This window comes from Saccharospirillum sp. (assembly GCF_039982735.1).
GTDB lineage: Bacteria > Pseudomonadota > Gammaproteobacteria > Pseudomonadales > Natronospirillaceae > Saccharospirillum.
In genome coordinates this window covers 1-57,671 of record NZ_JBDWXV010000020.1, presented here as the reverse complement: position 1 = coordinate 57,671, position 57,671 = coordinate 1, and the positions used below count along the sequence as shown (strand labels likewise).

General features: G+C 57.4%; 54 protein-coding genes (1 of these 54 running past the window's edge). 30 read left to right on the top strand and 24 right to left on the bottom strand.

What is annotated here, in order from left to right; translation table 11 throughout:
• Positions 1-128, top strand: the end of a protein-coding gene (locus ABJT94_RS17410) for a response regulator (protein ID WP_348477407.1). The gene continues 376 nt to the left of window position 1, outside the view; only the last 128 of its 504 coding nucleotides appear in the window; its start codon lies off the left edge, out of view; it ends in the stop codon at positions 126-128.
• 455 nt (positions 129-583) lie between these two features.
• On the opposite strand, the gene ABJT94_RS17405 is transcribed toward ABJT94_RS17410, so the two are convergent.
• Together ABJT94_RS17405 and ABJT94_RS17400 are read right to left on the bottom strand one after the other, a co-directional pair.
• Positions 584-1,711, bottom strand: a complete 1,128-nt coding sequence (locus ABJT94_RS17405; RefSeq protein WP_348477409.1) for a PilT/PilU family type 4a pilus ATPase — start codon at positions 1,709-1,711, stop codon at positions 584-586.
• 197 nt (positions 1,712-1,908) lie between these two features.
• Positions 1,909-2,943, bottom strand: a complete 1,035-nt coding sequence (locus ABJT94_RS17400; RefSeq protein ID WP_127556789.1) for a type IV pilus twitching motility protein PilT — start codon at positions 2,941-2,943, stop codon at positions 1,909-1,911.
• 289 nt (positions 2,944-3,232) lie between these two features.
• Here ABJT94_RS17400 and ABJT94_RS17395 point away from each other — a divergent pair, with 289 nt between their 5' ends.
• From ABJT94_RS17395 to waaA, 9 genes are all read left to right on the top strand, one after another.
• Positions 3,233-3,946, top strand: a complete 714-nt coding sequence (locus tag ABJT94_RS17395; RefSeq protein ID WP_348475847.1) for a YggS family pyridoxal phosphate-dependent enzyme — start codon at positions 3,233-3,235, stop codon at positions 3,944-3,946.
• Positions 3,947-3,992: 46 nt separating this feature from the next.
• A complete protein-coding gene (gene proC / locus ABJT94_RS17390) occupies positions 3,993-4,817 on the top strand; it encodes a pyrroline-5-carboxylate reductase (RefSeq protein ID WP_348475848.1) in 825 nt (274 codons plus the stop codon).
• Between the two features lie 256 nt (positions 4,818-5,073).
• Entirely contained in the window at positions 5,074-5,676 is a 603-nt protein-coding gene (locus ABJT94_RS17385) for a YggT family protein (protein ID WP_348475849.1), read from the top strand.
• A gap of 74 nt (positions 5,677-5,750) precedes the next feature.
• Entirely contained in the window at positions 5,751-6,899 is a 1,149-nt protein-coding gene (locus tag ABJT94_RS17380; protein WP_348475850.1) for a homoserine O-acetyltransferase, read from the top strand.
• Positions 6,899-7,489, top strand: coding sequence for a methionine biosynthesis protein MetW (gene metW / locus ABJT94_RS17375; protein ID WP_348475851.1), 591 nt, complete (start codon positions 6,899-6,901; stop codon positions 7,487-7,489). The genes ABJT94_RS17380 and metW overlap by 1 nt, the downstream gene beginning before the upstream one ends.
• Before the next feature lie 4 nt (positions 7,490-7,493).
• Positions 7,494-7,943 carry a DUF4426 domain-containing protein gene (locus tag ABJT94_RS17370; protein WP_348475852.1) on the top strand — a complete coding sequence of 150 codons (450 nt, stop codon included), beginning with the start codon at positions 7,494-7,496 and terminating at the stop codon, positions 7,941-7,943.
• Positions 7,940-8,551, top strand: a complete 612-nt coding sequence (gene rdgB / locus ABJT94_RS17365) for an RdgB/HAM1 family non-canonical purine NTP pyrophosphatase (RefSeq protein WP_348475853.1) — start codon at positions 7,940-7,942, stop codon at positions 8,549-8,551. The genes ABJT94_RS17370 and rdgB overlap by 4 nt, the downstream gene beginning before the upstream one ends.
• Positions 8,548-9,714 (top strand): radical SAM family heme chaperone HemW, encoded by a 1,167-nt coding sequence (gene hemW / locus ABJT94_RS17360; protein ID WP_348475854.1) that lies wholly within the window; start codon positions 8,548-8,550, stop codon positions 9,712-9,714. Before rdgB ends, hemW begins: the two co-directional genes overlap by 4 nt.
• Positions 9,711-11,033: a lipid IV(A) 3-deoxy-D-manno-octulosonic acid transferase gene (gene waaA, locus ABJT94_RS17355; RefSeq protein ID WP_348475855.1), complete on the top strand. Its 1,323-nt coding sequence runs from the start codon at positions 9,711-9,713 to the stop codon at positions 11,031-11,033. Before hemW ends, waaA begins: the two co-directional genes overlap by 4 nt.
• An 86-nt stretch (positions 11,034-11,119) precedes the next feature.
• Here the strand turns inward: waaA and ABJT94_RS17350 are convergent, their stop codons facing one another.
• Together ABJT94_RS17350 and ABJT94_RS17345 are read right to left on the bottom strand one after the other, a co-directional pair.
• On the bottom strand, positions 11,120-11,326 hold the full coding sequence (locus tag ABJT94_RS17350; protein ID WP_028671638.1) for a cold-shock protein: 207 nt from the start codon (positions 11,324-11,326) through the stop codon (positions 11,120-11,122).
• Positions 11,327-11,682: 356 nt separating this feature from the next.
• Positions 11,683-12,273: a class I SAM-dependent methyltransferase gene (locus ABJT94_RS17345; protein WP_348475856.1), complete on the bottom strand. Its 591-nt coding sequence runs from the start codon at positions 12,271-12,273 to the stop codon at positions 11,683-11,685.
• Positions 12,274-12,479: 206 nt separating this feature from the next.
• Here ABJT94_RS17345 and ABJT94_RS17340 point away from each other — a divergent pair, with 206 nt between their 5' ends.
• From ABJT94_RS17340 to ABJT94_RS17330, 3 genes are all read left to right on the top strand, one after another.
• Positions 12,480-14,615 (top strand): hypothetical protein, encoded by a 2,136-nt coding sequence (locus ABJT94_RS17340; protein ID WP_348475857.1) that lies wholly within the window; start codon positions 12,480-12,482, stop codon positions 14,613-14,615.
• Between the two features lie 248 nt (positions 14,616-14,863).
• Complete coding sequence (locus tag ABJT94_RS17335; protein WP_348475858.1) at positions 14,864-16,453, top strand: hypothetical protein; 1,590 nt, start codon at positions 14,864-14,866, stop codon at positions 16,451-16,453.
• Between the two features lie 153 nt (positions 16,454-16,606).
• Positions 16,607-18,499 carry a PhoX family phosphatase gene (locus tag ABJT94_RS17330; RefSeq protein ID WP_348475859.1) on the top strand — a complete coding sequence of 631 codons (1,893 nt, stop codon included), beginning with the start codon at positions 16,607-16,609 and terminating at the stop codon, positions 18,497-18,499.
• A gap of 47 nt (positions 18,500-18,546) precedes the next feature.
• Here ABJT94_RS17330 and ABJT94_RS17325 read toward each other — a convergent pair whose 3' ends face one another.
• The 3 genes from ABJT94_RS17325 to ABJT94_RS17315 all read right to left on the bottom strand — a co-directional run bounded on the left by ABJT94_RS17325 (position 18,547) and on the right by ABJT94_RS17315 (position 22,157).
• Positions 18,547-20,490, bottom strand: coding sequence for an alkaline phosphatase family protein (locus tag ABJT94_RS17325; RefSeq protein WP_348475860.1), 1,944 nt, complete (start codon positions 20,488-20,490; stop codon positions 18,547-18,549).
• A gap of 88 nt (positions 20,491-20,578) precedes the next feature.
• Positions 20,579-21,268 carry a pirin family protein gene (locus ABJT94_RS17320; protein WP_348475861.1) on the bottom strand — a complete coding sequence of 230 codons (690 nt, stop codon included), beginning with the start codon at positions 21,266-21,268 and terminating at the stop codon, positions 20,579-20,581.
• A 121-nt stretch (positions 21,269-21,389) separates the two neighbouring features.
• Positions 21,390-22,157, bottom strand: coding sequence for an EAL domain-containing protein (locus tag ABJT94_RS17315; RefSeq protein ID WP_348475862.1), 768 nt, complete (start codon positions 22,155-22,157; stop codon positions 21,390-21,392).
• Positions 22,158-22,509: 352 nt separating this feature from the next.
• On the opposite strand from ABJT94_RS17315, the gene ABJT94_RS17310 reads away from it, so the two are divergent.
• The gene (locus ABJT94_RS17310) at positions 22,510-24,180 is read left to right on the top strand and encodes a methyl-accepting chemotaxis protein (RefSeq protein ID WP_348475863.1); all 1,671 of its coding nucleotides are present in this window, start codon (positions 22,510-22,512) and stop codon (positions 24,178-24,180) included.
• On the opposite strand, the gene ABJT94_RS17305 is transcribed toward ABJT94_RS17310, so the two are convergent.
• A complete protein-coding gene (locus ABJT94_RS17305; RefSeq protein WP_348475864.1) occupies positions 24,167-24,862 on the bottom strand; it encodes a dienelactone hydrolase family protein in 696 nt (231 codons plus the stop codon). The genes ABJT94_RS17310 and ABJT94_RS17305 overlap by 14 nt on opposite strands.
• Before the next feature lie 242 nt (positions 24,863-25,104).
• On the opposite strand from ABJT94_RS17305, the gene ABJT94_RS17300 reads away from it, so the two are divergent.
• Together ABJT94_RS17300 and ABJT94_RS17295 are read left to right on the top strand one after the other, a co-directional pair.
• Positions 25,105-25,866, top strand: coding sequence for a dienelactone hydrolase family protein (locus tag ABJT94_RS17300; RefSeq protein WP_348475865.1), 762 nt, complete (start codon positions 25,105-25,107; stop codon positions 25,864-25,866).
• Between the two features lie 157 nt (positions 25,867-26,023).
• Positions 26,024-26,983: a hypothetical protein gene (locus ABJT94_RS17295; protein ID WP_348475866.1), complete on the top strand. Its 960-nt coding sequence runs from the start codon at positions 26,024-26,026 to the stop codon at positions 26,981-26,983.
• Positions 26,984-27,399: 416 nt separating this feature from the next.
• Here ABJT94_RS17295 and ahpF read toward each other — a convergent pair whose 3' ends face one another.
• The 5 genes from ahpF to ABJT94_RS17270 all read right to left on the bottom strand — a co-directional run bounded on the left by ahpF (position 27,400) and on the right by ABJT94_RS17270 (position 32,294).
• Positions 27,400-28,992 (bottom strand): alkyl hydroperoxide reductase subunit F, encoded by a 1,593-nt coding sequence (gene ahpF / locus ABJT94_RS17290; protein WP_348475867.1) that lies wholly within the window; start codon positions 28,990-28,992, stop codon positions 27,400-27,402.
• A 114-nt stretch (positions 28,993-29,106) separates the two neighbouring features.
• A complete protein-coding gene (ahpC, locus tag ABJT94_RS17285; RefSeq protein ID WP_127556810.1) occupies positions 29,107-29,673 on the bottom strand; it encodes an alkyl hydroperoxide reductase subunit C in 567 nt (188 codons plus the stop codon).
• 201 nt (positions 29,674-29,874) lie between these two features.
• A complete protein-coding gene (locus ABJT94_RS17280) occupies positions 29,875-30,540 on the bottom strand; it encodes a glutathione S-transferase (protein WP_348475868.1) in 666 nt (221 codons plus the stop codon).
• A gap of 131 nt (positions 30,541-30,671) precedes the next feature.
• Positions 30,672-31,988, bottom strand: a complete 1,317-nt coding sequence (locus ABJT94_RS17275; protein WP_348475869.1) for a TolC family outer membrane protein — start codon at positions 31,986-31,988, stop codon at positions 30,672-30,674.
• Positions 31,989-32,129: 141 nt separating this feature from the next.
• The gene (locus ABJT94_RS17270) at positions 32,130-32,294 is read right to left on the bottom strand and encodes a hypothetical protein (RefSeq protein ID WP_348475870.1); all 165 of its coding nucleotides are present in this window, start codon (positions 32,292-32,294) and stop codon (positions 32,130-32,132) included.
• Between ABJT94_RS17270 and ABJT94_RS17265 the strand changes: the two genes are divergently transcribed.
• The 9 genes from ABJT94_RS17265 to ABJT94_RS17225 all read left to right on the top strand — a co-directional run bounded on the left by ABJT94_RS17265 (position 32,293) and on the right by ABJT94_RS17225 (position 41,146).
• On the top strand, positions 32,293-32,904 hold the full coding sequence (locus ABJT94_RS17265; protein ID WP_348475871.1) for an NUDIX domain-containing protein: 612 nt from the start codon (positions 32,293-32,295) through the stop codon (positions 32,902-32,904). The genes ABJT94_RS17270 and ABJT94_RS17265 overlap by 2 nt on opposite strands.
• 30 nt (positions 32,905-32,934) lie before the next feature.
• The gene (locus ABJT94_RS17260) at positions 32,935-33,393 is read left to right on the top strand and encodes a DUF1249 domain-containing protein (protein WP_348475872.1); all 459 of its coding nucleotides are present in this window, start codon (positions 32,935-32,937) and stop codon (positions 33,391-33,393) included.
• Between the two features lie 113 nt (positions 33,394-33,506).
• Positions 33,507-34,313, top strand: a complete 807-nt coding sequence (gene cpdA / locus ABJT94_RS17255; protein ID WP_348475873.1) for a 3',5'-cyclic-AMP phosphodiesterase — start codon at positions 33,507-33,509, stop codon at positions 34,311-34,313.
• Positions 34,314-34,499: 186 nt separating this feature from the next.
• Positions 34,500-36,395: a DNA topoisomerase IV subunit B gene (gene parE, locus ABJT94_RS17250; RefSeq protein WP_348475874.1), complete on the top strand. Its 1,896-nt coding sequence runs from the start codon at positions 34,500-34,502 to the stop codon at positions 36,393-36,395.
• Positions 36,396-36,748: 353 nt separating this feature from the next.
• Complete coding sequence (gene cobU / locus ABJT94_RS17245) at positions 36,749-37,252, top strand: bifunctional adenosylcobinamide kinase/adenosylcobinamide-phosphate guanylyltransferase (protein WP_348475894.1); 504 nt, start codon at positions 36,749-36,751, stop codon at positions 37,250-37,252.
• A gap of 69 nt (positions 37,253-37,321) precedes the next feature.
• Entirely contained in the window at positions 37,322-38,377 is a 1,056-nt protein-coding gene (gene cobT / locus ABJT94_RS17240; protein WP_348475875.1) for a nicotinate-nucleotide--dimethylbenzimidazole phosphoribosyltransferase, read from the top strand.
• Between the two features lie 5 nt (positions 38,378-38,382).
• Positions 38,383-39,177 (top strand): adenosylcobinamide-GDP ribazoletransferase, encoded by a 795-nt coding sequence (locus tag ABJT94_RS17235; RefSeq protein ID WP_348475876.1) that lies wholly within the window; start codon positions 38,383-38,385, stop codon positions 39,175-39,177.
• Between the two features lie 41 nt (positions 39,178-39,218).
• Positions 39,219-39,767 carry a histidine phosphatase family protein gene (locus tag ABJT94_RS17230; protein ID WP_348475877.1) on the top strand — a complete coding sequence of 183 codons (549 nt, stop codon included), beginning with the start codon at positions 39,219-39,221 and terminating at the stop codon, positions 39,765-39,767.
• Between the two features lie 56 nt (positions 39,768-39,823).
• Entirely contained in the window at positions 39,824-41,146 is a 1,323-nt protein-coding gene (locus tag ABJT94_RS17225) for an NAD(P)/FAD-dependent oxidoreductase (protein ID WP_348475878.1), read from the top strand.
• A 261-nt stretch (positions 41,147-41,407) separates the two neighbouring features.
• Here ABJT94_RS17225 and folE read toward each other — a convergent pair whose 3' ends face one another.
• The 3 genes from folE to lpxL form a co-directional block, all read right to left on the bottom strand.
• Positions 41,408-42,046: a GTP cyclohydrolase I FolE gene (gene folE / locus ABJT94_RS17220; protein ID WP_348475879.1), complete on the bottom strand. Its 639-nt coding sequence runs from the start codon at positions 42,044-42,046 to the stop codon at positions 41,408-41,410.
• A gap of 93 nt (positions 42,047-42,139) precedes the next feature.
• The gene (locus tag ABJT94_RS17215) at positions 42,140-43,555 is read right to left on the bottom strand and encodes a leucyl aminopeptidase family protein (protein ID WP_348475880.1); all 1,416 of its coding nucleotides are present in this window, start codon (positions 43,553-43,555) and stop codon (positions 42,140-42,142) included.
• Positions 43,556-43,670: 115 nt separating this feature from the next.
• Positions 43,671-44,651 (bottom strand): LpxL/LpxP family Kdo(2)-lipid IV(A) lauroyl/palmitoleoyl acyltransferase, encoded by a 981-nt coding sequence (gene lpxL / locus ABJT94_RS17210; RefSeq protein ID WP_348475881.1) that lies wholly within the window; start codon positions 44,649-44,651, stop codon positions 43,671-43,673.
• 85 nt (positions 44,652-44,736) lie between these two features.
• On the opposite strand from lpxL, the gene ABJT94_RS17205 reads away from it, so the two are divergent.
• Entirely contained in the window at positions 44,737-44,880 is a 144-nt protein-coding gene (locus ABJT94_RS17205) for a hypothetical protein (RefSeq protein WP_348475882.1), read from the top strand.
• A gap of 155 nt (positions 44,881-45,035) precedes the next feature.
• On the opposite strand, the gene ABJT94_RS17200 is transcribed toward ABJT94_RS17205, so the two are convergent.
• The gene (locus tag ABJT94_RS17200) at positions 45,036-45,419 is read right to left on the bottom strand and encodes a RidA family protein (RefSeq protein WP_348475883.1); all 384 of its coding nucleotides are present in this window, start codon (positions 45,417-45,419) and stop codon (positions 45,036-45,038) included.
• Between the two features lie 160 nt (positions 45,420-45,579).
• Between ABJT94_RS17200 and speA the strand changes: the two genes are divergently transcribed.
• Positions 45,580-47,490 (top strand): biosynthetic arginine decarboxylase, encoded by a 1,911-nt coding sequence (gene speA / locus ABJT94_RS17195; RefSeq protein ID WP_348475884.1) that lies wholly within the window; start codon positions 45,580-45,582, stop codon positions 47,488-47,490.
• Between the two features lie 378 nt (positions 47,491-47,868).
• Positions 47,869-48,159, top strand: a complete 291-nt coding sequence (locus ABJT94_RS17190) for a DUF1127 domain-containing protein (RefSeq protein WP_127556826.1) — start codon at positions 47,869-47,871, stop codon at positions 48,157-48,159.
• A gap of 110 nt (positions 48,160-48,269) precedes the next feature.
• Here the strand turns inward: ABJT94_RS17190 and ABJT94_RS17185 are convergent, their stop codons facing one another.
• The 3 genes from ABJT94_RS17185 to ABJT94_RS17175 are packed head-to-tail and all read right to left on the bottom strand — an operon-like array spanning position 48,270 to position 51,274.
• A complete protein-coding gene (locus ABJT94_RS17185; protein WP_348475885.1) occupies positions 48,270-48,950 on the bottom strand; it encodes a hypothetical protein in 681 nt (226 codons plus the stop codon).
• Positions 48,937-49,557, bottom strand: coding sequence for a sigma-70 family RNA polymerase sigma factor (locus ABJT94_RS17180; RefSeq protein WP_348475886.1), 621 nt, complete (start codon positions 49,555-49,557; stop codon positions 48,937-48,939). Before ABJT94_RS17180 ends, ABJT94_RS17185 begins: the two co-directional genes overlap by 14 nt.
• Positions 49,558-49,576: 19 nt before the next feature.
• Positions 49,577-51,274 (bottom strand): VWA domain-containing protein, encoded by a 1,698-nt coding sequence (locus tag ABJT94_RS17175; protein WP_348475887.1) that lies wholly within the window; start codon positions 51,272-51,274, stop codon positions 49,577-49,579.
• 208 nt (positions 51,275-51,482) lie between these two features.
• Here ABJT94_RS17175 and ABJT94_RS17170 point away from each other — a divergent pair, with 208 nt between their 5' ends.
• A complete protein-coding gene (locus tag ABJT94_RS17170) occupies positions 51,483-53,102 on the top strand; it encodes a hypothetical protein (RefSeq protein WP_348475888.1) in 1,620 nt (539 codons plus the stop codon).
• Positions 53,103-53,801: 699 nt separating this feature from the next.
• Here the strand turns inward: ABJT94_RS17170 and ABJT94_RS17165 are convergent.
• From ABJT94_RS17165 to ABJT94_RS17155, 3 genes are read right to left on the bottom strand one after another with little or no spacing between them, the layout of a single operon-like run.
• Positions 53,802-54,368, bottom strand: coding sequence for a hypothetical protein (locus ABJT94_RS17165; protein ID WP_348475889.1), 567 nt, complete (start codon positions 54,366-54,368; stop codon positions 53,802-53,804).
• On the bottom strand, positions 54,365-55,495 hold the full coding sequence (locus ABJT94_RS17160; protein WP_348475890.1) for a PQQ-binding-like beta-propeller repeat protein: 1,131 nt from the start codon (positions 55,493-55,495) through the stop codon (positions 54,365-54,367). Before ABJT94_RS17160 ends, ABJT94_RS17165 begins: the two co-directional genes overlap by 4 nt.
• 8 nt (positions 55,496-55,503) lie before the next feature.
• Positions 55,504-55,806 carry a hypothetical protein gene (locus ABJT94_RS17155; protein WP_348475891.1) on the bottom strand — a complete coding sequence of 101 codons (303 nt, stop codon included), beginning with the start codon at positions 55,804-55,806 and terminating at the stop codon, positions 55,504-55,506.
• 198 nt (positions 55,807-56,004) lie between these two features.
• Between ABJT94_RS17155 and ABJT94_RS17150 the strand changes: the two genes are divergently transcribed.
• Positions 56,005-56,994 (top strand): hypothetical protein, encoded by a 990-nt coding sequence (locus tag ABJT94_RS17150; RefSeq protein WP_348475892.1) that lies wholly within the window; start codon positions 56,005-56,007, stop codon positions 56,992-56,994.
• Positions 56,995-57,262: 268 nt separating this feature from the next.
• On the opposite strand, the gene ABJT94_RS17145 is transcribed toward ABJT94_RS17150, so the two are convergent.
• Positions 57,263-57,571 carry a hypothetical protein gene (locus tag ABJT94_RS17145; RefSeq protein WP_348475893.1) on the bottom strand — a complete coding sequence of 103 codons (309 nt, stop codon included), beginning with the start codon at positions 57,569-57,571 and terminating at the stop codon, positions 57,263-57,265.
• Positions 57,572-57,671: the final 100 nt, after the last annotated feature.

Here is a 57,671-nt window from a genome sequence, read left to right as displayed (position 1 = left end):
ACATCAACGACTACAAAGAAAAAACAGAACTCACCGCCCAAAAGTTCCAGACCATGATGTACGGTGGCCTGCGCAACTACCGCGATCTGCGTTTAATGCAGGATGCTGTGTTGGCTAAGACTCATTAGTTTGGTGGCACGAGCCTGTGTCATGAGTCAGAAATTCGAAGGGTTATTTCCTGCGGTACCAACCTTTTACTTTGCGCCAAACGGGCCATCGGGTGCGCCTACTGGGGCACGCTGTAAATACCTCCCTGTAAGCTCGGAGACCGGATATGAATCCCCTCCATGGGATTCACCCTTCGGGCTCGCTTCGCTCATGCTAAAACGCTCCCGGCGTTTTAGTCCATGCGGTCTAACGGCCCCCAGTAGACGCACCCGACAGCCCTTCGATTCTTGGTCGGTTAATCATCACGAATTTCTGACTCAAGACACAATACAACGGTTACTCATGCAAAGTAGCCACTTTCCCGCGCAGGCAATACCAAATATTGATTTTTTGATGCAACGGTTAGCACCCAACCAAGTGCCGGCTGCCGTAGGCACCCGAGCCACAGTAAACGTCAGCCACCGAAGCAAACCAATCAGTAGTCGTCTGTACCCTGAATGGAAAGCTTGGCGGCCTGGCCGGTGAGATGGCCCGGGTCGGTTTCCTGATCCAGTTTGATCATCAGGCGCAGGTCGTTGGCGGAGTCTGCATAGCCGAGGGCGTCTTCGTAGGTGATTTCGCCGCGTGAATAGGCTCTGAACAACGCCTGATCGAAGGTTTGCATGCCTTGCTCTGTGGACTTGGACATCAGATCTTTGAGCAGGTGAACCTCGCCCTTGCGGATGTGGTCGGACACCAGCGGAGTGTTGACCAGCACTTCGATAATGGCTTTGCGGCCATTACCGTCGGGCGTTGGAATCAATTGCTGGGCGACGATGCCTTTCAGGTTCAGCGACAGGTCCATCCACAACTGGCGTTGCCGGTCGGACGGGAAGAAGTGCATGATGCGATCTAGCGCCTGGTTGGCGTTGTTCGCGTGCAGTGTTGCCAGACACAGGTGACCGGTTTCGGCAAACGCCATGGCGTAATCCATGGTTTCTTTGGTCCTCACCTCACCGATCATGATCACATCCGGCGCCTGACGCAGGGTGTTTTTCAGGGCCACTTCAAAGCTGTCGGTATCGAGCCCCACTTCGCGCTGGGTCACGATGCTGCCTTCGTGCTGGTGAATAAATTCGATCGGGTCTTCAATGGAAATAATGTGGCCGCGCGAATTGCGATTCCGGTGACCGATCATCGCCGCCAGGCTGGTCGATTTACCCGTGCCGGTTGCGCCGACAAAGAACACCAGGCCCCGTTTGGTCATGGCCAGTTTTTTGATGATATCCGGCAGGCCCAGGTCTTCAAGGCGTGGAATCTGGGTTTCGATGCGTCGCAGTACCATGCCCGCCAGATTTCGCTGGTGAAAGGCACTGACCCGGAAGCGGCCAATGCCGCGCGCCGATATCGCGAAGTTGCATTCCTGAGTATCGGAAAACTCGATTCGCTGTTTGTCGCTCATTACCGACATCACCAGCTCTCGGGTCTTCTCCGGGCTGAGCGGGTTTTTGGTGACGTGCACCACCTGGCCATTCACCTTCATACTGGGCGGTACGCCAGCGGTAATGAACATGTCAGAGGCGCCTTTTTCGACCATCAGACGCAATAAACGATCAAATTCCATACTCAATCCTGTTGTGGCTCGGCAACTTACCGGGTTGGTCGGGGTGGCTGTGGGCCGCGACGGCTACCGGTGACGCCTCGTCGGGGTCGGCGTTAATCCATCCATGGAGCCTAGGCCGCAACATCCATGTTGCGGACTCCCCCGCCGAGGCGTCACCGGCATCCGCCGCTGGTCACCTGGAAACCTCGAGCTTGGTTCTAAAAATTATCGGGCTGTTTTGCTTTCTCACGCGCAACCTCGCGACTGATCAGCCCGCGTTGCATCATGTTCTGCAGGCATTGATCGAGCGTCTGCATGCCCAGCTGCGCGCCGGTCTGGATGGCAGAGTACATCTGCGCCACCTTGTCTTCACGGATGAGGTTCCGGATCGCGGGTGTGCCGATCATGATCTCATGGGCTGCGACCCGACCGCCGCCGTTCTTTTTCAGCAGGGTCTGGGAGATGACCGCCTGCAGCGACTCCGAGAGCATCGATCGGACCATGGATTTTTCTTCAGCCGGGAACACGTCGACCACCCGGTCGATGGTTTTTGCAGCTGAGGTGGTGTGCAGGGTGCCAAAGACCAGGTGACCGGTTTCTGCCGCAGTCAGTGCCAGACGAATGGTTTCGAGATCGCGCAGCTCGCCGACCAGAATGATGTCCGGGTCTTCGCGCAAGGCCGAGCGCAGGGCTTCCGAGAAGCCGTGGGTGTCGCGGTGCACTTCACGCTGGTTGACCAGGCATTTCTTGGATTCGTGCACGAATTCGATTGGGTCTTCGATGGTCAGGATGTGTTCGTATTTGGTTTCGTTGATGTAGTTGATCATCGCCGCCAGGGTGGTCGACTTGCCCGAGCCGGTCGGACCGGTCACGAGGCAGATGCCACGGGGCACCATGGCGATGTCTTTGAAGACCTGGCCCATGCCCAGGTCGTCCATGGTCAGTACTTTGGACGGAATGGTCCGGAATACCGCACCGGAGCCCCGGTTCTGGGTGAAAGCGTTCACCCGGAAACGGGCCACACCAGGTACTTCGAAGGAAAAGTCGGTTTCCAGGAATTCTTCGAAGTCCTTGCGCTGCTTGTCGTTCATGATGTCGTAGATCAGCGAATGGACTTCTTTGTGCGACAGAGCAGGGAGGTTGATGCGGCGAATATCGCCATCGACACGGATCATCGGCGGCAAGCCCGATGACAGGTGCAAGTCGGATGCGTTCTGCTTGGCACTGAACGCCAGTAATTCTGTAATATCCATGAGACTCCTCACTGCCAGTCTGTCACAGCGGCCGGGTTGGCATGCCGTCGCTATCGTTCATAGGGTCAGGTCACGCTCGGGGCGCCTGCCAGGCCATAAGATACATTATTCAGACGGTGCCAAAATAGGTATGCTGTCGGCTTTTGAGACTCAGCCTTCAAAATGACGCTGTCGAACTCGACAGTCGCCTGTTTGGCTGATCTGCAATCAGTGTAACCGAACGTCGGTTTTTTGCGAGCAACAGACACTGGTCGTGCCCGCCACCACGCCGATTAAGCCCGAGGACACCATGACTGCCGCCCAAAACACCGCTTTCAGTGACCGGCTGGCCAAAGTAAAGGCCCGCATTGCCGCTGCCTGCGCCCGCAGTGACCGCCCGCCAGAAGAGATTACCCTGGTCGCCGTGAGTAAAACCTGGCCTCTGGCCGACCTGGAAGCCGCCATGGCTGCTGGCGCGACGGACCTGGGTGAAAACTACGTGCAGGAAGCGGTCGACAAGATCACCCACTGGCAGGGGCCAGCTCCGGTCTGGCACTTTATTGGCCCGCTGCAGAGCAACAAAACCCGCCAGGTCGCGGAGCTGTTTGACTGGGTGCACAGTGTCGACCGGTTGAAAATTGCCCGTCGTTTAAGCGAGCAGCGCCCACCCGACAAAGAGCCGTTGTCAGTATGCATTCAGGTCAATATCAGTGACGATCCGGCCAAGGCAGGGGTAGCACCGGGCAACGTGGCGGGTCTGCTCTCCGACATGGCCGGGCTGGAAAATCTGACCGTAGCCGGTTTAATGGCCATTCCCGCAGTGGATCTCGCTGAGTCCACCCTGCGCCAGCAATACAGTGAATTGAAAACACTGCGCGACACCCTTATTACCAGATATCCGGACTGCAAAGCGCTGTCGATGGGTATGAGCGGTGATTTTGAGCTGGCCATTGAATGCGGCGCCACCCACGTTCGGGTGGGCAGCGCCCTGTTCGGGCAACGCCACTACTCTGCACAGAGCTGACGCTGATCAGCTACTGTATTTAACCTGGTTACGACAAGGAGACACCATGCAACAGCAGCCCATCATCGGATTCATAGGCGCCGGTAACATGGCCGGAGCCATCATTGATGGCATGCTGGCCAGTGGCTACCCGGCCGATCGTATCTGGGTGTGCGACCGCAACGCGCCCAAGCGCGACGCCTTCGCCGCCAAGGGTCTGCAGGCCACCGATGACAACAATGCCCTGATCGAGAGCTGTGAAGCGGTCGTGTTAGCCGTGAAACCCCAGGTACTGAAGCAGGTTCTGGAACCGCTACGCGACGCGTTTCAGGCGAGTAAACCGCTGGTCGTCAGTGTGGCCGCCAGTGTCACGGCAGAAGCCATCGATCGCTGGCTCGGCGGCGGCTTTGCCGTCATCCGCACCATGCCCAATACCCCCTCTCTGGTCATGACCGGCGCCACCGGCCTGTATGCCAATGAAGCCGTCGAGGCCAGCGAACGCGAAGCCGTTGAGGCCATCTTCAGTGCCATCGGCGTCGCAGTCTGGGTAGCAGACGAAGAGGACCTGCACTCGGTAACCGCCACCAGCGGCAGTGCCCCGGCCTACTTCTTCCGCTTTATGGAAGCCATGCAAAAAGCGGCCGAAGATGCCGGGCTCGATGCAGACACCGCGCAGCGTCTTATTGTACAAACGGCTATGGGTGCGGCGCGCATGGTTGAGCAAACCGGTGAAACACCGGCACAATTGCGCAAGAAGGTATGCTCACCCAAGGGCACCACCGAGCAGGCTATCTTCAGCTTCGAGCGCGACGACATCGACGCCGTCGTAGCCCGTGCGATGCAGGCCTGCATGGATCGGTCGCGGGTGTTGTCGCAGGAACTGGCTGAATAATTTAATCGCTAACCCCAAGTTTCGGAGTTTGCAATTAACTGAGTGTCGGGTGTGGGGTGTGCCTTTCCGGGGAAGTCCGCAGCATGGATGCTGCGGTCTAGGCCCCATGGATGGGTTGACGCCGAGCGATATGTCGCACCACCCGGAAAGGCATACCCCGCGCCCGGCACGAGCTTATGGCAATGTATCACGAACAACAGGCATCACCCTGCATCACAGGGTATGATTAACACAGACTCATCAAAGGAGTGTCCGAATGCTGGGCCCGCTTATCGTACTCATTTTGAAAACGGCGTTTGGTATTTTACTGATCAGCCTGGTTGCCCGCTTTCTGGCACAGATCGCCCGGGCGGATGTGCGCAACCCGCTGGCGATGACGGTGCTGCAAATCACCGACCCGGTGCTTAAACCCATGCGCCGCATCATTCCAGGCCTCGGCGGGCTCGATCTGGCGTCATTGCTGTGCATCTGGATCGGCCAGTTCATTCTGGGTTGCCTGATCTTCGCCGCCATGGGAGTAAACCCCATGGCACTGGGTGGCCAATTGGTGGTCTGGTCACTGCTCGGTGTGGCCGGCATTCTGCTGACTGTGCTGCAATGGAGCATGATCATCGTTGCCATTGGCAGCTGGATTTCCATGGGCCAGCAAAACCCTTTGCTGGGTTTCCTCGGCCAGCTGGTCGAACCTTTTGTTGGCCCGTTCCGTCGCCTGAACCTGAACATTGGCATGCTTGATCTGTCGTACATCATCGCCTTTCTGGTGCTGATTATCCTGCGCGACTTTATTCTCGGCGGCATGATTCTGCCCCAGACCGGGTATTCCACCGTCGGTGGAATCAGCCCGATTCTGGGGCTGTGAATCTGGGTTTAACACACCGAATTGCTGACTCATTACCGGCCAACCTGACTGGCCGGTCTCCCGGGACATCGTAAATGCCAACAGAAATACCCGCCGACAGCGTCGGGCTGATTCAGCCGCAGTCGGCCTTTTTTGAAGACGCCCTGCCCTTGCGCTGCGGACGCAGTCTGTCGAACTACACCCTGGTGTATGAGACCTACGGCAACCTGAACAAGGATGCCTCCAACGCCATTCTGATCTGCCATGCCCTGAGCGGACACCACCATGCGGCGGGCTACAACAGCGTTGAAGACCGCAAACCGGGCTGGTGGGATGCCTGCATCGGCCCCGGCAAGGCCATCGACACCAACCGCTATTTTGTTGTTAGCCTGAACAACCTGGGCGGCTGCCACGGCTCCACCGGCCCAATGAGCCAGGACCCGGAGACCGGCCGCCCTTACGGACCGGACTTCCCGATCATCGCCGTACGCGACTGGGTGAAAAGCCAGGCGCGGCTGGCCGATCGCCTGGGTATAGACTGCTGGCATGCTGTGATCGGCGGTAGCCTCGGCGGCATGCAGGCACTGCGCTGGTCGATCGATTACCCGGACCGCCTGAAAGGTTGTGCCGTTATCGCTTCGGCACCCAAACTGAGCGCCCAAAACATTGCCTTTAACGAAGTGGCTCGCCAGGCCATCGTCAGCGACCCGGATTTCCATCAGGGCCGGTATTTCGATCACGATACCCGCCCCAAACGCGGTCTGATGCTGGCGCGGATGCTCGGGCACATTACCTACCTGTCCGACAGCAGCATGCGCGAGAAATTTGGACGGGACCTGCGCACCGGCAAGCTGAATTTCAATTTCGATGCCGATTTCGAGGTTGAGTCCTACCTGCGCTATCAGGGTGAGAATTTCTCGGACCAGTTCGATGCAAACACCTATTTGCTGATGACCAAGGCGCTCGATTATTTCGACCCGGCGGGCGACCACGACGGCGACCTCGCGCGCTGCCTGAGCCAGGCCCACTGTCGCTTTCTGGTTACCTCCTTCAGTACCGACTGGCGTTTTGCCCCGGAACGCAGCGAAGAACTGGTGCGCGCCCTCACCCGGGCCCGCCGCCAGGTCAGCTATCTGGAAATCGAAGCTCCCCAGGGCCACGACGCCTTCCTGTTCCCCATTCCAGAATACGTGGCGCTGATCGAAGGCTTTCTCGGCTCACTGGCCAACGGAGGGACAGTCTGATGCGCCCGGATCTCGACTACATAGAACGCTGGATCAACAATGGCAGCCACGTGCTCGACCTGGGCTGCGGCGATGGCAGCCTGCTGGCCCTGTTGCGCCAGCGCAAACAGGTGACCGGCTACGGCATGGAGATCGATACCCAGAACATTCTGTCCTGCGTACGCCAGGGCGTGGATGTGATTCATCAGGACCTGAACGAAGGGCTGGACGACATTGACGACCAGAGCTTCGACACCGTGATCATGACCCAGTCTCTGCAGCAGACGCACAAGCCGGACCGCATTGTTGAGGACATGCTGCGCATCGGCAAGCAGGCCATCGTCACCTTTCCCAACTTCGGGCACTGGACAGTGCGCTCCTATCTGGCCCTCCACGGGCGCATGCCGGTCTCGGAAAACCTGCCGTACACCTGGTACGACACGCCCAACATTCACTTCTTCACCTTTCGCGACTTTGAGGTGTTATGTCGGGAACGAAACATTAAAATACTGGAACGCACGGTGGTGGACCGCAACCACCAAGCCAACTGGAAAATCAGTCTGATGCCCAACCTGATGGGCGAAATCGCGCTCTACCACATTACACGGTGACCCCATGTTATTGAGATACACCACAACGCTGATGCTGAGCCTGGCGCTGCTGTTCAGTACCGCCCAGGCCGACCAGAAAGTCACCTTTAACGGTTATGAACTGCATTACATTGCTTTCAACAGCACCATGCTGACGCCGGAAATCGCCGGGCAATATGGCCTGACACGCTCCGGGCAGCGTGCCCTGCTGAACCTGTCGGTACTGGAACAGCGCCGCAACGACGTTGCCGTCCCGGTGCCGAATGCCGAGGTATCGGTACGGGTACGCAACCTGCTGGGGCAAAGCAACCGGCTCGAGATGCGCGTAATCGAAGAACAGAACGCGCGCTACTTCATCGGCTCGGTGCCCTTTGATGACCGTGAAGTGCTCTGGTTCGACATCGAAGTCAGCATTCCCGGCGAACGCGACTTTGAATACAGCTTCAGCCAGGAACTCTGGGAGGAAGACGCATGAGCCAGTGGGTCCTCGCCTCCGGCAATACCGGCAAACTGGCTGAATTCAGCCGTCTGCTCGAGCCGCTGTCGATTACCGTGCGCCCCCAGGGCGAGTTCGGCGTCAGCGATGCCGATGAAACCGGCTTGAGTTTCATTGAGAACGCCATTCTGAAGGCACGCCATGCCGCGGCAGCGACCGGTTTGCCGGCCCTGGCCGATGATTCCGGTGTCGTCGTTGACGCCCTGAACGGCGAACCGGGCATTTACAGCGCCCGTTTTTCGGCCAGAGCGGGCGGTGAATCCGGCGACAGCGCCAATATCGACTATCTGCTGGAGCGCCTGGCAGGGGTGCCCGAACCGGACCGCGGCGCCCATTATTACTGCCTGCTGGCCTTCGTTCGCCACGCCAGCGACCCTACCCCCCTGATCGCCGAAGGCCGCTGGGATGGCCGTATTCTGACCGAACGGGTCGGCACCGGTGGTTTCGGCTATGACCCGGTGTTTTATTTGCCAGCACAGGATTGCACCGCCGCCCAGCTGGAATCGGCCCTGAAAAATCGCCTGTCGCACCGTGGCCAGGCCATGGCCGCCTTCATGCCCCGGCTGCAAGCCTTGCTGGCGCAATGACCGAGATCACGACCCCCAGAACGCACCTGCCACCGCTGTCCGCCTACGTGCACGTACCCTGGTGTGTGCGCAAATGCCCCTATTGCGATTTCAACTCGCATGCGCTCGACCCCGGGCAAATTCCGGAAACGGACTACCTGGCGAGGCTGTTCGAAGATCTGCAACAGGATGCATCTCTCGCCCTGGGTCGGCAGTTGCACAGTGTCTTCTTTGGCGGCGGCACACCGAGCCTGCTGTCACCGTCGGCTATTGGCCAGATTCTGACTGAGCTGGAACGCAGCATCGGCTTCAGTGACGACTGTGAAATCACCCTCGAAGCCAACCCGGGCACGGTCGACGAAGCGCATTTTCGCGGCTTCAGGGACGCCGGTGTCAATCGGCTGTCGATTGGCATCCAGAGCTTCAACGATGCTCACCTGCAGCGCCTGGGCCGCATTCACGACCGGAACCAGGCCCTGCACGCCGGTGACCGGGCCCGCGCCGCCGGTTTCGACAATTTCAACCTGGATCTGATGCACGGCCTACCCGACCAGACTGAAGCCGACGCCCTGGCCGACCTGAACCAGGCAATCGCCCTGAACCCCAGCCACCTCAGCTGGTATCAGTTGACCATCGAACCGAACACCGAGTTTTACCGCAAGCCACCCGCACTGCCGGAAGACGACACCCTCTGGGCCATTCAGGAAGCCGGCCAGGCAAGGCTGGCTGAAGCGGGGTTTAGCCAATACGAAGTCTCCGCCTACGCCAAACCCGGCAAGCGCTGTCAGCACAACCTCAATTACTGGGGCTATGGCGACTATATCGGCATCGGCCCGGGTGCCCACGGCAAGGTCACCCGAACCAGCCCGTTCGATATCATTCGCACTCGCAAAACGAGACTGCCGAAAGATTATCTGAACCGCGACCGGTTACTGATTCGCCACGAAGAAAGGGTTGCCATCGAGGACCGGCCGTTCGATTATTTCATTAATACCCTGCGTCTGGTCGAGGGCCGCCCGGCCGAAGAATTCAGCCGGGTCACCGGCCTGGCCTGGGCCGAGATTGAACCCACTCTTATCCGGTTGCGCGATCAGGGTATGCTGGAATGGGAGCACGGATCGTTACGCACAACCGACCGGGGTTTCCTATACTTGAATGACCTACTGGCGCATTGGCTGACATGACACGACTGTTGTTTACCGCTCTGCTGTATTGCCTGACGCCGGCCCTGCTGCTGCGGCTGTGGCTGCGCGGGCGCACCTTGCCGGGCTACCGGCAGCGCTGGCGCGAGCGCTTCGGGCACTGGCCGGCCATGCCCGAAGGCGCGCTCTGGCTGCACAGCGTCAGTGTGGGCGAAACCATTGCCGCCCGGCCTTTTGTCGAACGCTGGCTGGCGCGCCATCCGGACATTCCGGTGATCATTACCACCATGACCCCGACCGGCAGCGAAACGGTACAGGCACTGTTTGGCGACAAAGTTCACCACGCCTATCTGCCCTGGGATTACCCGCACGTTTATCGACGTCTATTACCCCGGCTGAACCCCAAAGCCCTGGTAATCATGGAAACCGAGCTCTGGCCCAACCTGATCAACGCCTGCGACCGGCACCGGGTGCCGGTGTTTCTGGTCAATGGCCGGCTCTCGGAACGCTCGGCTCGGGGCTACCGCCGCTTCCGGGCGCTCACCCGGCCCATGCTGCAGCAGCTGACCGGCATCGCCGCCCAACACTGGCCCGACGCCGAACGCTTTGAGTCTCTGGGGGTAGCGGCGAGCAACATCGAAGTCACCGGGTCAATCAAGTTTGATCTCAGCATCTCCAGTAAGCTGACCGGCGACATCGCCGCCTTCGCCCGTGGCATCAAAGGCCGGCCTGTCTGGGTAGCGGCCAGCACCCATGGTGGCGAAGAAGAAGGCTTGCTGGACGTGCACCGACGCATTACCACAGTGCTGCCAGACGCCCTGATGATTCTGGTGCCGCGCCACCCGGACCGTTTCGAAACCGTATCGGATATCGTCGCCGCATCGGGCCTGCGTTTTAGCCGGCGCAGTCAGCGCAGTCAGCCGCGCGACAACGACCAGGTGTACCTGGCCGATTCGCTGGGAGAACTGATGGTATTCTTCGGCGCTGCCCAGGTTGCCGTAATGGGCAACACCTTCAACGACGGCGGCGGCCACAACCCCATTGAACCGGCGGCGCTGGGCAAGCCGGTGCTGGTTGGCCCCAGTTTCACCAACTTTCAGTCGATCATCAGCGCCATGCAAAAGGAACAGGGTATTATCGTCGCCGATACGTTAGAAGCGCTTGAAAAGCGTCTGCTCGGGTTGCTCAAATCCCAGGACCTACGCGACACCTTTGGCCAGCGCGCTTATGTGTTTTACCAGCACCAACAAGGCGCACTGCAACGGTTGGAACACTGGCTTGACCGTCACCTGAACCTGGTCGACCCCAATACCGACCCGTCACGCCGCGCTCTGCCGCCCAAGATCAGCTCAGATCGCTAACCGGCGATATACCTGCACGCACAAAAAAAGCCGCTAAACAGCGGCCTTTCTCATACTCATTCAGATACCGAATCAGCGATTCGAACTCAGATCAGTTCGACATCGGAGGCTTGTGGGCCCTTCTGACCGTCGGTAATGGTGAACTGCACTTCCTGGCCTTCTGCCAGGGTGCGGAACCCATCGCCCTTGATGGCACTGAAGTGCACAAAGACGTCTTTGCCGCCTTCAACTTCAATAAAGCCAAAACCTTTGGTTTCGTTGAACCACTTCACCTTGCCGGTTTGTGTCGCCATGTTGTACTCCTGCTTCGGATGCGATTGCAAATAGCCTGCGTCGTGCCGGTTATTCCCGGCCAACGCTGCCGGGTAAAGATCATAACGTCTACTTACGCGCAACCTGTTCAGGAACTGCCTGGTTGTACTTTCCGCGACACATTGATTCATCAATTACGCCTGGCAAGCACATGGTTCATAGCGTCTAACTGGTCTTGCTTATAAGTATTGCGAAAATCTTTAACACCTCTACTTTAGCCCAGCACTTGTGTATGTAAAGTACTTTTTAGGCCAATTTTTCCGGAGATTTCAGGACGATTACAGGCCATCCATGACGATGTAACCCTGTCGCTTTGCGCTCACCAGCATGGCAACCGTCACATCTTGATGCATACAGCCTGAACAACCGCACCCAGGCCGGTGTGTCCTCGCCCTTCATGAATCGGACGGTCCATTTCCTGCAATTGCTCGAACTGAAGCGGTGCCAGTTCCTCCTGCAGTTGCTCGGCGGTCATCATCCACTCGGCGCGGGGCGGTCCGCCGGTTTTAAACAGCAGTTGCTCCGGCCGATAGGCTTCCAGCACAAAGAGCCCGCCGGGCTTGAGCGCATCGAACACTTTCTGGTGCAGTGCCTGGCGCACTTCAGGCGGCAAATGACAAAATATTGAAACAATGCCATCCCATTGCCCGTGGCCGAGATCGAATTCGGCCAGATCAGCGGTTCGCGTCTCAATGGACACCCCCCTTGCCCGTGCAAGGCGTTCAGCCTTGGACAAACCCACGACCGACGCATCCACCGCCACCACGTCTATCCCCTGCTCTGCCAGGTAGACGGCATTGCGTCCCTCACCTTCCGCCAGACAAAGCACCCGGGCGCCACTGGCGAAGAGGTCAGCCTGGGCCTTCAGGTAATCGTTCGGTTCGGTGCCGTAGACATAGTCGTCACCGGCATAGCGTTCATCCCACATTTTTGCGGCCTCTTTCACATTCCTGTTGGCAATGGGGGCATCGATGGCCGGTTCAAGCCGGTAAACGCAGACAGCCGGGAAACGGGCCTGCTACAATCGCCGGTCTAAAAGTTTGTTCAATGGTCTGAGCATTCAGGAATTGAACGGGCTGTCCGGTGCCCTGTTGGGCAGAGCACCCTGTACTTTACTTACCGATGGAGCCTTACATGAAAGGAATGATAACGCGCGTGCTACTGACCCTGGCTGTGGTCACTGCCAGCGTGAGCAGTGCCTACGCTTTTAATCTGTTTGGTCTGTTCTCATCCGACCAGGCCGATAATTCAATCAACACCCTGCTCAGCCATACCCCGGCCGATACCGTACTCTTTGTGGGCGGGCACAATACTCTGGTGGGCCGGGATATCATGGATTCCTGGTCTACGGTCAACCAGTCTGATATCGACGAACTGCAAACCCTACTGGCGGAAATTGGCAGCGACGATAGTCCGGTACTGGGCCTGTTCGAAGCCCTGCTGGTGGATTACACCGCCGCTGCAGGCGGCGGCTACAGCGAACTGATCGCCCATTACGGCCTGCCCGATGAAGGCGCCGGTGCGTTCTATTTGCATGGCGCCATGCCCGTTGCCCGCTTTGCCCTGGATAACCCCGATGCGTTCAATGAAGTCCTGAACCAGGCCATTCTTGAATCCGGTGCTGCACCGGTTATGAAACAGGTAGAAGGGGTCGAAGTCCGCACCTGGCAGCTGACGCCCGAAGGCGACGACGAACGCTTTGATCTGGCCATCGCGGTCGACCAGGGGTTTGCCACCGTTACCCTGCTCAACCATACCGATACCGACGCGATTCAGGCCGAGCGCCTGGGCCTGACCGATCTGTCTGACTCTCTGGCCGACCAGGGCGATTGGGAAGCCCTTGGCGACCAGTACGACTACGATGAAACCTTGCGTGGCTATATCGACCTCGATGGCCTGGCAGCAACCCTGCTGACCGGCACAGAGACCCGCCTGCGACGCGACCTGGAAGCCCTGATCCCGGACGAAATCGAGCGAATGGACACCCAGATGGCCGACAGCCAGTGCGGACCCGAAGGCTATGCACTCGCCCGCCAGGTGCCCCGTTTCGCCTTTGGCAGCGAGGACATCTCGTCGACTTCCGACAGCCTGTCACAACAGGTTGGCATGATTCTCGAACTGACCAACACCGACCTGACCGGTCAACTGAAGCGCCTGCCCGGCAGCCTGCCCGCCTATGCCACCGATGGCAGCGATAAGTTGCTGGCCCTGGCGCTGGGTGTCGATGTCAATGCTCTGGCACCGGTAGCGAGCGCCCTGTGGTCACAACTGCCACAAACGGAATACAAATGCCCGGCACTGCGTGACATGACCGCCGATCTGCGTCAGAACAACCCGGCCATGCTGGGCATGGCGACGGCCATGGCACAGGGCGTCAAGGGTGTCGGTGCCGCGGTTTACGACATCACAGCCAACGACAACAGCCCATTTGGGCTGGCAGGATCGGCCCTGGTTACCCTGAGTGCCGATAACCCGAGCGTACTGGCAGGCCTGATCAGCTCCAGCATCCCTGGCATGGCCGGCGTTACCATTCCCGACGACGGCACCGCCGTGCAGGTTCCGGTACCCATGGCACCGCAGCCTGTATTTGCCGCAATCAAAGGCAAGCACCTGGTGGTATACACCGGTGACGCCGCCAAGGCACCGGCCGATGCAATGGCCAGTGAGCCGCTGAATACTCGCGGCAGCACCGCCATTGCCTTCAACTACGAGCGTTTCGGTGAAGCGGCTCTGGTAGCTCTGGAATCGCCCATGGTTGCCAGCAATGCCCAGGGCATGGCGATGGCGACCGGCAGTTGTGTCGACGCCTACGCGGGCATACTGCAAGCGGCGGCTCTGCCACTGGAAGGCAGCTACCGGGATACCCTCACCGAGCGCGGCTGGGAAGCCAAATTCGAGGTGACACTGGGTGAAATGAACACAGACCTCAGCGTACCGACCGGTACTTTCCAGTCTGAAACCCTCGACTACGACTGCACCTGGTACGATTCTGGCGTTGAAATCATCAACGCCGACGGTACTGGCCAGTTCACCGAAACCGATGACAACGGCCAGTGCGCCCTGTACCAGGCTGATTACACCTGGACTCAGAACGGCAACGTCATGGAGCAAACCACCACAGCGCTGCGCTCGCGCGAAAGCTGCGACACTGCCTGGGAAGACCAGCCGCAGGAGACCTTCACCTGTACACTGCTCGGCAGCCACAACGGCAACCTCTACTGCCAGTATGGCACGGGTATGGATGCCTACCTGATGCGCTACTTCCAGTAACCACAACGCGTTCCAGTCTGGAAAACCCGGTGCCTTCACCGGGTTTTTTTTGGCCGGTCATCTTACCCACACCTTCTGTGGACAAGCCTGTGCACAGCCCCGGGAAAACCGATGCCGGGCCCAGCCCACTGCCGCCGCTTAAAATACGTTAAAAAACAATCAGTTAGTTCATGCACCAAGTCACGAAAATGTCATATTTGAGCACTATCCTCCCGGCTCTTCGCCCATTGGTTGTACGGGAGCACACCATGACCCTCATCGCATCACCTGCCCAACCTGCGTCCAAAAGCAATCTGGTCGGCCTTTTGTGGACATTCCGGCAGCGCCTCGCCGCCAAGCCCCACCAACTCGAAACCGACTTCGAACGCTTGCTGAGCGAACCGGACTACCGCAACGCTCTTTTTGACCGGGCCAGAGCGATGGAGGACCCGGGCATTCAAAATCTGGCGCTTCGACTGGCGCGCACCGAGATGCCTGACTCCCTGCTAGCGGATGCCCGTGAGCAGGGGCTCCTGCCCAGAGCGTTTCAGCCAGTGCTTGCACGCCCCTGGCGGCGTCTGCTGCTGGCGCTGCTGGCGCTTACCCTGGTTGCCACCGGCGTTTACAGCCAATGGGAGCGCCTGCTGGAAACCCTGACCGGGACCGTCGTCGTCGCGACCGATATCGATACCGACACTCGCTGGCATGCCGACCGAACCTATTGGCTGGATTCCGACATCTTCGTACACAACGATGCCGTCTTGCGCATAGCCCCCGGCACGGTAATCAAAGGTCGGCCGGGTTCATCACTCGTGATTGCCCGGGGCAGTCAACTGGTTGCCGAAGGCACCCGGTCAGCACCCATCGTTTTCACCAGTGCCCAGCCCGTCGGGCAGCGCGAACGCGGTGATTGGGGTGGCGTGGTATTGCTCGGGGACGACCGCACCAACGAAGCCTTTGCCCGTGTCGAAGGGGTCGACGTGCGAGATATTCGTGGCCACTTCGGCGGGCAAGAGAGGAATGGCAGCTGCGGTAGCCTGCGCTATGTGCGCATTGAATACGCCGGTTACGAGGCCTTTGTCGACAATGAGCTCAATGGTCTGACCGTCGCCGGGTGCGGCCCGCAAACCACGCTGGAGTACCTGCAGATTCACAAGGCACTGGACGATGGTATCGAATTTTTCGGCGGCTCGGCCAACGTTCGCCACTTACTGATTACCGGTGCCAGAGACGACAGCCTCGACTGGGATCTGGGCTGGAACGGCAAGGTGCAGTTTCTGATCGCTCAACAACACCCCAACTCAGGTGATCGAGCCTTTGAAGGCGACAACTCACCAGAACGCGACAATGCCCGGCCGCGCTCTGAACCACAAATCAGCAACGTCACGTTGGTCGGCACCTCACCGGACCATACCGCCATGGTGCTGCGCAGTGGTACCGCCGGTCAGTTCAGCCGCCTTCTGCTTTCGGGTTACGGCAACAACCCGATCGACTTGCGAGATCCGTTGACCGAGAGCCTGATCAGCCAAGAGGCCCTGAGGTTCGCTCATCTGGCCATCGATGGCGAGTCCGCAGCAACGTCACCCTGGCGTCCGGAAACCGGCGATAGGGATAACGACGCAGGCTTTGCCGAACCGGACTACTTCAACCCGGTCAGCCAGGTTATTCCCGGCTTACTGGGCAACCAGGCCAGCAACCCGGTAGCACCGGACTTCAGACCCCGCCAGCCAACGGGCAGTTCGACCACCTGGCCGGATAACGACCCCTTCTGGGATCAGACCGCCACCTACGCCGGCGCTGTTAACCCGGCCACGACGACCCCCTGGTATCTCGGCTGGACTGACTTCAGTGAGCACTAGACTGAAGACAACCATTGAGCGATCAGGACTCAATTCTGTCATCGAATCGCTATCAAACTGACATCCCGTCGTCACGCCTCTGTCACGTCGGTTGGCAAAACTGTCACACGATTTCCGTGCAGACCAACCGACCTGACAATAAGGACCTGACCCATGTCTAACCACACCCCCGATGCCAGCCTGGAACCAGATTACAACGAAAACCCCGTTGAATTCGATCGGCTGATCAGCAAAGCCATTTCACGTCGCAGCCTGATCAAGATCGGCTCGGCTGCCGGTGCGGCGACCTTCCTCGGTGGCACGTCAAGCCTGGCCATGGCCGTCAGCGAAGCCACCACCCTGATGAGCTTCGACAACATTCCCGCCAGCACCGCTGACACCATTACACTGCCTGCTGGCTACAGCTACGATGTGCTGATGTCCTGGGGCGATCCGGTGCTGGCCGGTGCGCCCAACTTCGCGCGGAACAACGACGCCGATGCTCAGGCTGGCCAGTTTGGCGACAACACCGACGGCATGGAAATGTTTCATCTGACTTACGCCGACGGCAGCGTCAACCCGGACCGGGCTATCCTCGCGGTCAACAACGAATACTACAACGACGAATTCATCTTCGAGCATGGTGAAGCCGCCAAAACCCTGGCCGATGTGCGCAAAGGCATCGCCGCGCACGGTGTCACGCTGGTGGAAATGGAGCGCAAACCTAACGGTCAGTGGGTGTACCTGAAAGACGCTCCCATGAACCGCCGGCTGCACGGGTACGCGGCCTTCGAACTGACCGGTCCCGTCGCCGGTTCCGAGTACGTTAAAACCTCAACCGACCCAAGCGGTCGTCGCGTGCTGGGTACCTTTAACAACTGCGGCTCCGGACGCACCCCCTGGGGCACCTACCTCACCTGTGAAGAAAACTTCAACGGTTATTTTGGCGCACCGGAAGGCACTGAATTGAGCGACGACCAACGCCGCTACGGCCTGAGTGACAGTGGTTTCGGTTACAACTGGTGGCCGCATGAGGAACGCTTTAATCTGGCCAAGGAACCGAACGAAGCAAACCGCTTTGGCTGGGTCGTCGAAATTGATCCGTACAATCCGGACGCACGCCCGAAAAAACGCACCGCCCTCGGCCGTTTCAAACATGAAAATGCCGCCATGACCATCAACCGGGACGGCCGTGCCGTGGTGTATTCTGGAGACGACGAACGCGGTGAGTTTCTGTACAAGTTTGTCTCGCGCGATGCCTACCGACCCAATGACCGCGCCCACAATCTGACCCTGCTGGAACAGGGCACGCTCTATGTCGCCAAATTCCACGATGGGGGTGCCGGTGAATGGATCGAGCTCAGTTACGGCCAGAACGGCCTGAACCAGGCAAACGGTTTTGAAAACGAGGCCGATATTCTGGTGCGGGCCCGCGCCGCAGCGAGCTTTGTCGGCGCGACCACCATGGACCGTCCGGAATGGGTTGCCTGTCACCCCTCTTCACCCATGGTCTTCTGCGCCCTGACCAACAACACACGGCGCGGCACCACCGACCAGCAACCGGTCGGCGGCCCGAACCCGCGTGCCGAAAACCAGTACGGTCAGATCGTGCGCTGGATGCCGGAAAACCGCGATCACGCATCACGCCGCTTTGGCTGGGATCTGTACGCCGTTGCCGGCAACCCGGTGGTTAAAACCGGCGCCTATGCCGGCAGTGAAAACATCACCGCCGACAACATGTTCAACAGCCCGGACGGCCTGGTGTTCGACCGCTTCGGACGGTTGTGGATTCAGACCGATGGTAATTATTCGAATGAAGGCGACTTCGCTGGTCAGGGCAACAACCAAATGCTCTGTGCCGACCCGGTCACCGGCCACATTCGTCGATTCCTGGTTGGCCCTCAGGGCTGTGAAGTCACGGGGCTGACGTTTTCGGACGATCACCGCACCATGCTGGTCGGCATTCAGCACCCGGCCGGTCAGTGGCCCAACGCAGCACGTGACGGCGTTCCCCGGTCGTCCGTGATTGCGGTTCGTCGCAACGATGGCGGCGTTATCGGCGCCTGACCGGCCCTGCGCAACAGCCGGGTCACTGCCTTACCGGCCTGACCCGGCTACTCCCCTCCCTGCTCAGGCTGTCTGAACAGGGTTTCATTGCCTTTCGCATCGAAAATCGACGCCTGCACAATGGCACCCGCCTCATCTATCAGCACCCGCCCCAGTGAACTGCCGTTTACCAGACTCTGGTTCCGGTCTGCATTCGGGTACCGGGTGTCGATCGACATACCACGCCGCTTGGTAAACGCATTCAGGGGAGAGTAGCGTCCATACAACAAGGCGTTGGCCCGGTCGAAACGGTGCAAAAGGGTCGTGGGAAAGCCATTTTTCAGGCCACTGCTCGTGACCTGCTGAATATGCGGACTGCTTTTGCTGTGACGAATGCGAATATCGTACACAAAGGAGTAGTGCACATCACCACTGAGAATGCCGAAATGTACTGGCGTTTTAGCGTGTCGAAAAATATTGAGCATCACATGAGCTGCACCCGGGTGCGCCATCCAGTTTTCAGCATCAACGGTTAATGCCCGCCCAAAAAATGTAAACACGCGTTGCATCGCCTCGATCAGCTTTACACCAAACACCGGTGCGGCCGATACCATCAGTACCGATGGTTGATGGATGAGTTGTTGCTGCAATTCAGTCAGGGCTTCCCAGTCCATCAACCCGGAAGGTCTGTCCGGGTCCGACTCCGAACGCCAACGCTGAGTTCGCGTATCCAGAACAATCAATGGCGGGTGGGTGGGCACCTGGTAATGCCAGTGTTCCCAGTCGAGCACCTGGTCAATTATCCGCTCGTGTTGCTCCGGGTTATAGCCCTGGGCTTTGGCTTCCAGTACCGGTTTGATCTGTTCACGAATCAGCGACGTCAATTGGTCGGGGTCATTGCCCCATGCCTGGCAGAGAGCATACCCCACCAGCGCATTGCCAATAATGCGTCGTGAAAACGGATGACCGTAGGCCGCGGCTTCCCAGCCCCGGGTGAGGTTCCAGTCGTCGGTAATGTCGTGATCATCAAAGATCATGTAACAGGGAAGGTGCGCCAACGCGCGCTGGACCCGCGGCAGATCGGCGACGAAGCCGGCAATAATGCCCGCTTCGCGATCATACTGCTCCTGAAAGTCCGGCGACATGCTGGCCGGTGATGACCGATCAATCAGTGGCCAGAGCCGGTCCGACCAGACCAGGCAATACATGGCCAGCACTTCCGATAAGCCCACCAGATGGTTCTTGGCCGCTACCGAGGTAAAAATAGGCTTGCGCGCTCCGGAAATAAACCGTTTATACAGGGCGCGGTTTTCTTCCGTCTTGGGCAGCAGCGCTTCACGGCAATAGTAAGAAAAGTCAGAGGATTGCAGCGTTTCGCTGTCGTTAATCTCGGCACCCTGCCAGCGTTCCGGCCAAAGACCCAGCAGCTCACTGGTGGCGTGAATGGCGCACAGCATCGGGCCAGCCACATCATCGGCATACACCTGATCGCCGGTCATCAGCAACACATCGGGACGTTGAGCGTCGGCATTGACGAACGCGTCCGCCAACCGGTCGTCCAGTTGAGCCAGGGCATCGTCGCCATCGTAATGCGGTTTCCGGCAAGAGCCGTGCAGTACTTCGCCCAGTGTCTTTTTCAGCCGTAGTTGCGGGCGAGACTGGTTGGGATACAGCAGCGCAGGGGTCAGTTGCATCAGGCGCTGGGTGTGACCGTTCTCAGTCACTACCCAGTCGTACTCGATGAACTCACCGTCGCTTTGCGGCTCATCAAACCGGGCGTCAATCAGCACCACCCAGGCACGCGTGCCGATCCGGACGGTTTCGGCCACCTCGGCCAGGTCAGTGTCCAGCAAAACGGCCTGATCCCTGCTCCGGATCACTTCAAACCGCCCGGCTGGCTCCCGGGTGACGACCATCCAGAGCACACATCGCTCCAGCGTTAGGCGCCGAACCACGGGCCCGGCAACCAACAAGGGGACTGTGACGGACGCTGCTCCGGAAGTATTAGTCAACACCTGTCCTTTGTTGAACGTTTTGAAGTACCTGCCAGCCTACCCCGTGCTGACGCAGGCCTCCAGACCAGCGCTCGTAAACTCTGCGTCAGGGTAAATCAAACACCAGCGCTTCGGCACTTGAATCCCCGGTCAGCGTTATTGATCGGTCATTGAGGGCAATGCCATCACCCGGATTCAGGGTATGTCCCGCCACCTGAATCTGCCCACTGACACTGTGGACATAGAGCTGCTGCCCCTCAGGAACCAGCGTCCACTCTGCGCTACCAGAATCGCTACTGCCCAGGTAACGCCACAACCGGGCGTCCGAATGCACGTGCATTGCGCCAGGCTCCCCGGGATGCAAGATGGCGGTGCCACCGGGACGACGGGCAAAGGCCCGCTGGTCATAGCGAGGCGTTACCTGCATGGCATTGGGCAGCAGCCAGATCTGCAGAAAATGCAGAGGCTCGGTGTCTGATGCATTGTATTCGCTGTGCATCACCCCGGTACCGGCACTCATGATCTGAAAATCACCCGCCGGAATGCGCTTGATGTTGCCCATGCTGTCGCGGTGTTCAATTTCACCTTCAAGCACGTACGACAGTATTTCCATATCGCGATGACCATGAGCACCAAAGCCGGCTCCCGGATCAACCCGGTCGTCATTGATAACGCGCAGCACCGAGACGCCCATGTGGTTCGGGTCGTAATAATTGCCAAAGGAAAAGGAGTGGTGGCTGTCGAGCCAGCCAAATTGGGCGCGACCGCGTTCGGTCGCAGGTCTGACATAGGTCATGGGGGAATCTCCTCACTGTTTGGCACAGACTAAGTCAGATTCACCCGTGCAGATAGCGAGGGTTTCTGCAGTGACTGCTCAAAAAAACTGAACGGCCACGGCTCCCCGGGCCAGGCCGCAGTTAAAGCCCGTGCCAGTCAACTTCGGGCAGGGTTTCAAATCCCGGTTTGGCAAACCAGTACCCCTGAAACAGATCGACGCCCAGGTTCTGCAGAAAGGCAAACTCGCCCTCGCACTCAATACCCTCAGCCAGAGGCCGGCAGCCGATATCACGCAGCATTTGCACGGTAGACCGTACGATGATCTGGCGGGTTCTATCCTGATCGATACCGCGAATGAGCGCCATATCAAGTTTCACGATGTCCGGCTGAACCTTGGCCAGCAAATTCAGCCCGGAATAACCGGAACCGAAATCGTCGAGCGCGGTCAGAAAACCCTGTTTCTGGTAGTAATCGAGGATTGAGACCAGATGATCCTGATCTTCAACCCGTTCCACTTCGGTGATCTCGAACATGATGCGTTCTATCGGAAATTGCGCTTCGTTTGCAGCATTCAGGGTGGTACGAATGCACAGCTCGGGCCGGTAAACGGCATTCGGTAAAAAGTTAATGCTGAGCATGCCTTGCAATTGCAGCCTGGACGCCAGCGTGATGGCTTTTACCCGGCAGGCCTGATCGAAGCGGTAGCGATTGGTGTCATCGATCTTGCTGATGATGCTGTAGGCCGACTCGCCCTTCAAGCCCCGCACCAGGGCTTCGTACCCATAGAGTTCGCGCCGGGATACATCCACCAGCGGCTGGAACGCCATACTGAAATCAAATCCCAACAGGTTGCCATCGCGGCAGGCCTGACAACTCAGTGTTTGAAAATCAACAGGCTGTTCTCTCATTGTCTAACTTTCCGGTCATTTGTCTAAAAAGTCAGGTTAGCAGCCCAACCCGATTCGGTGAAATGCTTTTACAGTGCCCCTGCGCCGGAATGGAAGAAAAAAGGCGCAATGCACCTGACAACGCACCGTTTCAGTGCTTTAATTTGAGAATCAGTAGACATTAAGTGGCGATATCACAGCAAGATCCGGCACGAATTTCGCATAGCAAAGCGTTGGCTACCACCGACGATTCGCTACCGGTTTCGTCAAGTTCTCGCTGGTACAGCCGATACACCACCCAATACCGGGTTGTTGCCATCAAGGAGGAGGCGATCACCAGTCAGCAAACGCCCCAGGGCCAAAGGCATCGCAGATGATCAAACTCTCGCTTACTTACAAAATCAGCCTACTGGTCAGTGCGCTTATTTTGGCACTGATACTGCTCGCCGGGCTCTTTGTCACCAGCTTCAGCGGCATTATTGCCAACAGCCAGACCGACGCCCAGTTGCGACGCCTGGAGAGCCAACTGGTTGAAAACTGGCAAACCCTAAACCGACAATACGCCGACACCTCAGACCTAGGGCCGCGCTATTTTGCCGATGCCATTCCACTGGCCGAGCTGGAAGCATCGGTGCAAGCCACGCAAGCCACTCAAACCCGCCTGCTTGAGGCCACCCAAAACCTTGATCCGGCGCTCATTGAAAGCTGGAATAACGTACTGGTTCCCATCACCGACCTGCCCCTCCAAGACCTGATGAGCACCCTGCAAGAGCGCCAGGCGAACCTGGGGGCGGCCTTCAACGAAGCGGCCGAGGTCTGGATCACCAAGGGCGGCTTCAATGTGCGGCGTGCGGCAGAAACGGCACTGGAAGAACGTACCCAGCCCGTTGAAGAAAGCATTGACCTGTTTACCGAGCACTACAACACCCTGGTCAGCACCCGATCCAACGATTTGATCGAATCGCAGCAAAGCACCGTGCAAAACCTGGTCATTGGCTTGACGCTGATCATACTACTGGCCGTTGCCGTGGCGTTTTTCGTGCTGCGCAAACTCAAGCGCGACCTGCATTCGGTGGTCGATATTACCCGCCAACTCGCCAGTGGCGACCTGACCGGCGTTATCGATGCCCGTGAACAGGGCGATGAAGTCGATGAGGTAAAACTGGCTGTTAGCCAGATGAACACCAAACTCAACGAGATTTTCACCTCGGTGGTGGAGCTTTCCGAACACCTGGGCACTTCGGCCGGCAGTATTATGGAAGACACCGAAGCCCGCTTTAAAGACGCGGAAAACCAGCAGGAGAAAATGCAGCATCTGGCCCACGCCATTGGTGAACTGCAAACCGCCTCGCAGCAGGTTTCCGAAGCGGCGGTCGAATCGCTTAACGTGTCCGAAAGTGCAAACGAAGCCGCCGCCCAGGGCAACGACACCGTGACCCAGACCATTACCGCCATTCAGAAACTGGCCGGTGACATCGAACAATCGGTGGAGGTGATCAAAAAACTCGACGGCCAGGCAGAAAACATCACCACCATTATTACCTCGATTCAGGCCATTGCCGAGCAGACCAACCTGCTCGCGCTTAATGCTGCCATCGAAGCCGCCCGCGCCGGTGAACAGGGCCGCGGCTTTGCCGTCGTCGCTGACGAAGTGCGCCAACTCGCGCACCGCACCCAGCAGTCGACCGAGGAAATTCAGCAAACACTGGAAGAGCTGCGCCAGGGTACCCAGGCTGCTGTGAGCGTCATCAATGACAGCCACGACCAGTCAATCGCGTCGGTCGACAAAGTCAGCGAGGCCGGTGAGGCCATTCAACGCTTTGTCGTCGCCGTCGAAAAAATTCGCGACTGGACCCTGCAAACCTCAGCCGCCGCCGAGGAGCAAAACGTCACCCTCAGCACCCTGTCGGACACCGTCAACGACGTGAACCAGATCACCGAAGACAACACCCGCCGCGCTCAGGTATCGGTCGGTTCAACCGAATCGCTGAATCAGCTGAGCAAGGACCTGCTGCACTCGGTGTCGTACTTTAAACTGAAGTAGCCCCCAGTACTTTCTGCAACCAGGCTGAGATCGTATTGATCTCGGCCGCATTCACGCTGTGCTCCATTGGGTAGGTCTGGTATTCGGGCGAATACCCGTTTTCGGTCAGCGCCGTGACAGCCTGGCGACCCAGCACTTCGGGCACAACCGGATCCATCACCCCGTGACACACAAGTATGGGTAATGCCTGGTTCGCCACCGATCGTTTGACGGTCTTTTGCGTCGCGAAATAGGTCGATAGCGCCATCAGACCGCCCAAAGGCTCGGCGTGCCGCAGAGCGCATTCGTAGGCCACGGCTCCGCCCTGGGAAAACCCCGCCACGATGATGCGCCGGCTGTCGATGCCGCGACTGCGTTCACGCGCTATAAACGCATCGATTGCCGAGGCAGAGGCTTCCAGCTGTGGCGTATCGACCTTACGGTCGATCGACATTTCCAGAATGTCGTACCAGGCGGGCATCACAAAGCCGCCGTTAATGGTCACCGGAATTTGGGGCGCGTGCGGAAAGATAAACCGCACCGACATCGATGCTGGTAACTGCAGTTCTGGAACAATGGGTTCGAAATCGTGACCGTCGGCTCCCAGACCGTGTAACCAGATAACGGTCGCATCCGGCTGATCGCCCGTTTCCACTTCCAGTGCCGGTAACAGCTTGGCTGCCTGTTCAGGTGAAGATGCCATCTCACTGAGCCTCAATCGATTATTCATGTAGGTACAGAGTATACCGGCTTGTCTCACGCCTCGCAGTGCCTCCGGGCATTCCTGTACTACCCTGAGTGCAACCTGACCGCCCGAATCGGTCCAGTATGGCAGCCTGGCCGTAAGTAAGCGTACGCGGTCGGACGGTCTTAGCCTGACAGTGCACCAGGACCGGGCCGGTCACTCTTCACACTTCAGTAACCACAACAAAGAGAGGAAGCGATATGAAACTGCACCACAGTCTCGCCACCCTGGTGGGTACGGCTCTGTTTACGCTGTCGGCCCAGGCCGAGGTGATGGGCCAGGCCCATACCTACAGCGTCGATGGCATGGAATTCGAAGGCTATGTGGCTCACAACAGCAATCTGGATGAATCTCTTGGCACCGTGCTGATCATTCACGACTGGGATGGCGTAACCGACTACGAAAAACGCCGGGCCGAAATGCTCGCCGCTCAGGGTTACACCGCCTTTGCCATCGATGTATACGGCGCTGGCCGCAACCCGACCTCGATGGAAGAAAACCAGCAACGCTCGGGCGAAATGTATGCCGACCGGGCAGAATTCCAAAAACGCCTGCAGGGCGCTCTGGCAGAGGCCGAGTGGATTCCCGGTGCCACTGACGACATCGTGGTCATCGGCTATTGCTTCGGCGGTGCCGGCGTTCTGGAACTGGCGCGCACCGGAGCGGAAACCGAAGGCTTTGTGTCGTTTCACGGCGGCCTTAACCTGCCCGATGGCCAGAACTACAGCCAGGTTGCTGCCCCGGTGATGGTACAGCATGGCTCAGCCGACCCGGTGTCGGGCATGGCCGATGTGGCGGCCCTGCTCGACAATCTGCAGGCCGCAGGCGTTGAGCATTCTGCTCAGATTCACGGCGGTGCACGCCATTCCTTTACGGTTTTTGGCAGTGGCGATTACGATCTGAACGCCGATCGGGCTTCCTGGGAAGCGCTGCAGGATTTTCTCGCTGCCCGTCTGGATTGAACCCGGCTATCGAACCGAACGCCTGCCACCCGGCAGGTGTTCGAACGCCCTTATGACTTTGCTGTACGCCCCGCCTGACTGAACTTTTCATTGCCAGAGTGTCAATCTGGCGAGATACCCGCTATATTTCCGTAATAATAAAAACCCCAGTTGTCCCATGAACGCACCTGCACTCTATGCCGCGGTAGACCTCGGCTCGAACAGCTTCCATCTGGTTATCATGAAATCGGATGGACACTCGCTGCAATCGGTGGATTGCAAACGCCAACTGGTGCGCCTCGCTGCGGGCGTCGACATCAGCACCGGCCGTCTCAACCGGGATACCAAAACCCGGGCGTTGCGCTGTCTGACTCAATTCAGCAATACCCTCAAAAACCTGCCCGATGTTCAGGTCACCGCCGTTGGCACCAGTGCCTTTCGCCACCTCAGTGGCGACCCCCAGTTCATTAAGCGGGCCGAGTCGGCCCTGGGCCAACCCATACGAATTCTCAGCGGCGAAGACGAGGCCCACTACATATATCGTGGTGTCTCTCAGGGGCAACCCGAACAGGACCGACGTTTCGTGCTGGACATTGGCGGTGGCAGTACGGAACTGATCGTCGGCCACGGCAGAAAGCCGGAAGTGGTGGCCAGCCTTGAGCTCGGCTGCGTCACGCTGACGTCCCGCTTTCTGGATCACGACCGGCTGGACCCCAAACACTTGGCGGCCTGCGAGGCTTACGTCGATGACCAAATTGCCGCCATCAAACCCCGCTTCGAGGGTCACGACTGGACCGATGTGATGGGATCATCCGGCAGCATCAAGGCGATAAGCTGGGCACTCAGCAATCTTGGGCTGACCCGCGACGGCAGCATAAGCCGGGCACAACTCGACCGGCTGCACCCGGTGCTGACCCAGGCCGACAGTCAACATCAGTTATCACAACTACTCGAACTGAACCCACGCCGAATTGCCGTCTTCGCCGCCGGCTATGTGATTCTGCACCGGGTTTTCCATGCCTTCGAGATCGACAGCATGCGACTGTCGTTCAAAGCCATTCGCGAAGGGCTGATCGACGAGATGATTCGCGATGAACTGATGACCCAGCCGATCATTTCATCCGAGTCCCAAACCTAAAAAACCCGCCTCGGCGGGTTTTTAAATTCAAGTTCCGGAGTTCGGGTTGCCTGAGAGGCATTGGTCCGCGCCGGGCACCGGGTATACCCCTGTGGGGTCGGCGTAGATCTATCCATGGCGGTCCGACGTCTCGGGCCTAGACCGCAGCATCCCTGCTGCGGACTACCCCACAGGGGTACACCCGGTACCCGGCGCTAATTTTCTCGGCGAACTCCGAAACTTGAGAGGCTGCTTTTAGATTAGCGGCAGCAAGCAACTGAGTGTCAGGTGCCGGGTGTACCTATCTGGGGAAGTCTGAAGCATGGATGCTTCAGTCTAGGCCCCATGGATGGGTTCACGCCGACCCCAGATAGGTGCACCCGGTGCCCGACACGGATTCCTGGCACCAGAGTAACCCAAACTCCGAAGTTTGTGGCTTAGGCTGGTTCCGCCACCTCAACCTTTTCTTCGACTGTCGCTGCGGGGACATCCGAACGAATCAGGTGATCGAAAGCGCTCAGGGCAGCGGTGGCACCGGCACCCATTGAAATCACGATTTGCTTGTATGGCACTGTGGTGGCATCGCCTGCGGCGAAGACGCCAGGCACAGACGTTTCGCCACGCGCGTCGATTTCAATTTCACCGAAGCGGGTCAACGCCAGGTCGCTGTCTTTGAGCCATTCTGTGTTGGGCACCAGGCCGATCTGAACAAAAACACCGGCCAGTTCGACAGAGTGCGAATTGCCACTCGCGCGGTCAGTATACTTCAGCGAAGTCACGGTCTTGCCATTGCCGACCACTTCAGTGGTCTGGGCATTGGTGATGATGGTGATGTTGCTCATCGACCGTGCTTTACGCTGCAGCACGTCATCGGCGCGCAGTGTGTCGGCAAATTCCAGTACGGTCACGTGGCTGACAATACCTGCCAGATCAATCGCCGCTTCGATGCCGGAGTTGCCACCACCAATGACGGCAACGTGTTTGCCCTTGTAGAAGGGGCCGTCGCAATGCGGGCAATAGGCCACGCCCTTGTTACGGTATTCGGCTTCGCCCGGCACGCCCAGTTCGCGCCAGCGAGCACCCGGGGCCAGAATCACAGAGCGGCTCGACAATGTGGCCCCGCTTTCCAGCGCAAGTTGCAACTGGCCATCTCTTTTCAGTTCAGCGGCGCGCTGCCCGGTGATCAGGTCAACGCCATACTCTTTCACGTGCTGTTCTAGACCGGCAGTCAGTTTCGGACCTTCGGTGTAAGGCACTGAAATGAAGTTTTCGATGCCGACGGTATCCATAACCTGGCCGCCAAACTTCTCAGCCACCAGCCCGGTACGGATACCCTTGCGTGCGGCATAAATCGCGGCAGCTGCGCCTGCGGGGCCACCGCCAACAATCAGGACGTCGTAGGGGTCACGCTCGTTCAGTGCTTCGGCCTGACGCTCGGCGGCGCCGGTGTCGAGCTTGGCGACGATGTCAGTCAGTGTCATCCGGCCCTGGCCAAAGTGTTCGCCATTCAGATAGACAGAAGGCACGGCCATGATCTGGCGCTGGTCGACTTCGTCCTGAAACAGGGCACCGTCGATCATTTCGTGGGTGATGTTCGGGTTCAGCGTCGCCATCAGGTTCAGGGCCTGAACCACATCGGGGCAGTTCTGGCACGACAGCGATATGTAGGTTTCAAAATGGAACTCACCGGTCAGTGCACGTACCTGGTCGAGCACCTCTGGATCGGCTTTCGACGGGTGACCTCCGGCTTGCAACAAGGCGAGCACCAGGGAGGTGAATTCGTGGCCCATGGGAATGCCGGCAAAGCTCACCCGGGGGGTTTCGCCCGCGGCGGCAATCGCCATGCTCGGTGTCCGCTGGCCGGTGAACTGGCCGCGACTGATGTTACCGGAAAGATCTATGATCTCCGTGGCAAGCGCGTCCAGTTCTTTGGATTTGGCAGTATCATCGGTGGACACACTGACTTCGATTGGGGTCACAATCTTTTGCAGGTAGGTGTCCAATTGCTGTTTTAACGTGGCGTCCAACATCGGTGTGTCCTGTGTGTCTGGAAAAGCGGAATACGGGGCGGGTGCGCGATAAAAAAAGGGGCGAACCCGCCCCCTCATGAAGGTCGATCTGGTTATTCAGCCAATAGGCTGTGTTTAGATCTTGCCTACCAGGTCCAGTGACGGAGCCAGAGTTTCTTCACCTTCTTTCCACTTGGCCGGGCATACTTCGCCGGGGTGGGCAGCGATGTACTGGGCCGCTTTGATCTTGCGCAGCAGTTCATTGGCGTCGCGGCCAATACCGCCGTCGGTGATCTCAACCACACGGATGATACCTTCCGGGTCGATCACGAACGTAGCACGATCGGCAATGCCGTCTTCTTCGATCATGACGTTCAGGCTGCGTGTCAGCTTGCCCGTCGGATCCGCAATCATCGGATACTGGATCTTGTTGATGGTTTCTGACGAATCGTGCCAGGCTTTGTGGGTGAAGTGAGTGTCGGTAGACACCGAGTACACTTCGACGCCGCGCTTCTGGAACTCGTCATAGTTGTCGGCCAGGTCACCCAGTTCAGTCGGGCATACAAAGGTAAAGTCGGCCGGGTAGAAGAACAGTACCGCCCACTTGCCTTTCAGGGTCGCTTCGGTAACTTCAACGAATTCACCGTTGTGAAATGCCTGGGCGGTAAACGGGGCCAATTCGGAATTGATGTAACGTGCCATGTGTAAAGACTCCCTAGTCTGTGAAGGTAACGGTTAGAAACATGTCGGCGATGCGTCGACTACGAGGGCCATGTTATGGGTATTCTGGTAACGAAGAAATCGACTTATAGCAATCAACGTCATAGCGTGAACCAATCAACAATTAAAAAGTGATTGATTTTGATGCAAGCCCCCTGCGGCAGCACGATTTCGGTGCAGTGCTCACAAGGTAACCGGGCCACCCTTGTTGATAGCCACCCGATACGCCGGGCGCGCCCGCAACCGTTCCAGATAGGCCGACAACGCCGGATAGGCATCGCCCAACCCATAGCGACCGGCTGCCGCTTCCAAGGGGTAGCTGAGCTGAATATCAGCACCGGTAAAGCGATCGGCAACCAGCCAGTCACGCTTCTGCAAGTGATCGTTCAAGACCTTGAGCTGGGTGTCCACCTGGGGCTGGATGTAACTGCCAATTACTCGGCGGGTGATGTTTTTCGCCACTGGTTTGGCAAAAAACGGCATGCGGGATTTGGGCACCCGTCGAAACACCAGCGTCATCACCAGCAAAGGCATTAGTGTGCCCTCCGCATAATGCAGCCAGTAAAGGTAATCGGCCCGGGCGGGATCGGCCGCTGGTACGGATAGCGCCTTCTCCGGATGTTGCTCCGTCAGCCATTCAAGAATGGCACCGGACTCCGCCAGGGTCATATCGCTCGTGGTAATCACCGGCGACTTACCGAGCGGATGCACGGCTTTCAACTCAGCCGGAGCCAGCATGGTCTTGGGATTGCGCTGGTAGGTCTTTAGCTCGTACTCCAGCCCCAATTCTTCAAGCAACCACAGCACCCGGTGCGAGCGCGATTTTTCCAGGTGATGAACCGTCAACATAATTCAGGGACTCCTGCCTGATACAATCTAAACACAAAAAAGCCAGCAAACGCTGGCTGGCTTAACAACGGTATTCTGTGCCGGAATTGAGTGGATGGTAAAAAAGGCCAATCAAAAAACCACGATCTGCCTTAAAAACTAACCAGATAAGACTCGATTTGTTCCAGATCACTCACCGACAACTGACCTGCCGACTGCTTCAATAGTAACCCACTGATCACATAATCGTAACGGGCATTGGCGAAATCCTGCCGGGCTGCAAACACAGCCTGCTGGGCGTTCAGAACTTCAACAATGTTCCGCGTTCCGACTTCGTAGCCTACCTCAGTCGCTTGCAAAGCGCTCTCGCGGGATTCCACGACGCGCGCCTGGGCATCGATATTCTGCGCCGCTGTGCGTAACTGCCGGTAATAGGTGCCCACCTGAATGCGGGTATTGCGCTTCAGTTGTTCAAGGCGCTGTTCCGCTATGTTGTTTTGCAAACCGGTTGATACGATCTGTGCCGATGTAGCGCCACCGGTGTACAGCGGAACCGACAGCGACAGGCCGATTGAACTGCCCAGCCGGTCGTCAAAATCGACGCCATCACTGGCGTTGTCCTGATAATTGACCGATGCACTGGCACTGAGCACGGGCAAGCGGTTATTGCGCCGCGCTTGCAGCTCACGTTCGCCGGATTCGAGGCCTTTCTGGGCCGCAAGAATGCTGGGGTGATTGTCCAGGGCGTAATCGATCCAGCGATCCTGACCATTCTCGACCGGCATACTAATCGGCAGGCGGGTACCAATGGCCATGACGGACTCCGGCACTTCACCGGTTAATACCGAGAGGTTCTGCAGGGCGATGTCGTATTCGCTATTGGCGCTGATCAGGGCCACACGGGATTGATCAAGCGTTGCCTGGGCGTCCAACACATCCGTCACAGTGACCAGACCGACTTCATAGCGTTGCTCGGTTTGTTCAGCCTGGCGCTCCACGGCGCGCAGTTGCGTCTGGGCTGAATCGAGGCCTTCTTTGGCGCGCAACACACTGATGTAAGCCTCAGCCACGCGCACAATCAATGACTGCTGGGCCGCAATGGTCTCAATTTCAACGCTCGATGCATTCAACTTCAGGGCTTCATAGGCGTCTATTGCCGCCAGCGCAAAGATATTCTGGGTTGCCGTTACCCGGGCACTGAGGCTCTGGCCATTGTCGAAATCGGGGCCAATGCCATTACCGGGGGTGCTCGATACGGTGTAACCCGCCGAGGCATTAACGCTCGGCAACAGTTCGCTGAAGCCCGAGTCTACCTGCACGGCCGATACGCGCTGGTTGAGCGACTGAATCGCCAGTTCCGGGTCGTTCTCGAGCGCTTGCTGATAGACATCCATCAGCGACACCTCAGCCCAGGCTCCGGCGGAAGCCAGCGCCAGGGTGATGCTTGCTACAAATCGATTCACTGCCATTGTTCCTGTCTCTTGGTTATACGTTTGTCGGCGAACCGGGTGATAGCCGGTACACCGCGGTGACGGGCACTGTTCTGGTATCGAACCGCCATTATGCCGCCTGGGGCGCAGGTTTACAGTCATCGGCCCGGGCTTTACGGATTATTGCACCAGTGTGACCCGAATCACCCCCAACCAGAAGCCCCAAAAGTCACCATCGCCCCGGGCAGCCAACTCGACGCCGGTGCTGACTGTGCCATACTGTCGCGCCATACCCGTGCCGACCCAACCGGCCTGAATCACGACGCTGACCCAGAGGATGCCCATGAGCCGCGACACCCTGACGTTCCACCACACCATTGACCAGGTTGAGCATCTTTACGAAGGCTTCTACCGCATGGACCGCTACACTCTGACTCACCAGACATTCGCGGGCCAATCCCTGACCATACAGCGCGAACTGATGGACCGTCACGATGCGGTGTGCGTGCTGCCACTGGATCTGGCCACCGACCATGTGGTGCTGGTCGAGCAGTTTCGGGTCGGCGCCCTGCGCCTGGCCAACCCCTGGTTACTGGAGCTGGTAGCCGGGCTGATCGATAAAGACGAGATTCCCGAACAGGTTGCCCGCCGCGAAGCCCAGGAAGAAGCCGGGGTTGAACTGGGTCGGCTGCACCCCATCACCCAATATCTGCCCTCGCCGGGCGGCACCAATGAACGGGTGTTTCTGTTCGTTGGCGAAGTCGACAGCCTGGGGGTCGGCGGCATTCATGGCCTCGACGAGGAAGGGGAAGACATACGCGTCCACCGGGTGCCGCTGGAACAAGCCTTCGCCTGGTGTAAAGACGGCACCATCAACAATGCCGCCAGCCTGATCGCCCTGCAGTGGGTGCAACTGAACCTGACCTGGCTGAAAGACCACTGGTCCGCTCAATGAAACCTGTATCACCCGGAGGCCATTGCCACCTTGATCAATAAACGCTACATCCCGGATTTGCCGGAGCAAAATGCCCTGTCCGAGGCCAACTTTCTGCGCCTGGAACGGCTGCTCGGTGATATGAGCAAAAGCCACTACGCCTTTCAATGGGGCGGCGGCAAGGGGCAGACACCGGTGCGCGTGCAAATTGATGTGCAGGAGCGATTCAAATTCACCACCACCCTCACCCTGAGCAAAGACAACCCAGCCCTGCCCGAACCGCTCAATCAGGTGCAGCTGACGCTGCGCATGTACCACGATGCGCGAATGGCTGAAGTCGTCACCTGGGCCAAGGGCAAGCAGATGTCCGGCGTTTACCCCTACCCGAATGACCAGATGTACCAGATCGATGAAAAAGCCCAGGCAAACCTGTACCTGGGCGAATGGCTGGCGCACCTGATGCAGCACGGCGTTACCGAAGATCGCTGGCAGCCTGCGTCGCCGGAGTAATAGGCCCAAAACCACTCATTGATGAGAGCCAGGTCGCGAAATGCACAGGGCGTGTTACATTTAGCCCAGACTTTGTGTAAAAATGGATTTATAACCGTTGACTGCGGATTGACATGTTGAAACAGCAGACAGTACGTGTGGTGCAAATCACCGATAGCCATCTTCATGCCAGCCAGGAAGGCACTCTGCTGGGCATGAACACCCTGAACAGCCTGGACCTGGTGCTTGATCGGGTGGTTGCGGAGCGCCCTGAGATCGACGTTGTGCTTGCCACCGGCGACATCGCTCAGGATGGGTCCGTCGGCGCCTACACCACCTTCATCGGGCGGATGGATCGCCTCGGCGCACCCGTTTTCTGGACCGCAGGCAACCACGACGACCGCGAGCACATGAGCCAGGCCCTGGCGCTGACCGGCCGGCCGTCCATGGCCCGCAGCGTCTTTACCACAGACGACTGGGTCATCGTACTGCTCGACAGCACCGTGCCCGGCAAGGTCTACGGCCACCTCGCCGCAGACCAGCTTGCCCTGCTCGACCGCGCCCTGACCCAGCACAGCGACAAACACGCCCTTGTGACCTTTCACCACCACCCCAAATCCATGGGCAGCCGCTGGATCGACAAAATCGGCATTCACAACGAAGCTGAGCTGATGGCGGTGCTTGGCCGCCACACTAACGTACGCGCCCTGCTCTGGGGCCATGTGCATCAGAGCAGCGACGAAGTGCACAATGGCCTCCGGTATATTTCAACACCCTCGACCTGCGTTCAGTTCGAACCGAAAAGCAAGGACTTTTCGATCGACACCGAGGGACCCGGCTACCGCTGGCTCGACCTGCACGCCGATGGCCGCATAGACACCGGCCTCACTCGCGTTGAAGGCGTCGACTTCGAGATCGACTACTCCGTCAAAGGCTACTGACCGGCCCGGTATTGCCGGTCTGTAGCCTGCCTGGCAGCGGTTTGGTCCATGCCCGCTGTGCGGGCAATGCCCCCTGGCACTCGACGCCAGTGCCGCTTAGCCAGTATCCTAACCCCATTCTTCAGCCTTTCCTGGCTGACTTTCAGCAAGCACCTTGCGAGACAGATTGATGAGGCACTCCCGAGCATGAGTCAGAGCAATTATTCGGCCGACGCCATTGAAGTCCTGAGCGGCCTTGACCCGGTGCGCAAGCGCCCCGGCATGTATACCGACACCACCCGCCCCAACCACCTGGCCCAGGAAGTCATCGACAACAGCGTCGACGAAGCCATCGGCGGCTATGCCACCAGCATGGAAGTGGTGCTGTACAAGGACGGCTCTTTGTCGGTCGCCGATAACGGACGCGGCATGCCGGTGGATATTCACCCCGAACACGGCGTACCCGGCATTGAACTGATAATGACCCGGCTGCACGCCGGGGGTAAGTTCTCTGGCAAGAACTATCAGTTCTCGGGCGGTTTGCACGGCGTGGGTATCTCGGTGGTTAACGCCCTGTCGACGCTGCTGGAAGTCTCGGTAAAACGCGACGGCAAACTCTACCGCATGGGCTTCGCCAACGGCGACAAAGCCTCCGAGCTTGAAGAGATTGGCAATTGTGCCAAGCGCGACACCGGCACCACCGTGCGCTTCATGCCCGACCCCAAATACTTTGACAGCGGCAAATTCCTCGCCAGCCGTTTGCGCCATGTACTGCGCGCCAAAGCAGTGCTGTGCCCCGGCCTTAACGTCACCTTTTACAACGAAGAAAAAGACGAAACCGACACCTGGCACTACGCCGACGGTCTGCGCGATTACCTGCACAACGCCACCGTGGTCTACGACCCCATTCCCGCCGAACCCTTTACCGGCGCGTTCAGCAGTGAAGACGAAGCGGTCGACTGGGCCGTACAGTGGCTGCCCGAAGGCGGCGAAGGCGTACAGGAAAGTTACGTCAACCTGATCCCGACTGCCCTCGGCGGTACCCATGTCAACGGCCTGCGTCAGGGCCTGCTCGACGCCCTACGGGACTTCTGTGAATACCGCAACCTGCTACCGCGAGGCGTTAAACTGAGCCCGGAAGACGTCTGGGACAAATGCCACTACGTGCTGTCGTTCAAATTGCGCGATCCACAGTTCTCTGGCCAAACCAAAGAGCGGCTGTCGTCACGCCAGGCTTCAGCCTTTATTTCCGGCGTGGTTAAAGATGCCTTCAGCCTCTGGCTGAACCAGCACACCGACATCGCCGAACAGATCGCCGAACTGGTGGTCAGCAACGCCCAAAGCCGCCTGAAGCAGGCCAAGAAAGTCGCCCGCAAGAAAGTCACCCAGGGCCCGGCTCTGCCCGGCAAACTGGCCGACTGTTCCGGCAGCGAAACCAGCCGCAGCGAACTGTTTCTGGTAGAGGGTGATTCCGCTGGCGGCTCCGCCAAACAGGCCCGCGACCGCACCTTCCAGGCAATCATGCCGCTGCGAGGCAAGATTCTAAACAGCTGGGAAGTCGCCAGCGATGAATTGCTGGCCAGCGAAGAAATCCACAACATCGCCATTGCCCTGGGCGTCGACCCGGATACCGACAACCTCGAAGGCCTGCGCTACGGCAAGGTCTGCATCCTGGCCGACGCCGACTCGGACGGCCTGCACATATGCACCCTGCTCTGCGCCCTGTTCATGCGCCACTTCCGCGCTCTGGTCGACAACGGCCACGTCTACGTCGCCATGCCACCGCTGTACCGGATCGACATCGGCAAGGAAATTTATTACGCCCTGGATAACGACGAGCGCGACGGCATCATCGACCGCATCAAGGCCGAGAAAAAACGCGGCAAAGTTCAGGTCACCCGCTTCAAGGGCCTGGGTGAAATGAACCCGCTGCAACTGCGCGAAACCACCATGGACCCGAACACCCGGAGACTGGTGCAACTGCGCATCGACGACCACGACGTCGCCGTTGAGATGATGGACATGTTACTGGCTAAAAAGCGCTCCGGTGACCGTAAGAACTGGTTGGAATCCAAGGGTAATCTGGCTGACATCGCCGTTTGACGGCTACTCCGGCTTGAGTGCCTTGAGTACGCGTTCCCGACCGGGTATCCCTGTCCGGGGTCGGCGTGAATCTATCCATGGCGGTCCGACGCTTCGGGCCTAGACCGGATGATATGAATCCCCTCCATGGGATTCACCCATACGGGCTCGCTTCGCTCATGCTAAAACGCTCCTGGCGTTTTAGTCCATGTTGCGGACTACCCCAGACAGGGACACCCAATCGCCAACGCTCGCTCAGCATCGATTTTTAGATTGCATCCAAAGGCTATAGGTTTACCAACTATTAAATGCCCACATCAAAGGTATCTCGGCATGTGTGGTCTATCGTTCAAAACCGGAGATCTCATTTGACTGTGCACCTGATCCTCGGCGGAGCCCGTTCCGGTAAATCAAGTTATGCCGAACGCATTGCTCTTGCAGCCGACGGCCCACTTCACTATCTGGCCACAGCCGAAGCCGGCGATGCAGAAATGGCAGACCGCCTGGAACGACACCAGGCCCTGCGCTCTCCCCGATTCGAAACCTGTGAATGCCCGCTGACGCTACCCGAGGAACTGGCCAAAAGAGATCAACCCGGCCACACTGTTCTGGTAGATTGTCTGACCTTATGGCTTAGCAATTGTCTGCTAACCACACCTGATTCCTGGGCTGAGAGGCGTGCAGCCCTGTTAGGCCGATTGCGAGAAACCCAGGCTGAGATTCTGCTGGTGAGCAATGAAGTCGGCCAGGGCATTGTGCCCCTGGGTGCACTGAACCGGCGCTTTGTTGATGAGGCCGGGTGGCTGCATCAGGCTATTGCAGAGCAGGCTGAACAGGTCACCTGGGTAGTGGCAGGGTTACCGCAAAAATTGAAATAACTGAATGGTTCAGTAAATTTTAAAGTTGGCAAAGATTCAAACTTTAGCCACCAGAGGGAACAGCAACCCATGCCTAAGGACCGCTTTACCATCACCGCTGTAGACAACAGTCTTGATGCTGTTATCCAGAATACGCTCGATAACAAGACCAAGCCGCCCGGATCACTGGGTCAGTTGGAAGCGGTGGCGGCACAGATCGCTCGTCTTCAGCACAGTTTAAGCCCGCAGCTCAGTCGGTTGAATCATTGTGTGTTTGCGGCCGACCATGGTGTCTGTGACGAAGGTGTCAGCCCCTACCCCAGCGACGTGACGCGCCAGATGGTGTTGAACTTTATGGCCGGTGGCGCTGCCATCAACGTTTTTTGCCGACAGCAGGACGTTCGGTTGACCGTGGTCGATGCCGGGCTAAAGGGCGAACCGCTGCCCGCGCACCCAAACCTGATTGACGCCAAGCTTGGCGAGGGCAGCGCGAACTTGTTGCGTCAGCCTGCCATGAGCCGCGAGCACTACCAGCTAGCGGTCGACAAAGCCGCCGACATCATAGAAATGCAACTGGCCGAAGGCGCCGACATTCTCAGCTTCGGTGAAATGGGCATTGGCAATACTACCTCGGGCGCGGCGCTGATGGCCGCCTGCCTGAAGGTCGACCCGGCCGACTGCGTTGGTGCCGGAACCGGGGCCGACGCCACACTTATTGAACACAAAACCCAGGTGGTTCGCCAGGCACTGGCTCTGCACCAGGCAGGCCTGACCTCGGGTCGTGCCATCATGCAGCACCTGGGTGGCTTCGAGCTGGCGATGATAGCCGGGGCCATGGCGGCTACGGCAGAACTGGGCAAACCTTTTATTGTCGACGGCTTTCTGGCAACGGCCGCCCTGCTGACCGTCTGGTACGACCACCCGGAGATCCTCGACTACGCCCTGTTCAGCCATGTCTCCGGCGAGCATGGTCACCAGCGCATGCTCACCGCTTTGGGCGTAAAACCCTTGCTGCAACTCGATCTGCGCCTGGGCGAAGGTACCGGCGCTGTATTGGCCTGGCCGCTGATTCGGGCCGCCGTTGCCATGCTCGATGAAATGGCCAGCTTCGACAGTGCCGGCGTCGATACCGCTGGGGGTGATTGAGCGTAATGCCACCACCGGATACCCCCCGAACGGAACCCTGGCTCGTCACCCAGTGGCACAGTTTCTTCAACGCCTGGGTCTTCTTCTCCCGCCTGCCGCCGCCCCCGGGTATCCGCTTTGACGACGCGCTGCTAAACCACAGCAGCCGCTATTTTACGTGGATCGGGGCGATTCTCGGCCTGATGTTGGCGCTGGTCGTGATGGCCGCAGGCACCTTATGGACTTGGCCCGTGGCGGTTGCGCTGATGCTGGCTTTCAGCCTGCTGCTGACCGGCGCCTTTCACGAAGATGGCCTGGCCGACACCTTTGATGGCTTTGGCGGTGGCTTCACCCGCGAGGCCGTGCTCACCATCATGAAAGACAGCCGCCTGGGCACTTACGGTGCGGCGGCCCTTATAGTCACCCTGCTGATTCGCTGGCTGGCCTGGACAACCCTGTTCGAGCAAGGCTTGTCGCCCTGGTGGGCGCTGCCTCTGATCGCCGCCTGGAGCCGGTTCTGGGCCATCTCAACCCTCTGGACGCTCCCCTACGCCCGCGACGACAACAGCAAAAGCAAACCCCTGGCCACGCGCTTTGGCATAGGTGCCTCGGTGCTGGCATTGGTGCCCGTAATAGGGTTAGTCTGGTGGCTAAGCCCGATGCAGCTGCTCGGCCTAGTGCTTGGAGCCCTGTTGCTTCGCGCCCTGTTGAACCGCTGGTTTATGCGCCGCATTCAGGGCTACACTGGCGACTGCCTGGGCGCTGCCCAGCAACTGCAGGAAACGCTGGCCGTGCTGATCTTGCTGGCGTTCATTGCCTGAGCAGGGATAGAAACCCTAACCGTCATCATGGAAGGATACCGGTGATACTGATTCGACACGGCGCACCGGCCGAAACCGGTGTCTGTTACGGGCACAGCGACCCGACTCTGGCAGAACCGGCGGAACAGACCGCCCGGTCGCTGTCTGCCAGGCTCGCGCAGCGACCAGGGCCCTTGTATTGCAGCCCGTCGCCTCGCTGTCTGGCCATTGCCCGGGCCCTGGCCCCGGCTGAGCAGATAATGGAAGTCGAGGCGCTGCGAGAACTGAATTTTGGCGACTGGGAGCAACGCCCCTGGTCCGATATTGATCGCCACGCTCTGGACGACTGGGCGCAACAGCCGCTCGACTACTGCATGCCGGGCGGAGAATCCGGACGCGATCTGTTCAGCCGGGTATATGCGTGGGCGACGCAAACAACACTCGATGAGCACAGCATCGTGATTGCCCACGCTGGCAGCCTGCGCGCCCTGGCTGCAACGCTGTTGGAGCAGCCATTTGAGCATACCTGGCAGTGGCCAGTACCCTACGGCATTGCATTAAAACTGAATTCCCGGGGCTCCGGGTTCGATTTATGGGAGCAGGATGACTAGTCCTACAGAATTGAGAACAGCCCCGAACCGATTATTCATGACCAAAGGAGTCCAATGTGACTCAAAACACAACCACTCAGCCGGAGAACATTGTCATCATCGGTGGCGGAGCCGGTGGCCTTGAACTGGCCACGCGCCTGGGCAAAAAGCTGGGGCGGCGCAAGCAAGCGCGCATCACGCTGATCGACCGCAACAACACCCATCTGTGGAAACCGCTGCTGCACGAAGTCGCCGCCGGCTCTCTGGATGCGGGTGTCGATGAGGTAAACTACCGGGGCCAGGCGCGCCGTAACGGCTTTCATTTTACCCTGGGCACCGTCTGCGATCTGGACCGGGAGAAACGAGAAGTAATTCTGGCGCCGCTGGTCGACAGCGAAGGCACCACCGTGCTCAAAGAACGCCGCGTCCCCTACGATCAACTGGTGTTTTCCCTGGGCAGCGTCACCAACGATTTCGGCATTCCCGGCATCAAGGAACACTGCATGGTGCTCGACGCCCCAGCACAGGCCGAGCGCTTCCACCAGCACCTGCTCAACGCCTTTCTGCGACTCGACCGGGCGCGGGCCCAGGGTCTGGATGAACGCTTAAAGCTGGTTATCGTCGGCGGCGGCGCCACCGGGGTTGAGCTGTCGGCCGAGCTGTACAATGCCGCCAGCGTTCTGAAAGACTACGACCTCGGCCACGTTGGACCGGACCATCTGGACGTTACCCTGGTCGAAGCCGGGCCGCGCATTTTGCCCGCCCTGCCCGATCGCATCAGCCAGACGGTCACCCACGAACTCGGTCAACTGGGCGTCACCGTGCGCACCCAGACCAAGGTCGTCAAAGGCCATGAGGGTGCACTGGAAACAGACGACGGCGAACGCATTGAAGGGTCGATCATGGTATGGGCGGCTGGCGTGCGTGCTCCAAGTTTTCTCAAGGATCTGGCCGGGCTGGAAACCACTCGTAACAACCTGATGCTGGTCAGTGCCACCCTGCAAACAACAAGAGACGACCGCATCTGGGCCATTGGCGACTGCAGCGCCTGCCCGCAACCGGGCGATCGCTGGGTACCGCCCCGCGCCCAGTCGGCACATCAGATGGCCAGCCATGTGTATAAGAACATGCTGCGTCAGCGCCAGCAAAAGCCACTGCTTGAATACCGGTACAAAGACCATGGTTCGCTGATCAGCCTGAGCCGGTTCAGCACGGTGGGCTCACTGATGGGCAATCTGACCCGGGGCAGCATGATGATTGAAGGGCGCATTGCCCGGATGGTCTACATCAGCCTGTATCGGCAGCATCAGGTGGCGCTGCATGGTGTGGCCAGAACAGCACTGCTGACGGTGATCGACCGCTTGAATCATGCGATTCGGCCGCGCTTGAAACTGCACTGAGATCGAACTATCTGCACGCAACCTGATTTCATACTGAATCGGGTTGCTCGCTAACTCTAGTGTTGGAGTTCGCCCGGGAGACTAGCGCCGGGTGCCGGGTGCCGGGTGTGCCTCTGTGGGGAAGTCCGCAACATGGATGTTGCGGCCTAGGCCCGATGCGTCGGACCGACATGGACGTATCTACGCCGTCCCACAGAGGCATACCTGGTAGCCGGCGCGGTCCATAGCCTCCAATGTGACCCGAATTCCGTAACTTGGCTACTAACTTAAAAACTCAGTACGCAACCCGGCGTCTTTTTTGAATACCCCACCCAGCGCAATGGTCTCGGTCTGAGACTGCTCGTCCATTACTCCACGCGCTTTCACACAATAATGCTTCGCATCAATATGCACGGCGACATCATCGGTACCGAGGAGTACTTGCAGCGATACCATAATCTGACGGGTCAGACGTTCCTGAACCTGGGGCCGTTGGGCGAAGAAACGTACCAGGCGGTTCAGTTTCGACAGGCCAATAATCGTATCTTTGGGAATGTAGGCGATACGGGCGCAGCCATCGATGGTGATGAAATGATGCTCACAGGTGCTGAGCACGCCGATATCCCGCACTTTAATCACTTCATGCAGGCCCATCTTGTTCTCGATCTGGGTGATCTTCGGGAAGGTGCTGTAATCGAGACCGGAGAAAATTTCTTCAACGTACATCTTGGCGATGCGCGCCGGGGTTTCCATCAGGCTGTCGTCGGTTAAATCGAGCCCGAGGGTGCCTGCCACTTCCGCCATCAGCCCGGTGATGCGCTCTCGTTTCTGTTCATTGCTCAGGCCATTGTCGACCATGGGGGTCTCCAGACCCTGGTGCACCAGTGCTTCACGGACAGCTGCGGCTTCGTTACTCAACATGGGCGGGCACTCTTTGCAATTAGGTGGGGTTACCGGGTTGTACGCAGTCAACCCGGGGGCCAGATGACAGCCCGATGACGATTTCTGGCAGACTCAGTCTGCACCGGACGACCAGTCCTGCAGCCACTGCCGGGTGAGGCGAACACCAAAGCCAGTCACATCCGTTGGAACATGGGCCAGGCCCCCTTTGTGGCTATCGGCCGCCAGGTCGACATGCACCCAGGGTACGCCCGCCTCCACAAACCGGCTCAGAAATCGGGCCGCATCGATATGATCGGACGACTTGCCCGGGTTGCACTGCTGAATATCGGCAATGTCGCTTTTAATCTGGTCGTCGTAATCCGGGTCGATCGGGAAAGGCCAGACCCGCTCTCCGCAGCGCTGACCGGTACTGATCAGCGGCATCCACCAGGCATCATGGTTGGTAAAAACGCCACTGTATCGGGTAGAGAGGGCAGCAATGCAGGTGCCGGTCAGGGTGGCGTAGTCAAATACCCATTTCGGCCGTTCGCGCGACGCCAGCGTCAGGGTATCGGCCAGAATCATCCGGCCCTCGGCATCGGTATCCACCACTTCAATGGTGGTGCCGTTCAACGCCCGCACCACCTGATTGGCATGATAGGCATTGGGCCCCAGGTGGTTGGCTACCAGTGCCAGCCAGCCGGTCATGTTGAACGGCAAACCCAGTCGGGTGGCGGTTAGCAGGCTGCCCAGCACTGCCGCGCTGCCGCCCATATCACCGTGCATGCCAAACATGCTGCCGCTGATTTTCAGGTTATAGCCCCCGGTATCGAAACAGACGCCCTTGCCGACCAGGGCCAGGGTGTCGGTTGATTCCGGCTTGCCGCGATACTGCACCCGCACGATGGAGGCATCCTGACTCTCCGAGCCCTGTGCCACGGCCAGGAAGGCACCCGCGCCCATTTGTTGTAGTTCTTTGTAGTCGTAGACCCGGTAATTCCAGCCTTCGGCCTCGGCCAGGTCTTCCACCCAGTCCCGATACGACCAGGGGGTGAGCTCGTTGGCGGGCATCGTCGACAAAAACCGGGTTAAGGCATTGCCTTCGGCTTCGGCACAGCGAATGCGCACGTCAGCATCGTTGATCGGCCCCACCAGCGTAATGCGCGTCACCGTCGGGGCCGGGGCGGGGTCCTGCTTGAAGGTAGGCAGCACATACAAAGCCGCCAATGCCGCGCTGAGCAAGGCGTCTAGTGCTTCGGCACTGTCGGCCACCAGCGTCAGATGCCGATCACCCACCTGCCAGGCACCAGACAGCGCTTTACGCGCCTGGGTCAGGCGCTCGAACATCGAACTGGCCGACGCCAGCTTAACAAAAGTCCACTGCCCCTTTGGTGCTTCATCCGGCGCCAGCGTTTGATCCCGCTCCCGGTTTCGGTCGGCAATAACAGTCAAAACACTGCGTTCACGCCATTCCAGCACGGCATCAGTGTCCGTTGGTACTGAGGCGGCGATTTGGACATCAAAAACGGGATAGTCGAAGGCTTTCATAGTCACCTTGTTTAGAAGCCTCTGCGGGCTGCGGTAATCGTTGTCTTAGAGGTTGCTCATGTTGGGCTTACTTGGTTGCCGGTTGTCGGTGCCGGCACGGCGCCAAATCATGACATCAATAAACCGAAGGCTCGCCCTCAGGCCGGGTTTTAAAACGCTTGTGCAACCACAAATACTGATCTGGCGCTTCCCGTACACAGCCTTCCAGCCAGGCATTAAAACAGGCCGCATCATTGATGTCATCTCCACTGGGGATCGGCAGCGGCGGCCCAAAACGGGCGCCGTATCCCAACAGTGTCGAGTCACGGTAGAAAAACACCGGAATAACGCGGGCATTGCCCGATTTAGCCAGCTTGCTGGTCATAGTGACTGTCGCCGTCTGGATGTTGAAAAACGGCACGAATTCGCTCGCCTTGCGGCCATAATCCTGATCGGGCGCGTACCAGACAATGCGGCCCTCGCGCAGTGACCGGATCAGGCCCTTCATATCGCGACGCGCCAGTGTCCGTTCGCACCAGCGTTCACGCGAGCGGGTCATAAAGTAGTTGAGCAGGGCGTTGTCGTGTTTGCGGTAGACCAGATCATAGGGCTTGATCAGTCCGAACAGCGCACCGGCCATGTCCAGAATGGCGAAATGGCCGCCGACCAGCAGCACGCCCTGGCCGTCTTTCTCGGCGGCATCCAGGTGCTCAACACCCTCCCAGCGCACGCGCGAGCGCATACGCTCTATCGGGCGCACCCAGGAATCGGCCGTTTCGAAAAACCCCAACACATTGGCGAAAAAAGTATCCCGAACCAGTTTTTTGCGCTCAGCTTCGGTTTTCTCCGGGAAACACAGATCGATGTTGGTTTTGGCAATGTGATGCCGGCTGCGGGCGAGGCGCATGGCCAGGGGCGTCAGTATGTGGGCCAGCCCAATGCGAACTTTACCGGGTATATACCCAATCACGTACATAAAGCCGATGAACAGCCAGGCTCCCCAGTATTTGGGCGCCAGAAAGTCGCTATACTGGGTGCCTTCGGTAACACGCGAGTCGCGCTGACGGCGCCCCGGCCGCTTGGGCGGGGTCGGTGGTGAGGGGTTCGCTTGACGCATCGGGCTCATGAATCGTTAAATGGACCGGCAGTTTATCAAATTTATCCACTAACCTTCGAACAATTCCCATCAAGGATTCGCCAACATGGCCAAAGCATTGCCAAAATTCCTCACTCGCCGCCGCGCTGCCCACAAGCTATTAAGCTGGCTGGCCGCCATGCAGGTCAGATGGCAAGGCTACAAAGACGCGCGCAGCGCGCTAAAGGCCAAACGCAAGCGGGGGAAGTAACGCCACGAGTCCGTGCCAGTTACCGGGTCTGCCTATCCGGGGTCGGCGTAGATCCATCCATGGAGCCTAGGCCACAACATCCCTGTTGCGGACTCCCCCGGATAGGCAGACCCGGCACCTGTCACTCAGCCGGAGTTAAATAATAGTACTGGACCTCAGGAAAGCCCCATCACCCCATCCATCTCAACCTGGGCGTCTTTCGGCAACTGAGCCACGCCAATCGCCGCACGCGCCGGATACGGGGCCTCGAAATACTCTTTCATGATCTCGTTGACGGTGTTGAAATGACCAAGGTCGGTCAGGAAGATGTTCAGCTTAACAATGTGCTGCAAACTGCCTCCGGCCGCTTCGCAGACCGCTGTCAGGTTCTTGAAAACCTGTTGCACCTGGGCTGCGATGTCGCCTTCGACCAGCGCCATGGTTTTCGGATCGAGCGGGATCTGGCCCGACAGATAGACGGTATCGCCCACTTTAACAGCCTGTGAATAGGGGCCTATGGCGGCCGGGGCCTGATCGGTGCTGATGATGCTCTTGTTCATGCTCGGACACTCCATTTCATCAATTTACGCAGCCCGCCATTATGATTGATTGCGCGCTGAGCACAACGTTCTACAATCGCCTCTTTTCGAACATCCTGGTGAATGCTGCTAGGCTGCCACTACCGATTGCCGTTATTTGATGATAAGGAAAACGCTTACTATGAGTTGGTCCGTTGCCGACGCTCTTGAACTGTATAACGTCAGCCGCTGGTCGGAAGACTACTTTGGCATTACCAGCGATGGTCGTGTCAGCGTCAACCACGCCGCCCAGCCGGTTCCGCTCACGCGTATTGTCGACGCCGCTCGCGCCCAGGGTTTGCAAATGCCGCTGCTGGTGCGTTTTCCGCATATTCTGCATGACCGGGTTGGCACCATTGTGGATGCCTTTCACAAGGCCATCGCCAGTGAAGCCTATCAGGGCCAGTACCAGCCGTTGTATCCAATCAAGGTGAACCAGCAACGCCGGGTTGTTGAGGAAATCATTAACGGCCAACAAAAAGCGTGTAACGGCCGCATTGGGCTGGAAGCCGGCAGCAAGCCGGAGTTACTGGCGGTGATGGCCGAGGCTCATAAAGGTGAGACCACCATTGTTTGCAACGGCTACAAAGACCGGGAGTTCATTCGGCTGGCGCTGCTGGCTGAGAAACTCGGCCACCGGGTGTTTCTGGTGGTGGAGAAAGCCAGCGAAGTCGACTGGGTGATTCAGATCGCTCAGGAGCTGAACGTGCGGCCGCGCATTGGCGTGCGTGCGCGGCTGTCGTCCATTGGTAAGGGAAACTGGCAGAACACCGGGGGCGAGAAATCCAAATTTGGTCTGACCGCCGCCGAGGTATTGCGTGTAGTCGATGCCCTGAAAGCCGCCAATATGACTGATGCCTTCCAGTTGCTTCATTTTCACCTGGGCTCACAGATCGCCAACATCCGCGATATTCAGGTTGGTTTGCGCGAATGTGCGCGCTTCTATGTTGAACTGCGTCAGCTGGGTGTGCCTGTGTCATGCGTCGACGTTGGTGGTGGCCTGGGTGTCGACTACGAAGGCACCCGCTCGCGTTCGACCTGTTCGATGAACTACAGCACCCAGGAATACGCCAACAACGTCGTGTTCGCCTTCCGGCAAGCGGCCGAGCAGGCGGAACTGCCGCACCCGAACATTTTCAGTGAATCCGGCCGGGCGGTTACCGCGCATCACGCTGTGTTGCTAACCGATGTGATCGAAGAAGAACGAGCCAATTCCACCGACGTGGGCAAGCCCGAGAGTGACGAACAACCCGCCCTGCTCGAACTCTGGTCCTGCCTGCAGGATCTGGACTCGCGCAAGCGGTCTCTGGCCGAGCTCTACCATGACGCCAGCTACTTCCTCAGCGAGTGCCACCAGGCCTATAACCTGGGGCAATTGTCGCTACATGGCCGGGCCCAGGCCGAAGAGCTGGCGCGTAGTCTGAACCAGGGTATTCGCAGCCGCTTGAACCCGAGTAAGAGCAGCCACAGAGGCATGATCGACGACTTGAATGAAAAGCTGGCGACCAAGTTGTTCGTTAACTTCTCGGTCTTCCAGTCGGTGCCTGACATCTGGGGTATCGACCAGATTTTCCCGATTCTGCCGCTGACTGGGCTAGACCGGGAACCGACTGAACGCGGCGTGATTCAGGACATCACCTGTGATTCCGATGGTCGCATCAATGCCTACGTCGACGGTGAAGGTGTCGAAACCACCCTGCCCCTTCCGGACTGGACCCCCAATGAAAAACCCTGGCTAGGGCTGTTCATGGTGGGCGCCTACCAGGAAATTCTGGGTGACCTGCACAACCTGTTCGGCGATACCGACAGCCTCGACATCTTCTTTGAAGAAAACGGCGACCTGCGCCTGAGCAACGTGCGTCGTGGTGACAGCATTCAAGGCGTGCTGAAAACCGTCGACTTCGAATTCGACATGCTCAAAGCCGCCTTCGACAAACAACTGCAAGCCGCCAACCTGAGTGACGCCGAACGAGCCGACATGATGCAGCAATACATCAACGGCCTGAACCAGATCACCTATCTGGAAGCGCGCCAGGCGACGGCGCCGCAGTAACCCCGGCATAATCTAAAGAGTACCGCCTATGGCCGTGCAGTGTCCGTTTTGCAGCGCACCCTACACGGCTGATTACCCGGCCAAAACCGAAGGCGTGCACACGGTCAAATGTGACCAGTGCCAGCGCGCCTTTATTATCTGGGTCAGAAAAGGGTGGTTGGGGTGGTCGCGGGTTGTCAAAGTGAGGTAACGGACAGCCTTGTAAAGCGCCGTTTTTCCGGCGCTGTCAGCAAGCCAGTAATATTTTGTATTTAACTCATAAAAAGTGATTTTGGCGATTGATCTTGACCGGTCGGATAAGCATAATCCGCGCCGCGATCTGCCTACTAATTGACCAGACCGTATACCCTTACATTTGCTGTTTTACCGGAGAACACCATGACAGCTATCGGTCTCAACACCCTCGTTCAACTACCTGCCAAAGCACCGGTACCCGAATTCTATATGCCGTCGATGCCACCGCTGCACTTGTTTGCCACGGCAGGTCGCCTTTACCGTGCCTGGCAATACCGCAACAAGCTGATCAGCCTGACACGATACGATGATGCCACGCTGGAAGACATTGGCTACACCCGTGCAGAACTGAAGATGGCCATTGCCATGCCACTGAGCCAGGACCCGCGCCCGGTGTTGAAGCAGTGGCGTGCGCAGCGTCGGATTACCGGATAAACCCGAACACAACGGTCTGCCTGCTCCTGGCTGGAGCGGGCAGACCGTACCTGAAAGATCCTAGCTCTCCTTTCAAGAGCCTCTCCCTTTTCGACTTTATTCAGCTCTGCTCATTTTGAGTCACAAGGCGATTCGGCGCCCCTGGAAACAACGCTCCCGATACCGCCACTCTCCGACCATTCGACTTCAAACCAGCCCTTGCTGGGCGCAGTCGGAATGGTGTACTCGAACAAACTGCCATCACATTGTTCAAACACAGAATTTTCTCCTGCTATTGCTTTCAGAAAGCGCGGCTTTACAGCTACCGCTTCTGCCTGCAACGATTCAAACGGCAAAGCGCGATCAGCCATCATCACGGGCGCATCAGATCCGGACGGTTCATTCGGCGCCGGTTCCATACGCCGTGACTCCGCTTTGGGAGCCGGTGTTGGTGCACTGCGAGCGGGTTCAGGGGATGCTTCACCGGTGGTCAATTCAGTCAAAAAAGACTGTGCCGACTCAGTCGCTTCTGTATCGGCCATCTCCGAAACCATACTGACGTCTTCGCTGAGTGAGAGCACCGGATCTTGCAGCCAGTTCATACCCAGCACGAGAATGACCACAGCGGCGGCGACCGAAGACAAGGCACCTTTCCAGCCATAACCCCGCCCATGACGGTCTTTTTCAGCCTTGGCAGTCGCTAACACCGTCTCGTTCAAGCGCTCGGGGGCCGGGTGACGCTGCTTGCGCTGCTGGTAAAGCGACGACAGGTCATCATGCTGTGCTGAGCGGTCGTCGTCATGCGGGGCCATGATGCGCCTCCAACTGTTGCTGTAGGGTTTGACGGGCAAAACGCAACCGGCTTTTAATGGTTTCCTGGCCGATGCCGGTAATATCGCTGATGTCTTTCAGGCTAAAGCCCTCCTGTTGCAACACGAACGCCTCGCGCTGGGCAAAGGGCAACCCGAGCAACAGCCGGTCAAAGTGCTGGTGAAGGTTATCCTGAGCGATGGTGCTTTCCAGCGGTTGTGTGTGCAGTTCTGCCAGGCTCGCCGGGTCGGTTTCTGCGTCGTCGAGATCCGTCGTTTGCCAGCGTTTCTGTCGCCGTAACTCGTCGATCATCAGGTGCCGGCCCAGGGTGAACAACCATGTTTTGAATTTGGCCGACCCCGGCTCGTACTGATGGCGCCGCTCCATCACCCTGAGCCAGACGCTCTGGTACAAGTCTTCAGCAAAGGCGGCATCGGTTTGGGTTAACAGGAAATGGTAGAGGTCGCCCCCTGTGTCGCGCATCAGACGGGCGAGCAGGTCCGCGCTGCCGGATTGACGATAGCGCCACATCAGTTGGCTGTCCGGGTCGGCCGGGGCTGCATCGCCCCGGCCGGTGAACCAGCCCTGTACGTTGGATAACAGCGTCACTGCTAACGATATTCCTGTTTCAATGGGGTGCCAACGCCTCGGCGTTCTGCATCAGTTGAAGCAACTCCTGGCGGTAGCCGAAGGCATCCTCGCCAATGGCCGCTTGCGCCAGTTGACGGGCATCTGCAATTGACCAGTCGTCGACATAGTAGCTGCCGCGCAACAACTCGCCAAATCCGGCGACAGCAGCGGCAAACTGCATGGCGCTGTCCATACTCTGGGCTTCAGTGGCCGCTTCGACCGGATGGGACATCAGAATACTGCGATGCTGATCCGGCCGTTTGTAGCGCAGTTTCACAAAGGCCAGTTCCGAAGCCGTGGCTTCAACACCCGAGTGCTCCTGAAAACGCAGCGGATCAATAAACCTGAAGTCACTGCGGGCGGGCACCACTTCGTACAGTGCTGTGACCGAATGGCCAGCCCCGACATCACCGGCATCTACCCGGTCGTTATTGAAGTCTTCCCGGCGAAGTTGGCGGTTGTCGTAACCGATCAGGCGGTATTCAGCCACCCACTCCGGGTTAAACTCGACCTGTATTTTGACGTCTTTGGCGATGCTGTGCAGCGTACCAGCCAGGTCTTCGGCGAATACCTTGCGAGCCTCCCGGAACTGGTCAATGTAATAGGCGGTGCCATTGCCCAAGTTGGTCAGCTCTTCCATCAGCTGATCGTTATAATTGCCGGTCCCAAACCCGAGCGCACTGAAGAAGACGCCGCTTTCACGCTTGGCTTCAATCAGTGTTTTCAGGTCATCCAGGTTGGTCACTCCCACATTAAAGTCACCATCGGTGCCCAGTATCACCCGGTTGATGCCACCTTCCGTGAACTGCGCTTCTGCAACCTGATAGGCCAACTGAATGCCCGCACTGCCATGAGTGCTGCCGCCGGCCTGCAACTGGTTCAGCGCATGACTGATGCTGACGCGATCATCCCCACCGGTAGGTTCCAACACCACCCCCGACGCTCCGGCATAAACCACAATGGCCACTTTATCTTCAGGCCGTAGCCTATCTACCAGCAATCCAAAAGCACGTTGCAGCAGTGGCAATTTATTGGGCTGGTTCATGGAGCCGGAGACATCGAGCAAGAATACCAGATTCATCGGCGGCAGTGACTCTGCTTCAACCTCGTAACCCTGCACCCCAATGCGCAACAACTGGGTATGTTCGTTCCAGGGTGTGGGTGCCAGCTGGGTATGAATGGCAAAGGGATGATCACTCTCACCAGGCCCTTCATACTGATAATCGAAGTAATTAAGCAGCTCTTCGACCCGAATGCTGTCTTCGGGTGGCATGACACCCTGGCTCAAAAACCGGCGCATGTTGCTGTAGCTGGCCGTATCCACATCAACACTGAAGGTAGACACCGGCGACTCCAACACACGGTGGATCGGGTTAACCGCGGCTGCCTCATAGCGTTCCCGATCGGGCTCGATAACCACCCCAGGCTCTGGGCTTGGAGCGGGCATCACAAAACTTGCGATGCTTTCAGAGCGGGCAGCGGGCTGTGCCTGAATGTGGGGACTCGTGGCATCCGCAAGCGTCGAATTGAGTTTAGTTGTCTCACGCAACGGTTCTGGCTGCGGTGCCGGGCGAATTTCGGCCGATGACGGTTCCGAATGAGCCTGCCCCACTTCCAGAGTATTGGGCTCCTGGACGCTGGAACAGGCAGTGAGTATGGCGGTGCTCAGCCAAAGGCCGTGAGTGCGATTGATCATGTGGATTCCCCTTGTATCGTACGACCGCCTCATGGTCGGTCTTGGGGGTTAAACGTCTGAGGTTGGGAAAAGGGGTAAAAATAATTTGAGTGCACTGCGCCCAGCGCGCGGAAAACCGATGAAATTACAAATTGATACTCAATTTCATTCAGGTTCTGCCTCAGCCCGGCCGCTACCCACTGAGTATCGTTACGTCTGAGGGATTATTATGCGTATCATCAGTAGTGATGTGGTCAGCCAATCGGTTCAGCAACACACCACCGAGCGACTGCAACAGCGGCGTGAACAGGTCAGCACGCTGGACCAGGACACACTCCAGCAACGGTTCAACCGTGGCTCGGACATTATGGATGTCGGTCAGGGGAACCTAGTCTTCGAACGCAAACGGTCAGCCGATCGCGAAGCCAGCGTCACATTGGAGCTGACTACCACTCACTCAGAGCGGCTTGCCTTGCAGGCGGCCTCGGTCGTCGCTGGGCCGGGCGACACCATCAGCAGCCATTTAAGCCAATCAATCCTCGAGGCGGTCACGGCGTCTTCGCAACGGGCCGAGTTCACGATCACCCGCTCACTGCCGACGGGTAGCAATGGCAACCCAGCCGACGCAACCCTTATTGAGATCAGCACAGTCGAAAGTGTTGAAACCCATAATTCAGTACAAATGAACACCCTGGGCACGGTAACGACCGCAGACGGGCGCGAGATTAGTTTTCTCATGCAACTTGATTTTGAACGCCTGACACAACGTGAACAGGTCAATACCTTCGTCGGGAATGTCGACCTGATTGATCCACTCGCCATCAACCTGAACGGCGAAAGTGTGCAACTGAGCGACGAAGTGTTCGACTTTGACCTCAATGCCGACGGCGAACTGGACAGCGTATCCAGAACCGCCAGTGGTTCCGGCTACCTCGTATTCGATCGCAACGGCAACGGGAAAATTGATGACGGCAGCGAGCTGTTTGGCCCGTCGACTGGCCATGGTTATCAGGAGCTGGCCGAACTCGATAACGACGGCAACGGCTGGATAGACGAAGGCGACGCCGCTTTTCAACAATTGGGCTTCATGCAGTTCGACGACCAGGGCCAGCCCGTCATCCAATCTCTGTCTACCGTGGGTCTGGGTGCCATATCGCTCACCAGTGCCGAAACCCAGTACGACTTACTCGATAGCCAGGGCGAATTGCAGGCACAGGTGAAACGAAGCGGGGCCGCCTTAATGGAAAACGGCGCCGTCGCCGTGGTGCAGGAACTGAACCTGCGCAACTTCGTCTCCGAGTCCAGCCTTGGGTACATTGATGACGACGGGCAGGAAGACACCCGAATGAACCCCCTGGCGTTCTTTCAGGATTCCATAGAGGTTCGGATTCAGGAGCGCAATGAGGAAACCCAGGTCCGGATTCAGGGGAACAACCTGTTGGCACAAGCATCAACCGAGCCAGTGCTGCAACGACCCACCAGTGAAGAAGCCCCGGTAGTTACCATCGCCTTTCAGGGCGAAATAACTCAACGCGTCGAGGCCTCCGTGAGCCGACAAGAACAAACCTTTGACAGTGAAACCCGGCGGTTAGCCGTAGAACGCATGCAAGCCAACCTGGATTTCAGCACAACGAAGAAGGTCAGCCAGACCTACGTGTTCACGCCCGAGGCGGCCGAACACAGATTTCTCAATAACCTGCCGACCGGCTGGCAGTTTGACCAAACGCCTCAAGACGGTGCGCTTGAACGATTAAAGAACTTAGTTGAGTCTCTGAAAGAGATGCAACAGCATCAGAAGGAGTCGCTTGAGAAACTGGGCCTATACCACTCCATCGGCCGCCTTAATTGAACTGGAACGGTCCATTGGCAACGTGCCTGCCACTGAGTATAAATAGATGTTCTGTCTTTTCCTGTGCATTCATGAACCCGCAGCCGTAGTACTAGCTTATCAGACTGCAGCAGACCAGTTGACGATCATCCTGATACCGTCAAACGTTGGCTTGGTATTCGCAGGTGGCCATGATGCAGCTAGTAGCAAGGGACGTTCGAATCCTAAAAGTCGATTTCGGCGACTTCCTCAATCCTGGCGTTGGCGGTACACAACGCCAGGATTGTAGCGATGATGAACCTCACGACTGAATAACCCTCGTTTACTGGTACTGCCATAAGAACCTTAATCAATGAAAAGCCAACGCCACAACCAGCCCAATAAACACCCACAACAATGACGCAAGGATTAACCCGATTACACGCCACCAGCTAGCTCGGGAAGATGTACTCCTTCGCACCTTGACAGTAATCAATGCTGCCAGGGCAGCAAAGCCTACTGGCCAATAACGATCATATTGTGATTCACCGATATTTACCGCAGCGAATGCAACCACCCAACCGACGACCGCACCCACAATACCCAAGGTGATCTTGTAAACTCTGGACTGACTGTTGTACGCCAACCCCCATAAGCAAGCGGTAAATGTGCCAAAAAACGCGGCAATAATCAGTTGCGAGCGCTGGAAGCCCTTCTGCTTATGCCCAGAAGGTGGCATCGCTACTTTTTTACTGAACCTGCCTCCAACGCTTCAAGCTCGCGAGCGGCGGAAACGGGTACGGAATAGTACCGGGAGGCTGCTTCATGCGCACTGCCGAGCACGAATGTCCAGCTGTCAATATCTCGTTTTAACAGTTTCAACTGAAACGCTACGAAGGGTTCTGGAACCATACCCTCTTTTTCACTGACATCAAATTCAAGTACCTGGCTAACGCCGTTGAACTCAAATGACAGTGTGATTACATTACCTTCCCACTGTGTTTCAATCGCAGAAAAATTAATACGACCATTTGATGCTTTGGATAGTTTTTCGAGTCTATTTCGATAATAGTCTTCGTCTTGATATCTCTGACTGCCATCAAAGGTATCGACGTCAAAATACGACAACCCGAGTGCTTCCATTGATAAGATTTCCAAGGGTAGGACGTACTCGGCAGCAGCCATCTGGTTAAGCTCCCGATCAAGGACCTCTTGCTCGGGACGGTATTCGATGACTTTGTGCTTCAGTAGTATATCCAATGCCTTACTACTGACTTTTGCTAGTTCTTCTTTGGTTAAATGCATCATTCAGGTCGAATCCAGGCCATATTTGGGTCTTTTGGTCGATGGGGAGAGATATATTCCTCATCCCACTGGTAGCATCGCATATTGCCGCCCATATCCATAAAATAAACATCCTTCTCATAAAAGTGGATGCTCCAAGGCTGATATGGATCTTCAGCTTCCCAGACAATATCTCCGGTCCACTTATCAATCGCCAACACGCGGTCACCATCTGCACTGGCAAAAACAAGATCACCGGCAATATAGTTCTGGTTAAACTTATTAAACTTCTTTCGCCATAGAATGAGCTTAGATTTCCAGTGGTAGCAATGAAAGATATCGCCGTCTGAGCGACTTTCAGTAAATACTGACAATGGAGAAAATCGATCACTAAAGTCTGAAAATTGAACGCCGCCTACACAGTCTTCGTCATTCAAAGTACCAATAACATTCAAAGTACGGTCGTCTAAGTAGCAACCGCCGCCATCACTGAAACTCAATTTAATTCCACTTTGGTTTCCAATAGCAGCAGAAAAACCAAGCACTTCCTTTTCAGAAATAATTGCCATATCGCTAATTCTGCGAATCTGCAGGTTTTCTTTGGCCTTACACACGACTTGACCTTGATCGTAAAACATCCAACCTGGCCAGCTCGCACCGACATCCTGAATTGTCTCCTTCCAAGTATTAAGGTCAAGAACCCACCAGTGACCTGGTTTCTTATCGGGATTTAGCTCCCTGATCGCGTAGTGGCCGGTAATGAATCCGCGTCCGCGAGGCCTTGGCTCTATACCATAGGCGTCAAAGGCAGGCCAAGGATCATGCGCTATTTCCAGCGTTTCCAAATCCACAATATATGGATCAATAAAAAGATACTTCCCATTGTGACGATTATTTACCATACCATTAATACAACGACTGAAACTCAACCTATCGACTATGACGCCTTCCTTTCGGTTGAATATAACCAAGCCATCTTTATTCGAAGCAGATAATAGAAGGTCACCATACGGAATAATCTTATGGTGAAGTTGATCTAAAGAATTTCTATAGTCACCCTTAAAGTCATATAGAAAAGATTTCCTGGGTATTCCTGACACTCGGGCTGTCATAGACCAATTCCAGATTGCGATTCTTTCCTGATCAGTCATAGCACTCTCTAACTCGTAAATGGTGGAACACTTTCTTCCACGACGTCTACTTTAATTAAGTCATCAAACAAAGCATCGAATTCTTCCGGGGTCTTATCCAGCCAGTCACCTAACATTCCAGAGCCTTCGAAAGAATTTCCGTTTACCTTTTGCTCTCTAACAATTTTCTTAAAACGCTCTAACACCTCTTCTCTAGTAGTGCCAGACTTGCCCCAGAACCCACCATTCAACACATAGTGGATTCTCGGCTTGCCGTCACCCTTCCACGCAACAGCACCTAAATCACTTATATCTTCAATATTACGAATCACTTGCTCCTGCAAATGCTTAACAAACTGCCTGTCCAAGATGTCCGAAAGATAAGCATCAATATCAGCTTTGTTACCATTGTATTAACACGAAGCTGGACACCAACACGAAGCTGGACACCCATCCTAACACTTGACTTGGGAAAAGACATACAGTAGTTTATACAGCATACTTACAACGGGCCGTCAGGGTTAGACGCTATGCCACGTTCGAGGAAATCCCAGATCGCCATAGAGGCGACTCCTTATTACCACTGCACCTCCCGATGCGTGCGCCGGGCGTTCTTGTGCGGCCGCGATGAACATTCCGGCAACGACTACGAACACCGCCGCGGCTGGATTGAACACCGCATGCTACTGCTAGCCGAGGTATATGCCCTCGATATCTGCGCTTATGCGGTCATGTCCAACCATTATCATATCGTTTTGCACATCAACTCCGAAAAGGCCAAAGCCTGGACGGAGAGACAAGTTATTGAGCGTTGGCATAGGTTGTATTCCGGTAATTTCCTGACCCAACAGTACATGGCCGGGAAGGATCTTTACGAAGAGCAACTCAAAGCCATAGCAGAGTTGGCGACTGAATGGCGCGAACGCCTAATGTCGATCAGTTGGTTCATGCGGGCCCTGAATGAAGACATTGCCCGACAGGCTAATGCGGAAGACGGCTGTACTGGGCGCTTCTGGGAGGCCAGGTTTAAATCCCAGGCATTGCTCGATGAGAAAGCCCTTGCAACCTGCCTAGCCTATGTGGATTTAAACCCTATTCGAGCACAGATAGCAGACACGCCGGAATCATCCGAATTCACCTCAGCTAAAAAACGGATAGCTACCGCGCAGAAGGCCCCTGAATCACTAGAACCCCATCAACCAAAATCATTGTTTCCGTTTGTGGGCTACCCGCGCCAGGGTATGCCCGAAGGCCTTCCCTTTCGACTGCAAGACTACCTGGAATTGGTAGACTGGACCTGGCGCCAAATACGAGATGACAAGCGTGGAAGTATCGACAATAGCACCCCACCTATTCTCGAACGCCTAAGCATCGACGCTGAACACTGGATCTACAACACTCAGCACTTTGAAAGTCAGTTTAAGGGCTTGGTGGGCACCGCCATTTCCATCAAAGCCAAGTTTCAGCAGTTTGGTTATCAGCGAACCCCGGGTCTTCGGCTGGCAGAGCTGCTAACTTAGAGTGATCCCCAGCTTATAAAAAATCCTCTTCACAGGGCAGCCTGAAGCTTTACTATGGCTGAAAACCCGTATTTCTGACCCACCCAGTAATTCCGACTGTTACTTTCCTTTTTTACACAGCCTTTTGTGTGACTTTATGTTCGGTATCATCTTATTACGTTGATATGGATGTCCATTTAGTCTTTTAGTCTTTCGTTGATATGGATGTCCATTTAGTCTCTTAGTCTCGATTCATGGAAAGGTTGCCTGGGTATGGGCGCCTTAACCCTTAAACCCAATTTCCTTCGATCTCAACATGACTCACATCGCAGGATTGTAACCACGCCTGTAAATCAGGCAGGGTTTTCTCCAACGCGTAACTGCCCATGAAATTCAGCGTCAGGTTACCTTGTTCCAAGGCATAGCTTTCCAGATTGAGGCTATCGTATGAAGCTTCGAGTTTATCGAGCACTATTTCCAGGGTGGCTTCAGCTGCTGGAAAGGTGTTTTCGACGTAGGTTTCTAACACAGCTCCAGTTTTACCGGCGACCATCAAGCTTAGTATCAAGCTTGAACCGCGACAATAATTATCGACCATAGTAGATTTCCTCTGGAGTTTTAAAGTTCAAGCGCTTTCTTGGCCGAGAGTTCAGACGATCCGCGATGATGTCGCATTGTTGCTGTGTCAGCTCAGCCAT

Coding starts and splice junctions, on each gene's coding strand:
- ABJT94_RS17405 (WP_348477409.1), bottom strand. CDS start 1,711: ATGGAATTTGATCGTTTATTGCGTCTGATGGTCGAAAAAGGCGCCTCT.
- ABJT94_RS17400 (WP_127556789.1), bottom strand. CDS start 2,943: ATGGATATTACAGAATTACTGGCGTTCAGTGCCAAGCAGAACGCATCC.
- ABJT94_RS17395 (WP_348475847.1), top strand. CDS start 3,233: ATGACTGCCGCCCAAAACACCGCTTTCAGTGACCGGCTGGCCAAAGTA.
- proC (WP_348475848.1), top strand. CDS start 3,993: ATGCAACAGCAGCCCATCATCGGATTCATAGGCGCCGGTAACATGGCC.
- ABJT94_RS17385 (WP_348475849.1), top strand. CDS start 5,074: ATGCTGGGCCCGCTTATCGTACTCATTTTGAAAACGGCGTTTGGTATT.
- ABJT94_RS17380 (WP_348475850.1), top strand. CDS start 5,751: ATGCCAACAGAAATACCCGCCGACAGCGTCGGGCTGATTCAGCCGCAG.
- metW (WP_348475851.1), top strand. CDS start 6,899: ATGCGCCCGGATCTCGACTACATAGAACGCTGGATCAACAATGGCAGC.
- ABJT94_RS17370 (WP_348475852.1), top strand. CDS start 7,494: ATGTTATTGAGATACACCACAACGCTGATGCTGAGCCTGGCGCTGCTG.
- rdgB (WP_348475853.1), top strand. CDS start 7,940: ATGAGCCAGTGGGTCCTCGCCTCCGGCAATACCGGCAAACTGGCTGAA.
- hemW (WP_348475854.1), top strand. CDS start 8,548: ATGACCGAGATCACGACCCCCAGAACGCACCTGCCACCGCTGTCCGCC.
- waaA (WP_348475855.1), top strand. CDS start 9,711: ATGACACGACTGTTGTTTACCGCTCTGCTGTATTGCCTGACGCCGGCC.
- ABJT94_RS17350 (WP_028671638.1), bottom strand. CDS start 11,326: ATGGCGACACAAACCGGCAAGGTGAAGTGGTTCAACGAAACCAAAGGT.
- ABJT94_RS17345 (WP_348475856.1), bottom strand. CDS start 12,273: ATGTGGGATGAACGCTATGCCGGTGACGACTATGTCTACGGCACCGAA.
- ABJT94_RS17340 (WP_348475857.1), top strand. CDS start 12,480: ATGAAAGGAATGATAACGCGCGTGCTACTGACCCTGGCTGTGGTCACT.
- ABJT94_RS17335 (WP_348475858.1), top strand. CDS start 14,864: ATGACCCTCATCGCATCACCTGCCCAACCTGCGTCCAAAAGCAATCTG.
- ABJT94_RS17330 (WP_348475859.1), top strand. CDS start 16,607: ATGTCTAACCACACCCCCGATGCCAGCCTGGAACCAGATTACAACGAA.
- ABJT94_RS17320 (WP_348475861.1), bottom strand. CDS start 21,268: ATGACCTATGTCAGACCTGCGACCGAACGCGGTCGCGCCCAATTTGGC.
- ABJT94_RS17315 (WP_348475862.1), bottom strand. CDS start 22,157: ATGAGAGAACAGCCTGTTGATTTTCAAACACTGAGTTGTCAGGCCTGC.
- ABJT94_RS17310 (WP_348475863.1), top strand. CDS start 22,510: ATGATCAAACTCTCGCTTACTTACAAAATCAGCCTACTGGTCAGTGCG.
- ABJT94_RS17305 (WP_348475864.1), bottom strand. CDS start 24,862: ATGGCATCTTCACCTGAACAGGCAGCCAAGCTGTTACCGGCACTGGAA.
- ABJT94_RS17300 (WP_348475865.1), top strand. CDS start 25,105: ATGAAACTGCACCACAGTCTCGCCACCCTGGTGGGTACGGCTCTGTTT.
- ABJT94_RS17295 (WP_348475866.1), top strand. CDS start 26,024: ATGAACGCACCTGCACTCTATGCCGCGGTAGACCTCGGCTCGAACAGC.
- ahpF (WP_348475867.1), bottom strand. CDS start 28,992: ATGTTGGACGCCACGTTAAAACAGCAATTGGACACCTACCTGCAAAAG.
- ahpC (WP_127556810.1), bottom strand. CDS start 29,673: ATGGCACGTTACATCAATTCCGAATTGGCCCCGTTTACCGCCCAGGCA.
- ABJT94_RS17280 (WP_348475868.1), bottom strand. CDS start 30,540: ATGTTGACGGTTCATCACCTGGAAAAATCGCGCTCGCACCGGGTGCTG.
- ABJT94_RS17275 (WP_348475869.1), bottom strand. CDS start 31,988: ATGGCAGTGAATCGATTTGTAGCAAGCATCACCCTGGCGCTGGCTTCC.
- ABJT94_RS17265 (WP_348475871.1), top strand. CDS start 32,293: ATGAGCCGCGACACCCTGACGTTCCACCACACCATTGACCAGGTTGAG.
- ABJT94_RS17270 (WP_348475870.1), bottom strand. CDS start 32,294: ATGGGCATCCTCTGGGTCAGCGTCGTGATTCAGGCCGGTTGGGTCGGC.
- cpdA (WP_348475873.1), top strand. CDS start 33,507: ATGTTGAAACAGCAGACAGTACGTGTGGTGCAAATCACCGATAGCCAT.
- parE (WP_348475874.1), top strand. CDS start 34,500: ATGAGTCAGAGCAATTATTCGGCCGACGCCATTGAAGTCCTGAGCGGC.
- cobT (WP_348475875.1), top strand. CDS start 37,322: ATGCCTAAGGACCGCTTTACCATCACCGCTGTAGACAACAGTCTTGAT.
- ABJT94_RS17235 (WP_348475876.1), top strand. CDS start 38,383: ATGCCACCACCGGATACCCCCCGAACGGAACCCTGGCTCGTCACCCAG.
- folE (WP_348475879.1), bottom strand. CDS start 42,046: ATGTTGAGTAACGAAGCCGCAGCTGTCCGTGAAGCACTGGTGCACCAG.
- ABJT94_RS17215 (WP_348475880.1), bottom strand. CDS start 43,555: ATGAAAGCCTTCGACTATCCCGTTTTTGATGTCCAAATCGCCGCCTCA.
- lpxL (WP_348475881.1), bottom strand. CDS start 44,651: ATGCGTCAAGCGAACCCCTCACCACCGACCCCGCCCAAGCGGCCGGGG.
- ABJT94_RS17205 (WP_348475882.1), top strand. CDS start 44,737: ATGGCCAAAGCATTGCCAAAATTCCTCACTCGCCGCCGCGCTGCCCAC.
- ABJT94_RS17200 (WP_348475883.1), bottom strand. CDS start 45,419: ATGAACAAGAGCATCATCAGCACCGATCAGGCCCCGGCCGCCATAGGC.
- speA (WP_348475884.1), top strand. CDS start 45,580: ATGAGTTGGTCCGTTGCCGACGCTCTTGAACTGTATAACGTCAGCCGC.
- ABJT94_RS17190 (WP_127556826.1), top strand. CDS start 47,869: ATGACAGCTATCGGTCTCAACACCCTCGTTCAACTACCTGCCAAAGCA.
- ABJT94_RS17185 (WP_348475885.1), bottom strand. CDS start 48,950: ATGGCCCCGCATGACGACGACCGCTCAGCACAGCATGATGACCTGTCG.
- ABJT94_RS17175 (WP_348475887.1), bottom strand. CDS start 51,274: ATGATCAATCGCACTCACGGCCTTTGGCTGAGCACCGCCATACTCACT.
- ABJT94_RS17170 (WP_348475888.1), top strand. CDS start 51,483: ATGCGTATCATCAGTAGTGATGTGGTCAGCCAATCGGTTCAGCAACAC.
- ABJT94_RS17165 (WP_348475889.1), bottom strand. CDS start 54,368: ATGATGCATTTAACCAAAGAAGAACTAGCAAAAGTCAGTAGTAAGGCA.
- ABJT94_RS17160 (WP_348475890.1), bottom strand. CDS start 55,495: ATGACTGATCAGGAAAGAATCGCAATCTGGAATTGGTCTATGACAGCC.
- ABJT94_RS17150 (WP_348475892.1), top strand. CDS start 56,005: ATGCCACGTTCGAGGAAATCCCAGATCGCCATAGAGGCGACTCCTTAT.
- ABJT94_RS17145 (WP_348475893.1), bottom strand. CDS start 57,571: ATGGTCGATAATTATTGTCGCGGTTCAAGCTTGATACTAAGCTTGATG.